The 54,804-nt window shown below is 67.7% G+C and carries 58 protein-coding genes (2 of these 58 only partly in view); 31 read left to right on the top strand and 27 right to left on the bottom strand.

The window, feature by feature from the left end; genetic code table 11:
- The 4 genes from HF680_RS05720 to ffh form a co-directional block, all read right to left on the bottom strand.
- Positions 1 to 461 carry the 5' portion of a glutathione S-transferase N-terminal domain-containing protein gene (locus tag HF680_RS05720; RefSeq protein ID WP_185224397.1) on the bottom strand. 241 nt of this gene lie to the left of the window's left edge, so the window shows 461 of its 702 coding nt (coding positions 1-461); it begins with the start codon at positions 459 to 461; the stop codon falls past the left edge of the window.
- An 83-nt stretch (positions 462 to 544) separates the two neighbouring features.
- Positions 545 to 1,072, bottom strand: coding sequence for a ribosome maturation factor RimM (gene rimM, locus HF680_RS05715; protein WP_185224396.1), 528 nt, complete (start codon positions 1,070 to 1,072; stop codon positions 545 to 547).
- Positions 1,073 to 1,141: 69 nt separating this feature from the next.
- Positions 1,142 to 1,663, bottom strand: coding sequence for a 30S ribosomal protein S16 (gene rpsP, locus HF680_RS05710; protein WP_185224395.1), 522 nt, complete (start codon positions 1,661 to 1,663; stop codon positions 1,142 to 1,144).
- A gap of 24 nt (positions 1,664 to 1,687) precedes the next feature.
- Positions 1,688 to 3,226: a signal recognition particle protein gene (ffh, locus tag HF680_RS05705; RefSeq protein ID WP_185224394.1), complete on the bottom strand. Its 1,539-nt coding sequence runs from the start codon at positions 3,224 to 3,226 to the stop codon at positions 1,688 to 1,690.
- Between the two features lie 316 nt (positions 3,227 to 3,542).
- Between ffh and HF680_RS05700 the strand changes: the two genes are divergently transcribed.
- Positions 3,543 to 4,748 carry a saccharopine dehydrogenase family protein gene (locus HF680_RS05700; RefSeq protein ID WP_039245835.1) on the top strand — a complete coding sequence of 402 codons (1,206 nt, stop codon included), beginning with the start codon at positions 3,543 to 3,545 and terminating at the stop codon, positions 4,746 to 4,748.
- A 13-nt stretch (positions 4,749 to 4,761) separates the two neighbouring features.
- Entirely contained in the window at positions 4,762 to 5,934 is a 1,173-nt protein-coding gene (locus tag HF680_RS05695; protein ID WP_185224393.1) for a carboxynorspermidine decarboxylase, read from the top strand.
- 39 nt (positions 5,935 to 5,973) lie between these two features.
- Here HF680_RS05695 and HF680_RS05690 read toward each other — a convergent pair whose 3' ends face one another.
- The 7 genes from HF680_RS05690 to HF680_RS05660 all read right to left on the bottom strand — a co-directional run bounded on the left by HF680_RS05690 (position 5,974) and on the right by HF680_RS05660 (position 11,745).
- The gene (locus tag HF680_RS05690) at positions 5,974 to 7,350 is read right to left on the bottom strand and encodes a S41 family peptidase (RefSeq protein WP_045809529.1); all 1,377 of its coding nucleotides are present in this window, start codon (positions 7,348 to 7,350) and stop codon (positions 5,974 to 5,976) included.
- Positions 7,351 to 7,489: 139 nt separating this feature from the next.
- The gene (locus HF680_RS05685; protein WP_045809528.1) at positions 7,490 to 8,569 is read right to left on the bottom strand and encodes a murein hydrolase activator EnvC family protein; all 1,080 of its coding nucleotides are present in this window, start codon (positions 8,567 to 8,569) and stop codon (positions 7,490 to 7,492) included.
- Between the two features lies 1 nt (position 8,570).
- Complete coding sequence (gene rlmH, locus HF680_RS05680; RefSeq protein ID WP_185224392.1) at positions 8,571 to 9,035, bottom strand: 23S rRNA (pseudouridine(1915)-N(3))-methyltransferase RlmH; 465 nt, start codon at positions 9,033 to 9,035, stop codon at positions 8,571 to 8,573.
- Between the two features lie 4 nt (positions 9,036 to 9,039).
- A complete protein-coding gene (gene rsfS, locus HF680_RS05675) occupies positions 9,040 to 9,474 on the bottom strand; it encodes a ribosome silencing factor (RefSeq protein WP_082064315.1) in 435 nt (144 codons plus the stop codon).
- Positions 9,475 to 9,618: 144 nt separating this feature from the next.
- Positions 9,619 to 10,284: a nicotinate-nucleotide adenylyltransferase gene (locus tag HF680_RS05670; RefSeq protein WP_185224391.1), complete on the bottom strand. Its 666-nt coding sequence runs from the start codon at positions 10,282 to 10,284 to the stop codon at positions 9,619 to 9,621.
- 79 nt (positions 10,285 to 10,363) lie between these two features.
- A complete protein-coding gene (locus HF680_RS05665; RefSeq protein WP_394353522.1) occupies positions 10,364 to 11,239 on the bottom strand; it encodes an alpha/beta fold hydrolase in 876 nt (291 codons plus the stop codon).
- Between the two features lie 17 nt (positions 11,240 to 11,256).
- On the bottom strand, positions 11,257 to 11,745 hold the full coding sequence (locus HF680_RS05660) for a Fur family transcriptional regulator (RefSeq protein WP_185224389.1): 489 nt from the start codon (positions 11,743 to 11,745) through the stop codon (positions 11,257 to 11,259).
- A gap of 117 nt (positions 11,746 to 11,862) precedes the next feature.
- On the opposite strand from HF680_RS05660, the gene HF680_RS05655 reads away from it, so the two are divergent.
- Positions 11,863 to 12,645, top strand: coding sequence for a SapC family protein (locus HF680_RS05655; protein ID WP_045809526.1), 783 nt, complete (start codon positions 11,863 to 11,865; stop codon positions 12,643 to 12,645).
- Positions 12,646 to 12,706: 61 nt separating this feature from the next.
- Here the strand turns inward: HF680_RS05655 and HF680_RS05650 are convergent, their stop codons facing one another.
- From HF680_RS05650 to phyR, 3 genes are all read right to left on the bottom strand, one after another.
- Entirely contained in the window at positions 12,707 to 13,114 is a 408-nt protein-coding gene (locus tag HF680_RS05650; protein ID WP_185224388.1) for a hotdog family protein, read from the bottom strand.
- Positions 13,115 to 13,129: 15 nt separating this feature from the next.
- Positions 13,130 to 14,161 (bottom strand): NADP-dependent oxidoreductase, encoded by a 1,032-nt coding sequence (locus tag HF680_RS05645; RefSeq protein ID WP_185224387.1) that lies wholly within the window; start codon positions 14,159 to 14,161, stop codon positions 13,130 to 13,132.
- Between the two features lie 337 nt (positions 14,162 to 14,498).
- Positions 14,499 to 15,293: an anti-anti sigma factor/receiver protein PhyR gene (gene phyR, locus HF680_RS05640; protein WP_026108480.1), complete on the bottom strand. Its 795-nt coding sequence runs from the start codon at positions 15,291 to 15,293 to the stop codon at positions 14,499 to 14,501.
- A gap of 201 nt (positions 15,294 to 15,494) precedes the next feature.
- On the opposite strand from phyR, the gene nepR reads away from it, so the two are divergent.
- The 7 genes from nepR (at position 15,495) to obgE (ending at position 21,300) form a co-directional block, all read left to right on the top strand.
- Complete coding sequence (gene nepR / locus HF680_RS05635) at positions 15,495 to 15,695, top strand: anti-sigma T factor NepR (RefSeq protein ID WP_045809524.1); 201 nt, start codon at positions 15,495 to 15,497, stop codon at positions 15,693 to 15,695.
- On the top strand, positions 15,692 to 16,303 hold the full coding sequence (locus tag HF680_RS05630) for a sigma-70 family RNA polymerase sigma factor (protein WP_017505508.1): 612 nt from the start codon (positions 15,692 to 15,694) through the stop codon (positions 16,301 to 16,303). Before nepR ends, HF680_RS05630 begins: the two co-directional genes overlap by 4 nt.
- Before the next feature lie 102 nt (positions 16,304 to 16,405).
- Positions 16,406 to 18,100: a sensor histidine kinase PhyK gene (gene phyK / locus HF680_RS05625; RefSeq protein WP_185224578.1), complete on the top strand. Its 1,695-nt coding sequence runs from the start codon at positions 16,406 to 16,408 to the stop codon at positions 18,098 to 18,100.
- 50 nt (positions 18,101 to 18,150) lie between these two features.
- Positions 18,151 to 18,288 (top strand): entericidin A/B family lipoprotein, encoded by a 138-nt coding sequence (locus tag HF680_RS05620; protein WP_017505506.1) that lies wholly within the window; start codon positions 18,151 to 18,153, stop codon positions 18,286 to 18,288.
- Positions 18,289 to 18,381: 93 nt separating this feature from the next.
- Positions 18,382 to 19,842 carry an NAD-dependent succinate-semialdehyde dehydrogenase gene (locus HF680_RS05615; RefSeq protein WP_185224386.1) on the top strand — a complete coding sequence of 487 codons (1,461 nt, stop codon included), beginning with the start codon at positions 18,382 to 18,384 and terminating at the stop codon, positions 19,840 to 19,842.
- Between the two features lie 52 nt (positions 19,843 to 19,894).
- Positions 19,895 to 20,203, top strand: a complete 309-nt coding sequence (locus HF680_RS05610; RefSeq protein WP_185224385.1) for a TonB family protein — start codon at positions 19,895 to 19,897, stop codon at positions 20,201 to 20,203.
- A 50-nt stretch (positions 20,204 to 20,253) separates the two neighbouring features.
- Positions 20,254 to 21,300, top strand: a complete 1,047-nt coding sequence (obgE, locus tag HF680_RS05605; protein ID WP_055808874.1) for a GTPase ObgE — start codon at positions 20,254 to 20,256, stop codon at positions 21,298 to 21,300.
- Here obgE and HF680_RS05600 read toward each other — a convergent pair whose 3' ends face one another.
- A complete protein-coding gene (locus HF680_RS05600; protein ID WP_185224384.1) occupies positions 21,301 to 22,434 on the bottom strand; it encodes an AI-2E family transporter in 1,134 nt (377 codons plus the stop codon).
- 98 nt (positions 22,435 to 22,532) lie between these two features.
- Between HF680_RS05600 and HF680_RS05595 the strand changes: the two genes are divergently transcribed.
- The 10 genes from HF680_RS05595 to HF680_RS05550 are packed head-to-tail and all read left to right on the top strand — an operon-like array spanning position 22,533 to position 31,372.
- Positions 22,533 to 24,107: a helicase HerA-like domain-containing protein gene (locus HF680_RS05595; RefSeq protein WP_185224383.1), complete on the top strand. Its 1,575-nt coding sequence runs from the start codon at positions 22,533 to 22,535 to the stop codon at positions 24,105 to 24,107.
- Between the two features lie 49 nt (positions 24,108 to 24,156).
- Positions 24,157 to 24,717 carry a NifU family protein gene (locus HF680_RS05590; protein ID WP_185224382.1) on the top strand — a complete coding sequence of 187 codons (561 nt, stop codon included), beginning with the start codon at positions 24,157 to 24,159 and terminating at the stop codon, positions 24,715 to 24,717.
- A 46-nt stretch (positions 24,718 to 24,763) separates the two neighbouring features.
- Positions 24,764 to 25,444: a tRNA (adenosine(37)-N6)-threonylcarbamoyltransferase complex dimerization subunit type 1 TsaB gene (gene tsaB, locus HF680_RS05585; protein WP_185224381.1), complete on the top strand. Its 681-nt coding sequence runs from the start codon at positions 24,764 to 24,766 to the stop codon at positions 25,442 to 25,444.
- Positions 25,441 to 25,884, top strand: coding sequence for a ribosomal protein S18-alanine N-acetyltransferase (rimI, locus tag HF680_RS05580; RefSeq protein WP_045809516.1), 444 nt, complete (start codon positions 25,441 to 25,443; stop codon positions 25,882 to 25,884). Before tsaB ends, rimI begins: the two co-directional genes overlap by 4 nt.
- A 27-nt stretch (positions 25,885 to 25,911) precedes the next feature.
- Entirely contained in the window at positions 25,912 to 26,397 is a 486-nt protein-coding gene (locus tag HF680_RS05575; protein ID WP_017505496.1) for a Fur family transcriptional regulator, read from the top strand.
- A gap of 43 nt (positions 26,398 to 26,440) precedes the next feature.
- Positions 26,441 to 27,877, top strand: a complete 1,437-nt coding sequence (gene miaB / locus HF680_RS05570) for a tRNA (N6-isopentenyl adenosine(37)-C2)-methylthiotransferase MiaB (RefSeq protein WP_045809515.1) — start codon at positions 26,441 to 26,443, stop codon at positions 27,875 to 27,877.
- Positions 27,877 to 28,863 carry a PhoH family protein gene (locus HF680_RS05565; protein ID WP_045809514.1) on the top strand — a complete coding sequence of 329 codons (987 nt, stop codon included), beginning with the start codon at positions 27,877 to 27,879 and terminating at the stop codon, positions 28,861 to 28,863. Before miaB ends, HF680_RS05565 begins: the two co-directional genes overlap by 1 nt.
- On the top strand, positions 28,860 to 29,306 hold the full coding sequence (ybeY, locus tag HF680_RS05560; protein ID WP_045809513.1) for an rRNA maturation RNase YbeY: 447 nt from the start codon (positions 28,860 to 28,862) through the stop codon (positions 29,304 to 29,306). The genes HF680_RS05565 and ybeY overlap by 4 nt, the downstream gene beginning before the upstream one ends.
- A gap of 4 nt (positions 29,307 to 29,310) precedes the next feature.
- A complete protein-coding gene (gene lnt / locus HF680_RS05555; protein ID WP_185224379.1) occupies positions 29,311 to 30,948 on the top strand; it encodes an apolipoprotein N-acyltransferase in 1,638 nt (545 codons plus the stop codon).
- A 16-nt stretch (positions 30,949 to 30,964) separates the two neighbouring features.
- Positions 30,965 to 31,372: a helix-turn-helix domain-containing protein gene (locus HF680_RS05550; RefSeq protein ID WP_045809512.1), complete on the top strand. Its 408-nt coding sequence runs from the start codon at positions 30,965 to 30,967 to the stop codon at positions 31,370 to 31,372.
- Positions 31,373 to 31,374: 2 nt separating this feature from the next.
- Here the strand turns inward: HF680_RS05550 and greA are convergent, their stop codons facing one another.
- Positions 31,375 to 31,854, bottom strand: coding sequence for a transcription elongation factor GreA (greA, locus tag HF680_RS05545; RefSeq protein ID WP_045809585.1), 480 nt, complete (start codon positions 31,852 to 31,854; stop codon positions 31,375 to 31,377).
- Positions 31,855 to 31,918: 64 nt separating this feature from the next.
- On the opposite strand from greA, the gene HF680_RS05540 reads away from it, so the two are divergent.
- Complete coding sequence (locus HF680_RS05540) at positions 31,919 to 33,133, top strand: TIGR03862 family flavoprotein (RefSeq protein WP_185224378.1); 1,215 nt, start codon at positions 31,919 to 31,921, stop codon at positions 33,131 to 33,133.
- A 37-nt stretch (positions 33,134 to 33,170) separates the two neighbouring features.
- Entirely contained in the window at positions 33,171 to 34,817 is a 1,647-nt protein-coding gene (locus HF680_RS05535) for a M28 family metallopeptidase (RefSeq protein ID WP_185224377.1), read from the top strand.
- Here HF680_RS05535 and HF680_RS05530 read toward each other — a convergent pair.
- A complete protein-coding gene (locus HF680_RS05530; protein WP_185224376.1) occupies positions 34,814 to 37,135 on the bottom strand; it encodes a sensor histidine kinase in 2,322 nt (773 codons plus the stop codon). The two genes, HF680_RS05535 and HF680_RS05530, sit on opposite strands and share 4 nt — an antisense overlap.
- Before the next feature lie 130 nt (positions 37,136 to 37,265).
- On the opposite strand from HF680_RS05530, the gene HF680_RS05525 reads away from it, so the two are divergent.
- A complete protein-coding gene (locus tag HF680_RS05525) occupies positions 37,266 to 37,664 on the top strand; it encodes a metallopeptidase family protein (RefSeq protein ID WP_137720305.1) in 399 nt (132 codons plus the stop codon).
- 4 nt (positions 37,665 to 37,668) lie between these two features.
- Here HF680_RS05525 and HF680_RS05520 read toward each other — a convergent pair whose 3' ends face one another.
- Positions 37,669 to 38,364 carry a MarC family protein gene (locus HF680_RS05520; RefSeq protein WP_017505485.1) on the bottom strand — a complete coding sequence of 232 codons (696 nt, stop codon included), beginning with the start codon at positions 38,362 to 38,364 and terminating at the stop codon, positions 37,669 to 37,671.
- Between the two features lie 83 nt (positions 38,365 to 38,447).
- On the opposite strand from HF680_RS05520, the gene pyrF reads away from it, so the two are divergent.
- Positions 38,448 to 39,176, top strand: coding sequence for an orotidine-5'-phosphate decarboxylase (pyrF, locus tag HF680_RS05515; RefSeq protein WP_185224375.1), 729 nt, complete (start codon positions 38,448 to 38,450; stop codon positions 39,174 to 39,176).
- 48 nt (positions 39,177 to 39,224) lie between these two features.
- Here the strand turns inward: pyrF and HF680_RS05510 are convergent, their stop codons facing one another.
- Together HF680_RS05510 and HF680_RS05505 are read right to left on the bottom strand one after the other, a co-directional pair.
- A complete protein-coding gene (locus HF680_RS05510) occupies positions 39,225 to 40,397 on the bottom strand; it encodes a ribosomal eL19 family protein (protein WP_185224374.1) in 1,173 nt (390 codons plus the stop codon).
- 98 nt (positions 40,398 to 40,495) lie between these two features.
- A complete protein-coding gene (locus tag HF680_RS05505) occupies positions 40,496 to 40,753 on the bottom strand; it encodes a DUF1674 domain-containing protein (RefSeq protein WP_185224373.1) in 258 nt (85 codons plus the stop codon).
- An 86-nt stretch (positions 40,754 to 40,839) separates the two neighbouring features.
- Here HF680_RS05505 and htpX point away from each other — a divergent pair, with 86 nt between their 5' ends.
- Complete coding sequence (gene htpX, locus HF680_RS05500; RefSeq protein ID WP_185224372.1) at positions 40,840 to 41,805, top strand: zinc metalloprotease HtpX; 966 nt, start codon at positions 40,840 to 40,842, stop codon at positions 41,803 to 41,805.
- Positions 41,806 to 41,925: 120 nt separating this feature from the next.
- Positions 41,926 to 43,530 carry a M20/M25/M40 family metallo-hydrolase gene (locus tag HF680_RS05495; RefSeq protein WP_185224371.1) on the top strand — a complete coding sequence of 535 codons (1,605 nt, stop codon included), beginning with the start codon at positions 41,926 to 41,928 and terminating at the stop codon, positions 43,528 to 43,530.
- Between the two features lie 168 nt (positions 43,531 to 43,698).
- On the opposite strand, the gene HF680_RS05490 is transcribed toward HF680_RS05495, so the two are convergent.
- Positions 43,699 to 44,874: an acetyl-CoA C-acetyltransferase gene (locus HF680_RS05490; protein ID WP_185224370.1), complete on the bottom strand. Its 1,176-nt coding sequence runs from the start codon at positions 44,872 to 44,874 to the stop codon at positions 43,699 to 43,701.
- A gap of 160 nt (positions 44,875 to 45,034) precedes the next feature.
- Between HF680_RS05490 and trhA the strand changes: the two genes are divergently transcribed.
- The 3 genes from trhA to HF680_RS05475 all read left to right on the top strand — a co-directional run bounded on the left by trhA (position 45,035) and on the right by HF680_RS05475 (position 46,819).
- Positions 45,035 to 45,748 (top strand): PAQR family membrane homeostasis protein TrhA, encoded by a 714-nt coding sequence (trhA, locus tag HF680_RS05485; protein ID WP_066625308.1) that lies wholly within the window; start codon positions 45,035 to 45,037, stop codon positions 45,746 to 45,748.
- Positions 45,749 to 45,839: 91 nt separating this feature from the next.
- Positions 45,840 to 46,469, top strand: coding sequence for a polyhydroxyalkanoate synthesis repressor PhaR (gene phaR, locus HF680_RS05480; RefSeq protein WP_185224369.1), 630 nt, complete (start codon positions 45,840 to 45,842; stop codon positions 46,467 to 46,469).
- Positions 46,466 to 46,819 (top strand): hypothetical protein, encoded by a 354-nt coding sequence (locus HF680_RS05475; protein WP_185224368.1) that lies wholly within the window; start codon positions 46,466 to 46,468, stop codon positions 46,817 to 46,819. The genes phaR and HF680_RS05475 overlap by 4 nt, the downstream gene beginning before the upstream one ends.
- 240 nt (positions 46,820 to 47,059) lie before the next feature.
- Here HF680_RS05475 and HF680_RS05470 read toward each other — a convergent pair whose 3' ends face one another.
- The 3 genes from HF680_RS05470 to HF680_RS05460 all read right to left on the bottom strand — a co-directional run bounded on the left by HF680_RS05470 (position 47,060) and on the right by HF680_RS05460 (position 50,178).
- Positions 47,060 to 47,485, bottom strand: a complete 426-nt coding sequence (locus tag HF680_RS05470) for a hypothetical protein (RefSeq protein WP_066553946.1) — start codon at positions 47,483 to 47,485, stop codon at positions 47,060 to 47,062.
- 84 nt (positions 47,486 to 47,569) lie between these two features.
- Positions 47,570 to 48,484: a hydroxymethylglutaryl-CoA lyase gene (locus tag HF680_RS05465; protein ID WP_185224367.1), complete on the bottom strand. Its 915-nt coding sequence runs from the start codon at positions 48,482 to 48,484 to the stop codon at positions 47,570 to 47,572.
- Positions 48,484 to 50,178, bottom strand: coding sequence for an ArnT family glycosyltransferase (locus tag HF680_RS05460; RefSeq protein ID WP_185224366.1), 1,695 nt, complete (start codon positions 50,176 to 50,178; stop codon positions 48,484 to 48,486). The genes HF680_RS05465 and HF680_RS05460 overlap by 1 nt, the downstream gene beginning before the upstream one ends.
- Before the next feature lie 76 nt (positions 50,179 to 50,254).
- Here HF680_RS05460 and HF680_RS05455 point away from each other — a divergent pair, with 76 nt between their 5' ends.
- Positions 50,255 to 50,983: a glycosyltransferase family 2 protein gene (locus HF680_RS05455; protein WP_185224365.1), complete on the top strand. Its 729-nt coding sequence runs from the start codon at positions 50,255 to 50,257 to the stop codon at positions 50,981 to 50,983.
- A gap of 101 nt (positions 50,984 to 51,084) precedes the next feature.
- Here HF680_RS05455 and groL read toward each other — a convergent pair whose 3' ends face one another.
- Both groL and groES read right to left on the bottom strand, forming a co-directional pair.
- Entirely contained in the window at positions 51,085 to 52,722 is a 1,638-nt protein-coding gene (groL, locus tag HF680_RS05450; protein ID WP_185224364.1) for a chaperonin GroEL, read from the bottom strand.
- A gap of 53 nt (positions 52,723 to 52,775) precedes the next feature.
- Entirely contained in the window at positions 52,776 to 53,063 is a 288-nt protein-coding gene (gene groES / locus HF680_RS05445; RefSeq protein ID WP_017505470.1) for a co-chaperone GroES, read from the bottom strand.
- Positions 53,064 to 53,362: 299 nt separating this feature from the next.
- On the opposite strand from groES, the gene HF680_RS05440 reads away from it, so the two are divergent.
- Positions 53,363 to 53,776, top strand: a complete 414-nt coding sequence (locus tag HF680_RS05440) for a hypothetical protein (protein WP_185224363.1) — start codon at positions 53,363 to 53,365, stop codon at positions 53,774 to 53,776.
- Between the two features lie 58 nt (positions 53,777 to 53,834).
- Here the strand turns inward: HF680_RS05440 and pgi are convergent, their stop codons facing one another.
- Positions 53,835 to 54,804: the 3' portion of a glucose-6-phosphate isomerase gene (gene pgi / locus HF680_RS05435; RefSeq protein ID WP_185224362.1), read on the bottom strand. The gene runs 638 nt beyond the window's last position; the window shows 970 of its 1,608 coding nt (coding positions 639-1,608); its start codon lies off the right edge, out of view; its stop codon occupies positions 53,835 to 53,837.

The raw sequence follows: 54,804 nt of genomic DNA, 5'->3' as shown, positions 1-54,804 counted from the left end.
ACGTAGCGGTCGCGCGGGCGCTTGTCCTCGTAGTCCTTGCCGGCGAACTTGTGGAAGAAGCCTAGCTGGCCGAACATCGGGCCGATCGCGCCCATCTGGAACATGACCCATTGGATCGTCTCATAGCGGGTCGCCGGGTCGGCCGAGAGCAGTTTGCCGGTCTTCTCCGCCAGATAGATCAGGATGGCGCCGGATTCGAACAGGGCGAGCGGCTTTCCGTTCGGGCCGTTCGGATCGAGGATGGCGGGGATCTTGCCGTTGGGGTTCAGCGACAGAAACTCCGGCCCCCAGGTCTCGTTCTTGGTGATGTCGATCAGGTGCGGCTCATAGGCCAGGCCGACCTCTTCCAGCATGATCGAAACCTTCACCCCGTTTGGCGTCGGCAGGGAGTAGAGCTGGATGCGATCGGGATGCTGGGCCGGCCAGCGTTGCGTGATCGGGAAGGCGGACAGGTCGGTCATGGGTGCGGCCTCGGCTATTGCGATAGGCCTATGTCGGCGCCGCCCAGCCCATCCGCAACACCGACGGGAGCGGTGACGAAACTTCAGTCGGGCTCGCGCTCGCCCACCTCGGTCGGCGGAACGGCCATGAGCCAGCCCTCGACCAGGTGCAGTTCCGGCGTCGCTTCCTTGGTGAAGGGCAGATACCAGGTCGGGCCGCCGGCGGCGGGCGCGATCTCCAGCATGTCGTCCGCGCCGAAGTTCTGGACCGATTTCACCGTGCCCATGACGCCGCCCGCCGTGTCGCGGACCTGAACGCCCAAAAGGTCCGCGAGGTAGAATTCGTCCTCGTCCGGCTCGGGGAACCGGTCGCGGGGGACGTGCAGCTTCAGGCCGCGCAGGGCGTCGGCCTGTTCCTTGGTGGTGATCTCCTTGGCCCGGCCGACGACGCCGTTCTTGTCGGGCCGCGTCGAAGTCAGGGTCAAGGCCACGGTCCCATCGGCGCGCAGCAGAGGGCCGTAGGCGGTCAGCGCCAAGGGGTCGGCGGTGAAGGCGGTCACCCGCACCTCGCCCCGCACGCCGAAGCCGCCGCCGACCTGGCCGACGAGGATCAATCTGCTGTCCGTGGTCATGCGTGTTCTTAACCCATGAAAAAGGCGGCGTCGAAAGACGCCGCCCTGATCATCATCAAACCGAAAGGCTCAGCCTTCAGCCTTTTCCTCGGTCGCGTCAGCGGCCGGAGCTTCTTCGGCAGGCGCTTCTTCAGCAGCGGGAGCGTTCTTGGCGGCTTCGGCGGCGGCGGCGGCCTCTTCCTTGGCGCGGGCGGCGGCTTCAGCGGCCTCGACCTTGGCGGCGGCTTCGGCTTCCAGGCGGTCGGCTTCGCGCTGGGCGCGTTCGGCAGCGCGTTCCTGGGCCTTCTTGCCCGGAGCGCCCTTGTTCGGGTTGTTCGACTGCGTCCACTTGACCTTCTGGCCCAGGGTCTCGTCCTGCGACAGGAAGCGGGTGACGCGGTCGGTCGGCTGGGCGCCCTTGCCAAGCCATTCGGCGATGCGCTCGACCTTCAGGGCGACGCGCGGGGTGGCGCCGTCCTTGGGCAGCATCGGGTTGTAGCTGCCGACCTTCTCGATGAACTTGCCGTCGCGCGGCGAGTGCGAGTCGGCGATGACGATGTGGTAGTAGGGGCGCTTCTTGGCGCCGCCGCGGGCCAGACGAATCTTCAGCATTTCAGGTCTCTTTCTAGGAAGTCGTTATTTCTTGGGAGGGAAGCCCGGTAAGCCCGGAAGGCCTCCCGGAAGTTGTCCGCCGCCCAGTCCGGCGAGCCGGTCCTGGATGGCTTTCAGATCGTCGGCGGAGGGTTCGGCCATCTTGCCGCCGCCCAACGCCTTGAGGCGGGCCATGTCGGGGCCGCCGCCCATGCCGGGCATGCCGCCGCCACCGCCGAGGCCACCCAGCATGGCGGCCATCTGCTGCATCTTCTTGGGGCCGCCGCGCGCCATCGACTTGACCACATCGGCCATCTGGCGGTGCTGTTTCAGAACCCGGTTCACGTCCTGCACATCGACCCCGGCGCCGGCGGCGATGCGCTTCTTGCGCGAGGCGTTCAGCAGGTCGGGCTTCTTGCGCTCGGCCTTGGTCATCGAGGAGATGATGGCTTCCTGACGCAGGATCATGCGGTCGTCGATGCCGCTCTCGGCCATCTGACCCTTCATCTTGGCCACGCCGGGCAGCATGCCCATGATGCCCTGAAGCCCGCCCATCCGCTTCATCTGCTGAAGCTGGCCGGCCAGGTCGTCCAGATCGAACTGACCCTTGGCCAGTTTGCGGGCCATCTTCTCGGCCTTGGCCTGATCCAGATCCTGGCTGGCCTTTTCGACCAGGGCGACGATATCGCCCTGACCCAGGATGCGGCCGGCGACGCGGCGGGCGTCGAACACGTCCAGCGCATCGACCTTTTCGCCGGCGCCCAGATATTTGATCGGCAGGCCGGTGACGGCGCGCATCGACAGCATGGCGCCACCGCGACCGTCGCCGTCGGCGCGGGTCAAGACAAGGCCGGTCAGGGGCAGGCGCTCGTGGAAGGCCTTGGCGGTGCGAACGGCGTCCTGGCCGGTCAGACTGTCGGCGACCAGCAGGGTCTCGACGGGCCTGGCGATGTCGGCGACCTCGGCCACCTCGTTCATCAGCCCTTCGTCCAGGGTGATGCGGCCGGCGGTGTCGAGGATCAGGACGTCGAAGCCCTGGAGTTTCGCCGATTGCAGCGCCCGGCGCGTGATCTGGACCGCGCTCTCACCCGCCACGATCGGCAGGGTGGCGACCTCGATCTGCTTGCCCAGGGTGGCCAGCTGTTCCATCGCGGCCGGACGACGCGTGTCCAGCGAGGCCATCATGACCTTCTTGCGATCGAACTTGGTCAGGCGCAGCGCCAGCTTGGCCGAGGTCGTGGTCTTGCCCGAACCCTGCAGGCCGGCCATCAGCACCACGGCGGGCGGGTTGGCGTTGGTGTTCAGCGGGACCGGCTCTTCGCCGCCCAGCATCTCGATCAGGCCGTCATAGACGATCTTGACCACCTGATCGGCCGGCTTGACCGAACGGATGACTTCTTCGCCCGTCGCGCGCTCGGTGGCGAAGGCGATGAATTCCTTGACGACCGGCAGGGCGACGTCGGCCTCGAGCAGGGCCACGCGCACTTCGCGCATCGCCTCGGCGACATCCTTTTCGGACAGGGCGCCGCGCCCGGTGATCCGGTCGAAGACGCCTGTCAGCCGCTCGTTCAGAGCCTCGAACATTCACTACCTCGTGTGGCGCAGGTGAAACGGCTCCATACGACAACGGCCCCCGGCGACGATCACGTCGGCGGAGGGTTCTCGCCGGGCTCGTCTCATCGAAATGAGGGTCGTCCCGGTGGAGACGCGAGGTTCACTTGCGTCGGAAGCGGCGGCTTATGGCGGAAAAACCTTACAAAGGCAACCGGAGCGATCCGGTCACGCTATAAGAGCCAATATCGGCGCAGGGATTTAGCGGATTGTCATCATCGTGCTAAGAGCCGCGCCCTTTATAGGGGCGGCGCTGTCGCCAGGGTTTCAGACTTCGGGAGAAGCACAGATGAGCAAGGTGCTGGTTATCGGCGCAGGCGGCGTCAGTTCGGTGGCCGTCCACAAGATGGCGATGAACGCGGACATCTTCTCGCATATCACCCTGGCGAGCCGGACCAAGTCCAAGTGCGACGCGATCGCCCAGTCCGTGAAGTCGCGCTTCGGCGTCGACATCGACACGGCCGCCATCGACGCCGATGACGTGGCGGCGACCACGGCCCTGATCCAGAAGGTGCAACCCGAACTGGTCGTGAACCTGGCCCTGCCCTATCAGGACCTGTCGATCATGGACGCCTGCCTGGCCGCCGGCGTCGACTATCTGGATACCGCCAACTACGAGCCGCGCGACGAGGCCAAGTTCGAATACAAGTGGCAATGGGCCTATCAGGACCGCTTCAAAGACGCCGGCCTGATGGCGCTGCTGGGTTCGGGCTTCGATCCCGGCGTGACCTCGGTCTTCACCACCTACGTCAAGAAGCACCTGCTGGATTCCATCGAGACGCTGGACATCCTGGACTGCAACGGCGGCGACACGGGCCTGCCCTTTGCGACCAACTTCAACCCTGAGATCAACCTGCGCGAAGTGACGGCGAACTCGCGTCACTGGGAGAACGGCCAGTGGGTCGAAGGCCCGGCGCTGAGCCACAAACAGACCTTCGACTTCGAAGGCGTGGGTCCCAAGAACATGTACCTCATGTACCATGAGGAGCTGGAATCGCTGGCGAAGTTCTATCCCGAGATCAAGCGCATCCGCTTCTGGATGACGTTCGGCGACAGCTATCTGAAGCACCTCGAAGTGCTGGAAAACATCGGCATGACCTCGATCGAGCCGATGCAATTCCAGGGCCGCGAGATCATTCCGATCGAGTTCCTGAAAGCCCTGCTGCCAGAGCCGGCCTCGCTGGGTCCGATCACCAAGGGCAAGACCAACATCGGCGTCATCGCCACCGGCCTGAAGGACGGGGTCAAGAAGACGGTCTACGTCAACAACATCTGCGACCACGAAGAAGCCTATGCCGAGACCGGCAACCAGGCCGTCAGCTACACCACCGGCGTGCCGGCCATGATCGGCGCGGCCCTGATGGTGACGGGCCAGTGGAAGGGCGACGGGGTGTTCAACATGGAGCAGCTGGACCCCGATCCCTTCATGGACATGCTGAACAAGCACGGCCTGCCGTGGAAGGTTCAGGACCTGGACGCCCCTTTGGACTTCTGATCGGACCGACTGAATGCAGACCCAGGCCGGCGATCCGGGCGCCTTTGCGCATTTCGACCTGAACCGCGTCGCCTCGCCCGCCTTCGTGGTGGACGAGGCGGCCATCCGTCGCAATCTGTCCGTGCTGAAGGGCGTGCGCGACGGAGCGGAGGCGCGCGTGCTTCTGGCGCTGAAGGCGTTTTCGATGTGGTCGCTGGCCGATGTGGTGGGCGAATACCTCGACGGGGTCTGCGCCTCGGGCCTATGGGAGGCGCGGCTGGCGCGCGAGTTCTACAAGGGCGAGCTGACCACCTATTCGCCGGCCTATACGGCGCAGGACCTGCCCGAGATCCTGCGTCTGTCGGATCACGTCATCTTCAACAACCCGGCCCAGATCGCCCGTTTCGCCGATCTGATCGCCAAGGCCCGGGCTGACGGGCAGGCGTTCGAGATCGGCCTGCGGCTGAACCCTGAACATTCCGAAGGCGAGGTCGCCAAATACGACCCGGCCCAGCCTTGTTCGCGTCTGGGCTTTCCGGTGTCGCAGCTGACGGCCGACCATCTGGTCGGCGTGGATGGTCTGCATATCCATGCGCTGTGCGAGCAGGATTTCCAGCCGCTGTCGCGCATCTGGGCGGCGGTGGAGCCGAAGCTGGCGCCGCTGCTGGGCGGGATCAAATGGTTGAACCTGGGCGGGGGGCACCACATCACCCGCGCCGACTATCAGACCGAGGATCTGATCGCCTTCGTGCGCGATCTGCAGGCCCGGCACGGGGTTCAGGTCTATCTGGAGCCGGGCGAGGCCGTGGCGCTGGACGCCGGCATATTGATCGGCGAGGTGCTGGACGTGTTCGACAACGGCATGCCCATCGGCATCACCGACATTTCGGCGACCTGCCACATGCCCGATGTGATCGAGGCGCCCTATCGCCCCGCGCTGCTGAAAGAGTCCGAACATGGGGTGACGGTGCGGCTGGGCGGGCCGTCGTGCCTGGCCGGAGACATCATCGGCGACTACGTCTTCGCCGAGCGGCCGACGCCCGGAACGCGGATCGCGTTTCTGGACCAGGCCCATTATTCGATGGTGAAGACGAACACCTTCAACGGCGTGCCGCTGCCGTCCATCGTGCTGTGGAACTCACAGACGGATGCGCTGACGACGGTGCGCGACTTCGACTATTCGGCCTTCCGCGACCGCCTGTCGTAGGCGCAAGAAAAAGGGCGGCTCGCGCCGCCCTTTCCCGTCTTATTCTTCCTTCGGTTCGTCCGCCGTTGGTTCGGCGTCGGGCTTGGGCGTCGAGCCCGGTTCGGTGACGACGATGCCTTCGGGCGGGGCCGACAGTTTCGACAGGTCGCCGCCGGCGCGCAGAACGTCCAGCGCGCGCTGAAGCTGATAGTCCTTTTCCTTGTCGAACTTGTCGCCCGGAGCTTCGCGCGGGGTGTGCGGACCCTTGCGCTCGGCGCCGATGGAGGCGTCCAGGGCCGTGGCGTAGGCGGCCTCGGAATAGATGAAGCTGGAGCGCGAGACGATGCGGGCCTCTGCCTCCGAACGCGCGACTTCCAGGTCCGGCTCGATGCCGATCTTCTGGATCGAGGCGCCCGAGGGGGTGTAGTAGCGCGCGGTCGTGATCGACAAGGCGCCGTCCTGGCCCTGGCGCAGCGGGATCACCGTTTGCACCGAACCCTTGCCGAAGCTGGTCAGGCCCACGATGGTCGCGCGCTGATGATCCTTCAAGGCGCCGGCGACGATTTCCGACGCCGAGGCCGAACCGTAGTTGACCAAGACGACCAGCGGCAGGCCGCCCGTGACGTCGCCGGGCTTGGCGGAATAGCGCTGGATCTGCTCGGGCTTCCTGCCCCGCTGGCTGACGATCTCGCCGCGTTCCAGGAAGGCGTCGGACACGTCGATGGCGGCGTTCAGCAGGCCGCCGCCGTTGTTGCGCAGGTCCAGAACATAGCCCTTCACGCCCGGCTTCTCGGCCTTGATCTTGGCGATGGCCTCGTTCAGCTCGCGGCCGGTGTTTTCGTTGAAGGTCGAGACGCGCAGATAGCCGAAGTCGCCTTCGACCCTGCCTGTGACCGATTGAACCTTGATGACCTCGCGGGTCAGGGTCACTTCCAGCGGATCTGAACCGTCGCGCAGGAAGGTCACCTTGACGCTGGTGCCCACGGCGCCGCGCAGCTTTTCGGACACCTGGCTGACCGTCAGGCCCGCCGCGTTCTGGCCCTCGATGGAAGAGATCACGTCGCCCGCCTGGACCCCGGCCTTGGCGGCGGGACTGTCGTCCATCGGCGAGATGACCTTCACCATGCCGCCGTCGGCGCTGATGGTCAGGCCGACGCCCGAATACTGGCCCTCGGTGCGTTCGCGCAGGTCGTCGTAGTTGGAGGGCGGCAGATAGTTGGAGTGCGGGTCCAGCGCCGTCATCATGCCGGCCAGCGCGGCCTCGATCAGCTTCTTGTTGTCGACCGGGACGACGTAAGCCTGCTCGACGATGCCCACCACGTCGCCGAACAGCTCCAGCATGCGGAAGGTTTCGTTTCGCGGGGTCTGGCTGCTGACAGCAGCGGCGGATCCGCCGAGCACCAGAGCGGCGCAGCCGACGAGGAGCAGTTTACGCATTCGGTCTCTTTCGGTCGGGCCGATCACTGTGGGCGCCCGTAGGTAGGTTAAGGCCCCGTCCTCACGACCAAATCGTGGCGACGCGGCGTCCCGCCGATAAAATCAGCGTCAGACGAGAATGCAAAGGACTATTGCGGGTTCACCGCAACCACGGTCCCGGATCGATCGGCCGTTCGTCGCGACGCAGTTCGAAATAGACGTCGCCGTCCGGGCCGCTGCGCCCCAGGGTCTGGCCGTCCGAGACCCGGGCGTCCGGGCCGACATCGACGCTTTCCAGCCCGGCGATGACGGCGCGCCAGCCGGGACCGAGATCCAGCACCACCACATTGCCCCACCCCGTCAGCGGCCCGGCGTAGGCGACCTTGGCGTCGGCAGGCGCGGTGACGGCCGCGCGGTCGGCCCGCCAGCGCCAGCCGGAGGTTCCGGCGCCCCAGGTCTGGCTGGGCGCGCCGGCGACAGGCGAACTGAGGCGGCCGCGTCCGGCCGGAAGGCGGGCGGTCGGCGTCTCTTCGGCCTGGGTCGTCGGGACCGCGCCGCCCAGTTCGCGAATGCGGCGCTCCAGCACGGCGGCGGCGCGTTCGGCGGCGCGGGCCTCGGCATTCAGGACGGCGGTCAGGGCGGTCTTGCGCGCCGTCAGCCCCTCGATCTCGCCGCGCCGGTCGCCCTGCTCGCTCTCGGTCGTCAGCAGTCGCTCCGAGGACAGGACGGCGAGGCGGCGGATGCGCATGATCTCGGCCTGACGGGCGGCCAGCACCTTGGCGCGGCTTTCCAGATCCGGCGTCATGGCCTTGAGCAGGATGGAGGCGCGCACGGTGTCGATGGCCTTGTCGGCGGGCACCAGCAAGGGCGGCGGCGGTCGGCGGCTCATCATCTGCAGCGCGCTGAGCAGACGGCCCTGGGCGCCGCGCTCCCGCGCCAGATCCGTGACCAGTTCGGCCTCGCGTTCGGTCAGTTGCTGGAGCCGGGCGCGCTGATCGTCGATCTGGCGGTCGCCGGTCTGTTCGTCGGCCCGCAGCGAAGCCAGGCGGCGCTCCAGCTGGGCCAGTTCGGTCTTGGCGGCGTCGGCGTCGGCGCGCAGACGACGGGCGCGCACCGTCTCGTCGCGGTATTCGGCCTGGATGCGCGACAGTTCGCTCTCGGGCGCCTGCCTGCTCATCGCCGGGGCGGCGCAGACGAAACCCGTCAGCAGGGCCAGCGATAAGGGTATGGCGCGACGCATGTCAGTCGCGATGATAGGGCGATCCGGCCAGGATGGTCACGGCACGATACAGCTGTTCGGCCAGCATGGCGCGCGCCAGGGCGTGGGGCCAGGTCTGGGGACCGAAGGCCAGGGTCGAGGATGCGGCCTGGCGCACGCTGGCGTCCAGGCCGTCCGCCCCGCCGATGGCGAAAACCAGACGGCGCTCGCCCTGATCCCTCAATTTGGCGATGTGGTCGGCGAAGGCGCGCGAGGAATAGGTCTTGCCGCGCTCGTCGCAGGCGATCAGGTGCGCGCCCTCTGCGGCAGCCAAGATCAGCTCAGCCTCCGGCGGCTTGCCTGGTCTGCGAGCTTCCAGATCGATCAGTTCGAGGGGACCGAGGCCAAGCGCGCGTCCCGACAGGGTGGCGCGCTTGGCGTAGTCGTCGGCGAGCGTCGCTTCAGGCCCCCGGCCCGGTCGGCCGATGGCGACGATGCTCAGCTTCATGGTGTCAGTCGCGGACCATGCGGTGGGCGGAATCAACCGCCCAGATCTTTTCGATGTTGTAGAAGGTGCGCACTTCCGGGCGGAACAGGTGCACGATCACATCGCCGGCGTCGATCAGAACCCAGTCGCAGTGCGGCAGGCCCTCGACCTTGGCCTTGCCCAGCCCCTGTTCCTTGAGCGTGCGCAGCAGGTGGTCGGCGATGGCGCCGACGTGACGGTGCGAACGACCGGACGCCACGATCATGGTGTCAGCCATGGCGCTTTTGCCCTTCAGGTCGATCAGGACCATGTCCTGGGCCTTGTCCTCGTCGAGGCGGCTCAGCAGGGCTTCTTCCAGCGGCGTGGAGCCGACGGGGCGGGGAGCGGAATCGTCGAAGCCGCGCGGCGAGGCGTCGGATTCAAAGCCGTCTTCGGAATGGAGAGGTTCGATAGGGTCCATCTCGTGCGCCGTATTCGAGACGGCGGCGTCTTGCGTATTATACGCGGGCGAGGGGGTCAGCGGAGGGCTCCGGGAGCGTTGACTAAAGAAGCCCTCTAGCACGGATGGGCCGCAACGTGAACCGCCGCCCGAATCATCCGGCGATCACGAGGTGGCGCGCACGCCCTTGCCGGTCCTGATCGCCGTGGACGACAGGGGGTTGAGCGGCGCCGTCAGATAGGTCCAGGCGGGCGCCTGAAGCGTCGGCAGAAGCCCCGCCTGCTGGGCCGGAATGCGGAAACCGGCGAAGCGGGCGGCGGCCGGCGCCGTGCGGCTGTCCAGCAGCGAACCCGGCCGGGCGATCACCGCCACCGGCATCAGCCGCATGATGTCGGTCCAGCCGCGCCAGCGGTGGAAGCTGGCCAGATTGTCCGACCCCATCAGCCAGACAAAATGCACGCCCGGATGCCGCGCGACCAGAAGGCGCAGGGTATCGACGGTCCAGGCGACGCCGGCCCGGCTCTCGAAGTCCGAGACGATCATAGACGGACCATGCGCATGCTGACGCGCCGAGGCCATGCGGTCCGCCAGCGGCGCGCTGTGGCGGGCGTCCTTCAACGGGTTCTGCGGCGAGACCAGCCAGACGACCCGGTCGAGATCCAGACGCCGCATGGCGGTCTCGGCGACATGGGCGTGACCGTCGTGGGCGGGATTGAAGGAGCCGCCGAACAGGCCGACCTTCATGCCTGGGGCGAGGATCAAGCCGTCGCGCAGCGCCCCGGAGCGGGGGCCGGCGCCTTTGGGCGCGGGACCGGCGTGGAAGAAGGACAAGCGGCGTCTCGGGCGGCGGGCGTTATGCTCAGCGGCGCCCTTATAGCGCGCGCCCATGCTCCGCCTACAGAATTCGTTCTCAGACGGCGGCGTCGAACAGGGCGTCGCGCGCCACGTCGGCATGGGTCATGGGGAACAGGTGCCCGCCGCCGGACACGACCTCGACCGAGACATTGGGCAGGCCACGGGGCTGGACCGGCAAATGCGTCAGGGCGCCGTGTTCGGCTTTGAGGATGCGAACCGGTCCGGGATAGCGTTTCATGGCCCGCCACGGATCGTGCGCCTGGGCTGCGTAGTTGGCCGCCTCCCAGGCCGGCGCGGCGGTCAGGCTGAACGCGCCGTCGTCTTCGTTCAGACCTTCGGAAAGATAGTCGGCCAGGACCATGTCGGGCCAACCCTTGAAAGCGCCGCGCCCGCGATAGGCGGCCATGGCCTGTTCGCGGCTGTCGAACTGACTGCGACGGCGCAGGGTAGCCTTGGCGATGGGGATCGCCTTCATCAGCTTGTAGGCGAAGGGTAGGTTGAAGGCGAAGACCGCAGAGCGTTTCCAGATCACCGGATCGAACAGCACCAGGCTGGACACCCGATCCGGCCGGACGGCGGCCGCCAGAAGCGAGGCCGTGCCGCCCATCGAATGGCCGGCCATGACCACGGGCGGGCCGTCGATGGCTTCGAGCAGCGCCAGCAGGTCGTCGCGGTGGTCCAGCCAGCTGGTCTTGGGTCGCGTGAAGGTCGGCAGGGCCGATCGGCCATGGCCGCGCAGATCCGGTGCCCAGATCCGGAAGGACGCCGACAGCGGCGACAACAGGCTGCGATAGGTGGCGGCGTTGAAGCCGTTGGCGTGAGAGAAGATCAGATCGACCGGCCGGTTCGGATCGCCGAAATCCAGCACGGCCATCTCGCCGGCGCCCCAGCGATTGTCGATCGGCACGGACAGGCGACGCGGTGGGGACATCAACGCCGCATCCATGGTCATGCGACGTCGCGACAGGCGGCGCAGCGACCGTGCGCCTCGATCGTCGTGCGGGCGATGGCGTAGCCGGCGGCTGAGGCTGCGGCGTTCATGGCGCTCTGGTCCGGTCCGCTGACCTCGCGCGTCGCGCCGCAGCAGTCGCAGATCAAGAAGGCGGCCGCGTGGGCGGCCTCGCCGTCGTCGGTGCAGGCGACATAGGCGCTGATGGAGGCGATGCGGTGCACCATGCCCAGCCGTTCCAGAAACTCCAGCGCGCGATAGACGGTCGGCGGCTTGGCGGCCTGGCCGTCTTCGCCGAAACGCGCGATCAGATCGTAGGCCTTCACCGGCTCGCCGCTTTCCAGAAGCAGGGCCAGGACGCGACGACGCTGGGCCGTCATCCGCTCGCCCTGCTGGACCGCGCGCGCCTCGGCCGCCGCCAGGGCGCGGTCCAGCGCCCCGCCGTTCAGGCCGGAGTGGTGATGGTCGTGATCGCAGGCGGAACCCATACGCCACAGCTAATGGCTGGCGCCCCCCACTGCAACCGACGCATCGCGGGTTTGCCGGTTGCGCGGCGTTGAGCTAGAAGGCGCGCCTCCGATCTTTAACCAGAGCGTCCTCGCTTCATGACCGACACGAACAATTCGCCGCTTGAAGGCAACGTCCTCTTCTACACCAACCCCGAACCGCTGGATCAGAGCGTCCACGGCGGCCTGGGCGTGAACCCGAGCGACAAGCCCTACGCCTTCGTGGCCCAGACCAATATCGTGCCGTTGACGGTCACCGAATTCTCGGCCGCCGCCCTGTCTTATCCGATCATCTTCACCGGCGAGAACCGCCAGCCGGTCGCCGTGATGGGCCTGAGCTCGAACGAGAACCTGTTCGTGGCGCCCGACGGCGAGTTCCGCGCCGACGCCTATGTGCCGGCCTATGTGCGCCGCTATCCGTTCGTCTTCGCGGACGACAAGCAGAACCAGCGCCTGATCCTGTGCATCGACCGCGGCGCCTCGATCGTCGCCGAGGGCGGCCAGAACCCGCTGTTCGTCGACGGCCAGCCCAGCGACTACACGAACATGGCGATGGAGTTCTGCAACAACTTCGAACAGGAGCGCCAGCGCACAGAGGGCTTCGTCGCCCTGGTCAAGGATCTGGACCTGCTGGACATCCGCGAAGCCCACTTCACGCCGCGCAATCCCGACGGCACGCCGGGTCAGCCGCAGAAGCTGGCCGAATACTATGCGGTGTCTGAAGACAAGCTGCGCGCCCTGCCCGCCGAGAAGCTGGTCGAGCTGCGCGACAACGGCGCCCTGGGCCAGATCTACGCCCACCTGGTGTCGCTGGTCGGTTGGGACCGCCTGATCGCCATGGCCGTGATGCGTCAGGCCCAGGCCCCGACCTCGGTCAACTAAGACCCGGTCTGTCGAAGATCGATCAACGCCCCGCCGGTTCGCCGGCGGGGCGTTTTTCGTTTCAGCGGCGCGAAAACAGCGCCCGCGTCAGGCAGGAAAAGACCAGACGCCCAGCCTCGTCCAGCAGGTCATGCGAGGCGATGACAATGCCCTTGTCGTCGCCGACCGGATCCTTGCCCATCACCGTCATGCGACCCCGCAGCAGTTCGCCCGCCGGGGGATTGCGCATGTAACGCAGTCCATCGACGGCCAGGACCTTCGTCTGGGCCCAGCCGCCGGACTTGTCGGCCGCCAGTCGGCTCCACAGCACATAGACCATGGCGTCCGGCGCGCCGTAGGCCACGTCCCAGCCCGGCGAGAACCGCTCGATGAAGACGTCCAGCGCCCCCTGGTCGATCGCACAGGCGCCCAGCGGCACGACCTGCCCCACCTCCAGGTCTTCGAAATGGACGTGCAGCGGATCGCTCATGCGCAGACCTTGGGTTCAGGCGGGTTCTTCGGAAACGCGAACCAGCAGCTTGCCGTCGTGATCGCCGGTGAACAAGCGATTCAACGACCCCACCGCGCCTTCCAGCCCGTCGTCGACGTGAACCTTCCACTTCACACGGCCGTCCGCCAGCCATGGGCCCATTTCCGCGACCATCTCTCGCGCGCGCGGAGCGTAGTCCAGAACCAGGAAGCCCTGGACGTGCAGGCGATGGGTGATGATGCGCGCGAAGTTCGGCGAAGGCGGCGCCTTGGTGGCATTGTAGGAGGACACCAGGCCGCAGACCGCCATCCGGCCGTGGACCTTCAGCCGGTTGAACACCGCGATCATGATGTCGCCGCCGACATTCTCGAAATTCAGATCGACGCCGTCGGGGGCCAGACGGTCCAGCGCCTCGCCGACATCCTCGTTCTTGTAATCGATGGCCGCGTCGAAGCCGAGTTCGTCGGTCAGCCAGGCGCACTTCTGCGGGCCGCCCGCGATGCCGATGACGCGGCAGCCGCGCTGTTTGGCGATCTGCCCCGCGATGGAGCCGACCGCGCCGGCGGCGGCCGAGATGACGATGGTCTCGCCTTCCTTGGCCTTCAACACATCGGTGACGCCGAAATAGGCGGTAAGGCCGGTCATGCCGAGCACCGACATATTGGCCGTCAACGGCAGGCCGGGCGCACGGTGGACCGGACGCAGGCCGCTTTCCGGCACGACCGCATAGTCGGCCCAGCCGCCCGAGGTCGGCATGACGACATCGCCTGTTTTGAAGCGGCTGGATCGCGAGGCTTCGACCACGCCCAGCGTCAGGCCGCGCATGACCTCCCCCAGGCCGACCGGCGGCAGATAGCCCTCGGAATCGTTCATCCAGGTGCGATTGGTCGGGTCCAGCGACAGATAGACCGTGCGGACCAGCACCTCGTTTTCCTGCAGATCAGGGATGGCCGTCTCGACCAGTTCCAGATCGCCGGGCTGGATCAGGCCCTTCGGGCGCTGTCGCAGCACCCATTGACGGTTCGTCTTGCCGCTTGTCGAAGCCATTGGCGTCTCTCCGTGCGTTTTCTTTGGCCACCATCTTGGCCGCCACGGCGGCTTCGGTCGAGGTGTGCGCCAAGAAAAAAGCGACCCTTGCGGATCGCTTTGAAGTGGCATCATCGAGAATGAGGCGCGGAGGCGGCATGATCGGCTTTCGCAGATCAAGTCGGGGGGCGTCGCCGCCTCCACGGACCGATAACGGCGGCGCCCTAAGCCGGTTCCCGACCTCGATCGCTTTTTTTGCGCTTTCGTACTTTGGCCCATCAATGCCAGCGTAAAACAAAGAAAAGGCCTCGATCCCGCGGGACCGAGGCCGATCTTGTCGTCAGCGAAAGACTTCGTTTTAAGCGGCTTCCTTCTGGCGCGACGGGTGGAAGAACAGCGCCTGGCTGATCGCCGCCTTCACCGTCTCCGGCTGGAAAGGCTTGGTGATCAGGAAGGTCGGCTCAGGGCGCTCACCGGTCAGCAGGCGCTCCGGGAAGGCGGTGATGAAGATCACCGGCACGTCCATGGTCTTCAGGATATCCTTGACCGCATCGATGCCCGACGAACCGTCAGCCAGCTGGATATCGGCCAGAACCAGACCCGGCTTGTGGCGAGCGACGGCGTCGATCGCCTCATCGTGCGTCGTGGCGGTGCCGGTGACGCGGTGACCCAGTTCGGTCACGAGGCTCTGGATGTCGGCCGAAATGATGGCCTCGTCCTCGATGACCAGAACGTCGGTGGCCAGTTCGGCGTCGATGTCGGCCTGGGCGTCGGCGATCAAACGCTCAACGTCGCGCGGATCGGCAGACAGGATTTGTGCGGCTTCCGAAGGGGTGAAACCTTCAAGCGCCGTCAGCAGGAAGGCCTGACGCGAGCGCGGCGCGATGCGCAACAGACGCTGCGAGGCGTCGCTGCCCGTGGTTTCCAGCGTGCCGGTTTCCAGTTGCGCGCCGGTCGAGGACCAGATGGCGTGGAAGACATGATAAAGGGCGACCCGCGGCGTCATGTCGGCCGACAACTGCTGCTCGCCGGCGGCCAGAGCCTCCAGTGCGACGCGGACATAGTTGTCGCCCGTGGATTGATCGCCGGTCAGGGCGCGTGCGTAACGGCGCACATAAGGAAGGTGCGGCGCGAGTCTGGCCAGAAGGCTCATTCAGATAGTCCCCGACAAATCACAGCCCGGCCGGCAGGGCGGGGCGCTACATCAGCCCTAAACGTCACATTCGCATCACGGTTCCGCCGTGGCGAACAAGCTTTAGCATTAAAAACCGGTCATGCAGGAACCCGGCCGGTCTGATGACGTTTGAGACCGACATCTTCTCGCGATGACAGTTGGGTGGGCTTGGCTCTGTCTATGATCGATTCTCCGGACTCCTCTCGTCCCAAAGGCGACCAGAAGGGGGAGGCAGGGCTTGAAGAAGCTCGCCTTCGCCAGCAGGCCATTGGCGTCAAGCTGCGGCATATGTTCGACGAGGTCGTCAACGAACCCGTGCCCGATGAGTTTCTCGATATCCTGAAACGCGCCGACGCCAAGTCTTCGGACAGCGCCGCATGAGCACCTCACGCCTGGGGGCCGCCCCCAAACCCGCGTCGGCTGACGACGAGGGCTTCAAGCGCGAACTGGTCCTGCTGATCCCGCATCTGCGCGCCTTCGCCCGGACCTTGACCGGCGATCCGACCGCGGCGGACGATCTGGCGCAGGACGCCATGATGAAAGCCTGGGACGCGCGCGCCAGCTATCAAATGGGTACCAACATGAAGGCCTGGACCTTCATGATCCTGCGCAACCAGTTCTATTCCGAAAAGCGCCGCTCGTGGCGTCAGTCGCAGTTGGATCAGGAAGCCGCCGAGCGGACCCTGGTCGCCGTGGACGATCCTGAGGCGCCGGTCGCCTTGGACGAGCTGCGTCAGGCTCTGAAGACCCTGCCCGAAGAGCAGCGCGAGGCCTTGATCCTGGTCGGCGCCGGCGGCTTCGCCTATGAAGAAGCGGCCGAAATCTGCGGCTGTGCGGTCGGCACGGTGAAGAGCCGCGTCAGCCGCGCACGCCGGGCCTTGCAAGCCACCCTGGAGCGGGGCGGTTACGGCCGCGACGGTGAAGCGGCCGGCGACGCCATGCGCACGATCCTGGGCGAGGCCGACAGGCTGGCCGGCGCCCGGAGCTAAGCGGCGGTGAACGAGACGAGCAGGGAGGCCTCCAGGTCGCGGCTCGGTCGCACGTGGAAATCGGATCGCTTCCAGGGCATCCGGTTTCGCCTGGGCGCGGCCATGGCCATGGCCCTGCTGCCGATCTTCGTTCTCAGCCTGATCCAGACCCAGGCGGACTTCCAAAGACAGGCCGACGACCGGCAGGTGGACCTTCAACTGGCGGCCGAACGCAGCGCCTCCAGCGCCAAGGCCAAGCTGGATAGCGCCCAGGTGCTGTTGCGCGCGCTCAGCCCCGATGCGGTCGGTCCCTATTGCGCACCGCGCCTGACGGCGCTGGTCGGACGGCTGGAAGGTTACGAGGGTCTGTATCGCATCAGCCCGACGGGCGAGGCGGTCTGCGCTTCGGGCCGGGCGGACGGCGTGAGATCCGGCGTGGCGCCCGCCGCCCAGGCGACATGGTTCCAGCGGTTGCGCAATGGCGAAGAACTGGTCGTCATGCGCGCCCCCGATGGCGCAGGCTATGAAGGCGCGCTGATCGTGGCCACGCGCGCCGAGCGGCCGATGGGCCGGTTCGACGGCGCCATGGTCGCCGTGATCCCCTTCTCGGCCCTGCAACCCGATGTGGCCGACCCCGCCCTGCCCTCTGACGCGGAAGCGGCATTGACCGACGGCGCAGGCCGCATTCTGACGGCCAGTGATCCCGACGTCTTCAAACTGTCGGCTGGCGACGATATCGCGGGCTGGGTCGGCCGAGCGCGCGATCAGGGCTCTGCCGTGTTCGAGGCGAAGGATGCGCAGAATCAGCGCCGCGACTATGCGGGCGCGGCCCTGGCCGGCGGCGATCTTTACGCCCTGCTGTCGGCCCCGGCGCCCGGGTGGCTGTCATGGGCGCGGCTCAATCCGATCGGCACCCTGCTGCTGCCTCTGGGCGCCTGGTTGACGGCGTTCGCGGCGGTGATGCTGCTGTCCGAACGCATCTTCATTCGCTGGCTGGATTATCTGGAGCGGGTCGCGGCCATCTATGCCAAGGGCCGGTTCTCGGTGCGTCCGCTGCAGGCGATGAACGCCCCGTCCGAAATCCGCACCATGGCGCGCACCCTGGACGAGATGGCCGAGGCCATCACCCTGCGCGACCGCGAGTTGACGGACGCCCTGATGGAAAAGGACGCGCTGATGCGCGAGATCCACCACCGGGTGAAGAACAACCTTCAGATCATCTCCTCCCTGCTGTCGATGCAGCAGCGCGCCCTGACCGATGCGCCGGCCAAGGCGGCGCTGGGCGATACGCGCCAGCGCATCTCGGCCTTGGCCCTGATCTACCGCACGCTCTATCAGAGCAACGACATCCGCCACGCCGATGCGCGCGAGTTCCTGAACGAACTGGTGGGGCAACTGGTCGCCAGCGAGGCCGGGCGCGGACCGGTGGTCATCAGTTCGGTGGACGCCGATTCCCTGCACGTCGATCCCGACAAGCTGGCGCCTCTGGCGCTGTGGCTGGTCGAGGCGGTCAGCAATGCGCAGAAACACGCCTTCGCCCACAGGGGCGGCGAGTTGAAGGTGCGCTTCCGCGTCCAGGGCGAGACGTCGGTTCTGGAAGTCGAGGACAATGGCCCAGGCGCCCTGGCCGGCTCCGAGGTCGGGGTGGGCCGCACCCTGATGAGCGCTTTCGCCAAACAGTTGCGCGGCGAGACCGAGTTCGCCACCCCGCCCGGCGGCGGCACCATCGCCCGCATGATCTTCGCGACGCCAGAAGCGCTCGCGCCCGTCGATCCGGCGGACAAGACGCCCGGAACCGCAGCCCTGACGTCGCGTTGATGAGGCGAGACCGGCGGAGTTTCACCCCGGCCAACCCTGGAGCTTCCCCTATGCGCAAGATTTTCGTTCTGGTCGCCGCCGCCGCCGCCCTGACCACCGCCGCCTGCAACACCGTCGAAGGCGTGGGCCGCGACACCCAGGCCGCCGGCCAGGCCGTGACCGGCGCCGCCCAAGACGCCAAGAACTAATCGACCGCCGCAGCTCAGGCTGCAGCATTCGACCGTCAAGGCCCCGCATCGTCGGGGCCTTGTTCGTTTCAGTCCCGCGACAGGAGCCATCCCGTGAACCACACCGCCCGCGACGCCGGCCTAGAACTCTTGCGCCAGCACGCCCTGATCGCCGGCAAGGCCGTTCCGGCCAACGGCGGCGGCGTCGCCGTCGATGATCCGGCGACCGGCGATGTGATCGGCCATGTCCCCGATCTGGGCGCCGCCGAGACCGAACAGGCCATCGCAGCGGCAAGCGAGACGTTCAAGACCTGGTCGCGCAGCGACCCTCATGCGCGCGCCGCCTTCCTGCGCAAATGGGCGGCGCTAATCGACGACAATCTTGAGGGTCTGGGCGCCCTAATGGCGCTGGAAAACGGCAAGCCGTTCGAGGAGGCCAAGGGCGAGGTCACCTACGCCAACGGCTTCCTGAAATGGTTCGCGGGCCAGGCCGAGCGGCTGATCGGCGAGACCCAGGACAGTCCGCTGGGCCATCTGATCCTGACCTATCGCGAGGCGGTCGGACCCTGCGCCCTGATCACGCCCTGGAACTTTCCCGCCGCCATGCTGACGCGAAAGCTGGGGCCGGCGTTCGCGGCAGGTTGTACCGCCGTGGTCAAGCCGGCCAGCCAGACGCCGTTCACCGCCATCGCCCTGGCCGAACTGGCCTATGAAGCCGGCCTGCCGAAAGGCGCCCTGTCGATCATTACCGGCGACGCCGCCACCATCGGCAAGGTGCTGACCGACAGCCCGGACATTCGCAAACTGTCCTTCACCGGTTCGACCGGCGTGGGCCGCAAGCTGGCCGAGCAGTGCGCGGGAACGCTGAAGCGGGTGTCGATGGAGTTGGGCGGCGCGGCGCCGCTGATCGTCTTCGCCGACGCCGACCTGGATCTGGCGGTGGCGGAGACCATCAAGGGCAAGTTCAGGAACTCGGGCCAGACTTGCGTCTGTCCGAACCGCGTCTATGTCGAGCGATCGGTCGCGGAGACCTATGCCGAGAAACTGGCCGCCGAGGTGGCCAAGATCGTGGTTGGTCCCGCCTTCGACGACGGCGTGAAGGTCGGGCCGCTGATCGAGGACAAGGCCATCGACAAGGTCGAAAAGCATGTGGCGGCGATCAAGGCCGACGGCGGACGCGTGCTGACCGGCGGGTCGCGCCACGATCTGGGCGGCCGCTTCTTCCAGCCGACCGTGACCCTGGGCGGCGACGACGCCCTGTTCCGCGAGGAAGAGACGTTCGGCCCCATGATCCCCGTCTTCGCCTTCGACACCGAGGACGAGGCGCTGGAGAAGGCCAACGCCAGCGACTACGGCCTGGCCTCCTATCTGTTCACCCGCAACCTGGACCGGGCGATGCGGTTCAGCCGGCGGATCGAGGCGGGGATGTGCGGCGTCAACACGGGCCTGATCTCCACCGCCGTTGCGCCGTTCGGCGGGGTCAAGCAGTCGGGCTATGGCCGCGAAGGCTCGATCCACGGCATCGACGAATATTTGGACGTCAAGACGGTGACGCTGGCGCTGAAGCCCGCTTGATCGATGCCCTTGGAGCGGTTGCAGCTCGCCCGAGAGTTGCTAGGATACGATCATGTTCATCGCATTTCTCGCCGCTGTCCTAGTTCAATCGACTCCCGCGCCGGCAGCGCCGCAAGTCGCGTGGGCGCAGCCGCCCAGGGTGGAAACGCCGCCCAAGGCGCTAGAAGCTGGCGCGTCCGGCTCGGTGGTGTTGAGGTGTGACTTCATGGAAAACGGCGCGGCGACGAACTGTGTCGTGATTTCCGAGACGCCTGAAGGTCTAGGATTTGGTCGCGAGGCCATCCGAGGCGTCAGGACGGCGCGCGCCCAGCCGGGCCAGACCGGACCTCGCGAAGTCAGGCTGAACTTCTCTACACGCTGATCCTAAGGTCACGCCTGTAATTCTGCGCGCTTCTGCGGCATAAGCCCGCGATGAAGTTCCTCGACCAGGCCAAGATCTATATCCGCTCCGGCAACGGCGGCGCGGGCTCCGTGTCGTTTCGACGCGAGAAATTCATCCCGAACGGCGGTCCCGACGGCGGCGACGGCGGCAAGGGCGGGGATGTCTGGATCGAGGCGGTCGAGGGTCTGAACACCCTGATCGACTATCGCTATCAGCAGCATTTCAAGGCCCAGACCGGCCACCACGGCCAGGGGCGCCAGATGCATGGCGGCAAGGGCGAGGACGTACATCTGAAGGTGCCCGTCGGCACCCAGGTGCTGGACGAGGACAAGGAAACGGTCCTGCTGGACATGGACACGCCCGGCAAGGTGGAGTTGCTGCTGAAGGGCGGCAACGGCGGCTGGGGCAATGTGCGCTTCAAGGGGCCGACCAATCAGGCGCCGACCTACGCCAACCCTGGTCAGGAAGGGCAGGAACGCTGGATCTGGCTGCGGCTGAAGCTGATCGCCGACATCGGTCTGGCGGGTCTTCCGAACGCGGGCAAATCGACCTTCCTGTCGGCCGCCAGCGCCGCCAAGCCCAAGATCGCCGACTATCCGTTCACCACCCTGGCGCCGAACCTGGGAATGGTAGACCTGTCGCCGTCAGAGCGGTTCGTCATCGCCGACATTCCCGGCCTGATCGAGGGCGCCAGCGAGGGCGCGGGACTGGGCACGCGCTTCCTTGGTCACGTCGAACGCTCGGCCAGCCTGATCCACCTGATCGACGGCACCCAGGACGATGTCGTCGAGGCCTACCGCATCATTCGGGGCGAACTGGAAGCCTATGGCGAGGGTCTGGCGGACAAGGCCGAGATACTGGCCCTGAACAAGATCGACGCCCTGACGCCCGAGGCGCGCGAGGAGAAGGCCGCCGAGCTGGAGGCCGTCGCCGGTCGCCGTCCCATGCTGGTGTCCGGGGTGTCGGGCGAGGGCGTGCCCGCCCTGCTGCGCGCCGCCTGGGCCGAGGTGAAGAAGACGCGCGGCGCCCTGGCCGGCGACAGCGACGCGGACCAGATCAGCGGCTGGCAGCCCTGATCAGGCCTCCGCTGCGGGCTCCGGTTTGGGTTTGCGGCGGGTCGATTTCGGCTTGTCGGTCGTCTTGCCCTCGTTGGCATAGGGCTCGCCGTCGCCCGACAGCAGGATCGCCATCCAGCGCGAGCCCTTGAACTCGGCCAGGATCGCCATGGCCATGACCGCCAGCGGCGTCGACAGGAACATGCCGACCACGCCCCACAGCTTGCCCCAGAAGGCCAGGGCCAGCAGCACCACGACCGGGTCGATGTTCTGATTGTCGCCCTGCATGCGCGGCTGGATGAAGTTGCCGACGACGAACAGGATGACCTGCAACCCGACCAGCAGGATGGCGGCGGGCCAATAGCTTTCGAACTGGACCAGGGCGAACAGCGGCGGGGCCAGCCCCGCGACCGCCCCGCCCAGCACGGGGATGAAGCCGACGATGAAGATGACGAAGGTCCAGAACTCGGCGTTCTGAAGCCCGACCGCCCGCATCAGGATCCAGGCGACGACGCAGATCATCGCGCCGGTCACCGACTGCACCCAGATATAGCCCTCGACCCCGCCGCGCACGCGCTGGAAAACCGCGACCGCCTCGTCGCGCTGGGCTTCTGACGGGAACATGGCGACGATCTTGCGCCGGAAGCCGACCTGGGAGGCCAGCAGAAAGCCCAGATAGATCAGGACGAAAAAGGCGCCCGAGGCTATGCCCTGCACCTGGAACGCCATGGAGGTCAGCCAGCCGCGCACATCGACGCCGTTGATCAGGTCCTGCGCCGTGGGCGGATTGGCCAGACGCACCAGCCCATAGGCGTCGCGAATGATCTGATCGATGCGCGGGCCGATGTTGGCCGACACGCCGGACGCCTCGCCGAAGAAGCCCGCCGCCCCGTTCACGATGATGGCGATGGAGGCGAAGAAGGCCAGCACCACCAGCGTCAGGGCCGCGATCCCGGCCATGCGGCTGTTCAACGGCGTGCGCGCCTCGACCGACCGCTTCACCCCGTCGATCATGATCAAGAGGAAGATGGCCATCGCCAGCGGCGTCAGGATATCCCGCAGCCAGTAGATCGCCGCCCCGGCCGCGACCGTGGCGATGACGCCCAGGGCGTTGCGAGCGGCGACCGAAGACGGCGTGGCGATGGGGTTTTTCATGACCGTGTTGTCGAACCGCCCGCCGTCGCCGTCAATCGCTGTTCCGAGCGCGAGGGGAACGCGCTAGACCTTTGCCGGAGACGCCATCGGAGACCCCAATGCCCGACGCCCTGCCCGGCCTGTTCCTCGGCCAGTCCGACGCCGCCCAGCCGGAAAATCTGCTGTTCAACCGCGCCAACCGTCACGGCGTCGTCGCCGGCGCGACCGGCACCGGCAAGACGGTCACGTTGCAGATCATGGCCCAGGGCTTTTCCGACGCCGGGGTGCCGGTCTTCTGCGCCGATGTGAAGGGCGACCTGTCGGGCATCTCTCAGGTCGGCGCGCCGAACGAGAAGCTGATCGCCCGCGCAGCCGAGATGGGCCTGACCCTGACGCCGCGCGCCGCCCCCACCGTCTTCTGGGACCTGTATGGCCAGAAGGGACATCCGATCCGCACCACCGTGTCCGAGATCGGCCCGGTGCTGATGGCCCGGATGCTGAACCTGAACGAGGTGCAGGAGGGCGTGCTGACCGTCGTCTTCCACGTCGCGGACAAGGAAGGTCTGCTGCTGCTGGACCTCGACGATCTGAGGAGCCTGCTGGTCTATGTCGGCGAGAACGCCGAGCGGATCGGGCGCGAGGTCGGCAACGTCGCCCCCGCCTCCATCGCCGCCATCCAGCGCGCGCTGTTGCAGGTCGAGCAGCAGGGCGGCGACGCCTTCTTCGGCGAGCCGGCGCTGAAGCTGGAAGACATGATCCGCGTCGGCCTGGACGGCCGGGGCCAGGTCAATGTGCTGGACGCGACCCGGCTGATGAACAGTCCGCGCCTGTATGCGGCCTTCCTGCTGTGGCTGCTGTCGGAGCTGTTCGAACAGCTGCCCGAGGTGGGCGATCCGGAAAAGCCGCGCCTGGTCTTCTTCTTCGACGAGGCGCACCTGCTGTTCAACGACGCCCCGCGCGCCCTGCTGGAAAAGGTCGAACAGGTCGTGCGCCTGATCCGATCCAAGGGGGTCGGGGTCTATTTCGTGACGCAAAACCCGGCCGATATTCCCGACAGCGTCCTGGCCCAGCTGGGCAACCGCATTCAGCATGCGCTTCGCGCCTATACGCCGTCCGAACAGAAGGGGCTGAAAGCCGCCTCGCAGAGCTTCCGCGCCAACGCCGCCTTCGACACGGCCGAGGCCATTCAGGCTCTGGGCGTGGGCGAGGCCCTGGTGTCGGTGCTGGACGAAAAGGGCGCCCCGACCATCGTGGCCCGCACCAAGATCCGCCCGCCGGCTTCGCGCTTGGGTCCCGCCACCGATACCGAGCGCGCCGCCGTCATGGCCGCCAGCCCGGTGCGGGGCCTTTACGAGCAGGTGCTGAACCGCGAATCCGCCGCCGAAATCCTGGCCAATCGCCACAGCGCCGCCGATCAGGCTGAAATCCAGGCCCAAATTCAGGCCAAGGCGCAGGCAGAGGCCGACAAGGCCGCCGCCGCTCAGGCCAAGGCCGATCAGAAGGCCGCCGAAGCCCGGGCCAAGGCTCAAGCTCAGGCCGAGGCGCGGGCGGCGCGCGAAGCCGCAAAGCCTGCGCGTCGGTCCACCCGCGAAACGCCGGTCGAGGCGCTGACCAAGTCGGTGCTGCGCACCGCCGGATCGACCCTGACCCGCGAGCTGATGCGCGGTCTGCTGGGCGGGCTGAAGCGGCGCTAGGTTCCGCTCGGGTCTTGCAACGGGGCGGGGGCGAGCGCATCTCCCGCCCATGTTCATCCAGACCGAACCCACGCCCAATCCGAACGTGCTGAAATTCCTGCCCGGCCGCGACGTGTCGCCGACCGCCGCGCTGGAATACCGCACCATCGACGAGGCGACGGCATCTCCGCTGGCGGAGGCCTTGTTCGAACTGGAAGGCGTCGACGGCGTCTTCTTCGGAGCCGACTATGTGTCGGTGACCCGCCAGCCCCAGGGTCCGGAATGGTCGGAGATGAAGGCGCCGATCCTGGGCGTCGTCATGGATCACTTCGTCTCGGGTCAGGCGCTGACGCGCGGCGCCGGCGGCGAAACCGACGGCCATACCGAGGACGACAGCGAGATCGTCGCCGAGATCAAGGCCCTGCTGGACAGCCGCATTCGCCCCGCCGTGGCCCAGGACGGCGGCGACATCCTGTTCGATTCCTTCGACGAGGCGACCGGCGTGCTGAACCTGCGGATGCGCGGCGCCTGCGCCGGCTGTCCGTCGTCGTCGGCGACCTTGAAGGCCGGGGTCGAGCAGATGATGCGCCACTATGTGCCCGAGGTGACGCGGGTCGAGCAGACCCTCTGATCCGGACGCGGTGGCGGTTCTGCGACGCGCCGCCTAGAAGACGCCCATGAGACTTCTGGTGATCGATACGGCGCTCGGCGCCTGCACGGCGGCGGTGTTCGAGGACGATCGCGCGCTCGCCATGCGTTTTGAGCCGATGACCAAGGGACATCAGGAACGGATCGGCGGCCTGGTGCGCGACGTCATGGCCGAGGCGGGCGGCGGTTTCGACAGCCTGGACCGGATCGGCGTCACGGTCGGACCGGGCTCGTTCACTGGTCTGCGCGTCGGTCTGGCCTTTGCTCAGGGTCTGGGCGCGGCGCTGGATCGGCCGGTCGTCGGTCTATCGGCGCTGGATGCCCTCGCTGCCTCGCTCACCGATCAAGACGGCCCCATCGCAGCCCTGATCGATGCGCGACGCGGTCAGGTCTATGCGCGCCTCTTCGCCGACGGGGCGCCGCTTGGCCCCGATGAAGCGATGTCGCTGGAAGAGGCCGCGCGGCGGATCGCCGACATCGGACCGGGCGTCGCCCTGGTCGGCAATGGCGCGGCGGTCGTTACCCAAGCCTTCCCTGATCTGCCCTTAACCCATATGGACGACCGGGTCGCGCCGTCGCCGGAGGCGCTGGCGCGCCTGGCCGCCGCCGCCGATCCGGCGACCCAGCCGCCCCGTCCGCTCTATCTGCGCGCGCCCGACGCCACGCCGCCCAGCCGCCTGCCGGGCCAGCCGCGCCAGCCCGCGTCATGACGGCGGCGGACCCCGCCTCTCTCGCCGCCCTGCACGCCCAGGGCTTTGCCGCGCCGTGGAGCGCCGACACCTTCGCCGATTTGCTGTCGCAGCCGGGCGTGCTGGCGGTCAGCGAGCCCGACGGCTTCATCCTGATCCGCACCGTGGTCGACGAGGCGGAAATCCTGACCCTGGCCGTGGTCCCGTCCGCGCGCCGCCACGGACTGGGGCGACGTCTGGTCGAGGCGGCGACCGTCGCTGCAGCCCAGGCCGGCGCGACGCGGCTGTTCCTGGAGGTCGCCGACGACAATGTCGCCGCGCGCGGCCTGTATGAGCGGACCGGGTTCGATCCGATCGGTCGCCGCAAAGCCTATTATGCGGGCGCGGACGGATCGCGGACCGATGCGGTGGTGATGAGCCGCGACCTCTGTGCGCCTGACGCCAACCTGACGCTTCCCTGATGCGATCCAAGCCCCTATTCTAGGCGCATGGACCGGATCGAAAAACTCTGCGCCGAGCGCGGCATGCGTATGACCGAACAGCGCCGGGTGATCGCCCGGGTGCTGTCCAACGCCGCGGACCACCCGGATGTGGAAGAGCTGTATCGCCGCGCCTCGGCCATCGATCCGCACATCTCCATCGCCACCGTCTATCGCACCGTGCGCCTGTTCGAAGAGGCGGGCGTGGTCGAGAAGCACGACTTCGGCGACGGCCGCAGCCGCTATGAAGAGGCCGGCGACGATCACCACGACCACCTGATCGACACCAAGTCGGGCGAGGTGATCGAATTCTTCGACGCCGAGATCGAGCGGCTCAAGAACGAGATCGCGGAACGGCTGGGCTTCCAGCTGATCGGCCACAAGCTGGAGCTCTACGGCGTTGCGATCGAGGGCGCCGAGCCGTCCAAGCGCGAAGGCCTGATCTTCACCCGCCATGCGGCGCGGGTCGATCCCGCCGATGTGGATGCGGGCTGACGCTCGGCTTGTCGCGACGCTTGCGGGCGATCATAAGCCCACAATGACCGAGACCCTGGTTCCTCAAGTCGAGACGGCGCCCCAAAAGCGTCTGTTCATCAAGACCTACGGCTGTCAGATGAACGTCTATGACAGCGAGCGCATGGCCGATGTGCTGCGCCCGCTGGGTTATGGCGTCACCGACGACGTGAAGGCCGCCGACTTCGTCATCCTGAACACCTGCCACATCCGCGAAAAGGCGGCCGAGAAGATCTATTCCGAGCTCGGCAAGCTGCGCGAGATGCGCGACATCCGGCGCGAAACCGGCGGGGACCTGACCATCGCCGTCGCCGGCTGCGTCGCCCAGGCCGAGGGCGAGGAGATCATGCGGCGTCAGCCGGCCGTCGACATCGTCGTCGGTCCCCAGGCCTATCACCAGCTGCCCGAGCTTCTGACCCGCACGGCGCGGGCGCGAGGCGAGCGGATCGGCGCCGACTTCGCTCCCGACGACAAGTTCGACGCCCTGCCCGCGGCCCGCTTCACCGAGGGGCCGACCGCCTTCCTGACGGTGCAGGAGGGGTGCGACAAGTTCTGCACCTTCTGCGTCGTGCCCTATACGCGCGGCGCCGAATGGTCGCGGCCGATGGCGGCGGTGCTGGAAGAGGCGCGGCAACTGGCGGATCGGGGCGTGCGCGAGGTCACCCTGCTGGGCCAGAACGTCAACGCCTATGACGGCGAGCGGCCGGACGGGCGAAAGGCGACCCTGGCCGAACTGGCCTATGCCCTGGCCGAGATCCCCGGCCTGGACCGCATCCGCTATACGACCAGCCATCCCAACGACATGGCCGATGAGTTGATCGCCGCGCATGGCGATCTGGACGCCTTGATGCCCTATCTGCACCTTCCGGTTCAGGCGGGGTCGGATCGGATCCTGCGGGCGATGAACCGCAAGCACGGGCGTCAGAAATATTTCGACCTGATCGACCGCATCCGAGCCGCGCGGCCCGATATCGCCATCGCCGGCGACTTCATCGTCGGCTTTCCCGGTGAGACGGATCGGGAGTTTGAGGACACGCTGGATCTGGTGCGGCGCGTGAACTACGCCGGAGCCTTCGCCTTCGCCTATTCGCCGCGACCGGGCACGCCGGCGGCGGGCATGGGCAAACAGGTCGAGCCGGAAATCGTCAAGGACCGACTGCATCGCCTGATCGCCCTGCTGACGGAACAGCAGACCGCCTTCAACGCGGCGCAGGCGGGCCGGACGCTGAACGTGCTGTTCGACAAGCCGGGACGGCACGGCCACCGTCGCCAAGCGCTCGGTCGATCCCCATATCTTCAATCGGTCCACGTCGATGACGCGGATCATCTGATCGGGCAGATCGTTCCGGTCGAGATCATCGCCGGCCAGCAGAACAGTCTATCGGGCCGGCTCACAGCAGACGGGCTGAAACAGCCGGGTCCCGCAGGCCCGGCGACAGCCCAAAAAGAAAAGGCCGCTTGATGGCGCGTGAGTCTGAATTCGTCCCCTTGAACGATGCCGAACTGCGGGCGGTCATCGGGCCGAACAGTCGCCACGTCGCCCTGATCGAGGACGCCTTCAAGGTGCTGGTCGAGGCCCCGGGCGGCGGGGTCTCCGTCAACGGCGGCGCCCGCGACCGCACGGACGCCCGCCAGGTGATCGAGGATCTGGCCAAGCGCGCGGCCCTGGGCGCCGAAGTCACCGAGGCCGACGTGCGCGCCTCTCTGGGTCAGGCGCGCGGCGGTCGCGGCACGCCCGGCATGGCGGCGGCGGGCGTATCGCTGCCGGGCGGAAAGCGCGGCGCCATCGTGCCCAAGACCAAGGCGCAGGCCGCCTATCTGGACATGCTGGGCCGGTGTGAACTGAGCTTCGGCGTCGGCCCGGCGGGCACGGGCAAGACCTTTCTGGCGGCGGCCTATGGCGCATCGCTGCTGCGGCGGGGGCAGGTTGACCGGCTGGTCATCACCCGCCCGGCGGTCGAGGCGGGCGAGAAGCTGGGCTTCCTGCCCGGCGATCTGAACGAAAAGGTCGATCCCTATCTGGCGCCGATCTGGGAGGCGCTGAACGACATTCTGGGCGCCGAGGACGTCCAGCGTCGCCGCGACAAGGGCGAGATTGAAGCCGCCCCGATCGCCTTCATGCGCGGCCGCACGCTCAGCCACGCCTTCGTCATCGTCGATGAGGCCCAGAACACCAGCCGCCTGCAGATGAAGATGGTGCTGACCCGTCTGGGCGAAGGCGCGCGGATGGTGGTGACGGGCGATCCGTCGCAGATCGACCTGCTGAACCCGCGCGACTCCGGCCTGGCCCACGCCCTGCGGATCTTGGACGGGGTCCAGGGCGTCGGCATCCTGAAGTTCGAGGCGTCCGACGTGGTGCGTCACGCCATGGTCGAGCGGATCGTGCGCGCCTATGACGCCGACGCCGCGCGCGGACGCCCCGCCCCGGACCTCGAAGACCCCGCATGATCGAGATTGAAGTCGAGGCCGAGGCCTGGACCGGCGCCCTGCCGGACGCGGAGGCCGTCGTCGAACGCGCGGCGCAGGCCGCGCTGGGCACGGCGGAGGGCGACATCGTCGTCCTGCTGACCGACGACGCCGCCGTGCGCGACTTGAACGGCCGGTTTCGCGACAAGGACAAGCCGACCAATGTCCTGTCCTTCCCGGCGCCGGAGAACGCCTTTCCGCATCTGGGCGACATCGTTCTGGCCTACGGCGTCTGCGCGACCGAGGCCGAGGCGCAGGGCAAGACCTTGGCCGATCATCTGAGCCATCTGGTCGTCCACGGCGTGCTGCACCTCTTGGGTCGCGACCACGAAGACGACGCCGAGGCCGAGGAGATGGAGGCCGAGGAGCGCGAAATCCTGGCCCAGATCGGCGTCGCCGACCCCTATATCGCCGAGCAGGACTGATCCGATGTTCCCCGACGCCCTGCTGGACCGTTTCGCGGCCCCGATCCGCGCCCTGCCCGACAGGAAGCGCGCCCTGACGTGGCGGCTGATCCGTATTGGTCTGGCGCTGCTGGCCGGCGCCGGGACGGCCTTCGCCCATCCGCCGTTCGGGATGCTGATCGGGCTTCTGGGTTATCCGCTGCTGATGATCCTGTCGGAGCGGTCCGACACGGCGCGCGGCGCCTTCTGGATGGGTTGGCTGGCAGGGTTCGCCTATTTCTTCGTCGGCTGCTGGTGGGTGGCCGAGGCGTTTTTCGTCAATCCCGAACAGGCGTGGATGGCGCCGTTTGCGGCCAGCCTGCTGCCGGCGGGCCTTGGGCTTTTCTGGGGAACGGCCTGCGCCCTCTATCGTCGGTTCGCACCGCTGGGGGCCGTGCGGGTGCTGTTGTTCGCCGCCCTGTTCTGCGCGGCAGAATGGTTGCGGGGTCATGTGCTGACGGGCTTTCCGTGGAACCCGGCCGGCGCGACCTGGCGCGCGGGCGGCGGCATGTCCCAGTTCGCCTCGGTCGTCGGCGTCTATGGGCTGAGCCTGGTCACGGTCGCGGCCACCTCGGCCTTCGCGCCCCTCATCGGGCCGGGCGACAAGCGCAGCCGTCTGATCTCGGCGGGCCTGGGCGCCCTGGCCCTGATCGCCGTCGGCGGCTTCGGCGCCGTCAGGCTGGCGCAGTCGGATCTTCAGTTCACCGACACGGTCGTGCGCCTGGTTCAGGCCGATGTGAAGCAGGAGACCAAATGGTCGCCCGAGGCCTATCGCTCCATCGTCGATCGCTATGTCGCCCTGACGGGTCAAAGCGCGACGCGAACGCCCAATGTCGTGGTCTGGCCTGAAGGCGCCCTGCCCGCCTCGGCCAACGACGTCTTCGCCTCGGCCGACGCCCAGGCCATCGCGGGCGCCCTGCGTCCCGGACAGACCTTGCTGATGGGCCTGGCGCGCGGCGAGCCGGACCTGAACGCGCCCGAGGGCGCGCGCTATTACAACAGCCTGTTCGCCCTGGCTGACGAAGGCGGGGCGGGCCTGAGGGTCGCCGCCGTCTATGACAAGCACCGGCTGGTGCCGTTTGGCGAGTACCTGCCCTTGGGGTCGATCATGACCTCCATCGGCCTGCGCAGCCTGGTGCATATGCCCAGCGACTTTTCCGCCGGACCGACGCCGGCCCCGATCTCGGTTCCGGGCGCTCCGCCGGCGCAGGTGCTGATCTGCTATGAGAGCCTTTATCCCGGCTTCACGCCCGGCGCGGCCGGCCGGCCAGACTGGATCGTCAATGCGTCGAACGACGCCTGGTTCGGCGCGACCTCGGGCCCGCGCCAGCATCTGAATCTGGCCAGCTATCGCGCGATCGAGACCGGCCTGCCCATCGCGCGAGCCACCCCGACGGGCATTTCGGCCATGATCGACCCGTGGGGCCGGATCGTGGAGGGTCAGCGGCTGGAGCCCGGCGTCATGGGCGTCATCGACGCCCCACTGCCCCGTCCGACGGGCGTGACGCCCTATGGCCGATTTGGCGATTTCCTGTTCTTTTTCTCAATGCTAACAGCGTTCATCCTGTCCTTGTGGCCGTCGATCCGGCGATCTAGGGTCCAGGGAAGTCGAGTAGCGATCTAGGTGAAGGGTGACGGCGATGGCGCGTGAAAAGGACGAGGATCCGCATCCCGTCGATCGCCATGTCGGCCGTCGCGTTCAGGAAAAGCGTCTCGACCTTGGCCTGACGCAGACCGCCCTGGCCAAGGCCGTCGGCGTCAGCTTCCAGCAGGTGCAGAAGTACGAGAAGGGCACGAACCGCGTCTCGGCCTCGAAACTGTTTGAGATGGCCGAGTTCATGAAGGTCGGCATCCCCTTCTTCTTCGACGGTTACACCAGCGCGACGGTCGGGGTCGCCGAGGAGGCGCCCGCCTTCGACCACGAGCATCGACCCACCAAGACCAGCGTCGAGATCACCCGCCTGGCCCCGCGCCTGCCGGCGCGCAAGCAGAAGCTGATCCTGGACATGATGCGGGATATGCTGGGCGACGACGGCACCCAGGACTAGGTCTAGCCGACCGCTACGATCTCGGCCGACTGACCGGCCACCGTCACCTCGTCGCCGACCCGTTTGCCCATGACGGCGCGGGCGAGGGGCGAGACATGGCTGACCGAGCCTGCGGCCGGATCGGCCTCGTCCTCGCCGACGATGCGCCAGGTCTGGGCGCGTCCGTCCTCGCGCTCGATGGAGACCGAGCCCCCGAACCGCACGGCCCCATCGGCTTCAGCAGGCTCGACCAATTGGGCCGAGGCGCGCCGGGCGGACCAGTAGCGCAGGTCCCGCGTCGCGCGCGCCATGGCGGTGCGGTCGCTCTCGATCGAGCCTTGCACCTGAGCGGCGGTGTAGGCGGCGCGGGCCGAGGCCAGTTCGGCCTCGATCGCGGCCAGACCCTCGGGCGTGACCAGATTGGGATGGGGCGAGATCGGGCGGTCCGCCAAGTCGGCGGCAGTGGCTTCCAGATCTTCTTCGCGGGTGAAGGCAACGCTCATGGTCGGGAACATAGCGATGACGGCGCCTATAGCCAGCGCGACAGCAACCGGGCAAAGCGGGCCGATGATGAAATCGCCCCGTCAGGTTCATGTGATCGGCGCCGGTCCTGCGGGGCTGATGGCGGCCGAGCGGCTGGCGCAGGCGGGGGCGACGGTCGTGGTGCACGACCGGATGCCGTCCGTGGCCCGCAAGCTGCTGATGGCCGGGCGCGGCGGGTTGAACCTGACCCATTCGGAACCGCTGGACCGGTTCATGACCCGCTATGGTCCCGCCCAGCCGACGGCCGCCGCCTGGATCGACCGGTTCACGCCTTCCGACCTGACCGCCTGGGTCGAAGGCCTGGGGCAGGAGACCTTCGTCGGCTCCAGCGGGCGTGTGTTTCCGAAGGCCATGAAGGCCTCGCCCCTGGTGCGGGCCTGGTTGGCGCGGCTGGAGGCGCAGGGCGTCGAGATCCGCACGCGCTCGCGCTGGACCGGTTGGCGCGACGGCGCGCTGACATTCGAGACGCCGGACGGCGAGCGGCTCGAACGACCCGACGCCGTGGTCCTGGCGCTGGGCGGCGCCAGCTGGCCGCGTCTGGGTTCAGACGGGGCCTGGGCGCCGTGGCTGCAAGCGCAGGGCGCCGCCGTGTCGCCGTTCCGACCGGCCAATGTCGGCTTCGACGTGGCCTGGTCGGCGCTGTTCCGTGATCGGTTCGCGGGCCAGCCGCTGAAAGGCGTCGCTGTCACCCATGGCGAGCGGACGGCGCGGGGCGAGGCGATGATCGCCCGCTACGGCATCGAGGGCGGCGTCATCTATGCGCTGTCCGCCGCGCTGAGGGCGGCGGTCGAGACGGCGGGGCGCGCCGAGATCCAGATCGATCTGAAGCCGGATGTGGCGATGGGAAAACTGACCGACCGTCTGTCGAAGCCGCGCGGCAAGGCCAGCCTGTCCAACCATCTGCGCAAGGTGGCCGGGTTGGAGTCGGCCGCCGTCGCCCTGCTGTATGAGGCCGGCCCCCTGCCCGCCTCGCCTCGGGCCTTGGCCGAACGGATCAAGGCCATGCCGCTGACCCTGACCGGCGTTCAGGGACTTGAGCGGGCGATCTCCTCGGCGGGCGGCGTCAAACTGGACGGCGTGGACGAACGGCTGATGCTGGTCGCGCGTCCGGGCGTTTTCGTCGCCGGTGAGATGCTGGATTGGGAGGCGCCGACCGGCGGCTATCTGCTTCAGGCCAGCTTCGCCTCCGCCGTCGTCGCGGCCGAGGGCGTCATCGACTGGCTCGACAGCCGGGACTGAGAAAGGCAGGGTCGCGCGGTTCGATCAGGAGTATCCGATGCGCCACGCCCTCCCCGCTGTTTCCATCCTGGCCCTGATGATGGCCTGCTCGCCGGCCCTGGCGCAGGAGACGACGCCGAACATCGACGCCGCGCGGATGAATGAGTCGGTTCGGGTTCTGGCGTCGGACGATTTCGAAGGCCGCGCGCCCGCCTCGGCCGGTGAGGAAAAGACCGTCGCCTGGTTGGTCGAACAGTTCAAGGCGGCGGGGGCCGAGGGCGGCGGGCCGGACGGCGCCTTTGTTCAGGTCGCCCATCTGTCGCGCACCCGCCAGGACGGTCCGGCCACCGTCGCCGCGACCGTCGGCGGCAAGACCATCAGCCTGGAGCGCGGTCCCGACATTCTGGTGTCCAGCGACCGGCCCACCGACCACATCACAGTGACCGACGCGCCCGTGGTCTTCGTCGGCTACGGCGCGACGGCGCCCGAGCGCCAGTGGGACGATTTCAAGGACGTGGACGTGCGCGGCAAGGTCATCGTCGTCCTGGTCAACGATCCCGACTTCCAGGCGCCCGACGGCGATCCGGTCGCGGGCAAGTTCGACGGAAACGCCATGACCTTCTATGGCCGCTGGACCTACAAGTTCCAGGAGGCGGGTCGTCGCGGCGCGGCGGGCGTGCTGGTGGTGCATGAAACGGCCGGCGCGGGCTATCCTTGGTCCACGCTGCAGAACTCATCGGCCGCGCCCAAGTTCGACATCGTGCGTCCCAACCCCGACGCCGAACGCGCGGCGTTCCAGGGCTGGATCCAGCGCGCCAAGGTGGAAGAGCTGTTCACCACCGCCGGCCTGGATTTCGCCGCCCTGAAGGACAGCGCGCGCAGCGCCGATTTCAAGCCCATCGTCCTGCCCGGCCTGACGATGAGCGTCGATTTCGGTCAGATCGCCGACAAGGTGGAGACCAAGAACGTCATCGCCCGCATTCCCGGTTCGGAACGCCCGGACGAGACCGTCATGTACGGCGCCCACTGGGACGGCTATGGCGTCGGCACGCCGAACGCCCAGGGCGACAAGATCTATAATGCGGCGGTGGACAATGCGACCGGCGTCGCCGCCTTGCTGGAACTGGCCCACGCCTTCGCCGAAGGTCCGCGCCCCAAACGATCGGTCGTCTTCGCCGCCTGGTCGGGCGAGGAGGCGGGCCTCCTGGGCTCGACCTATTACGCCGCCAATCCGGTCTGGCCGCTGGAGACCACGGTCGCCAACATCAACGTCGACAGCCTTTTGCCAGGAGCCGAGATCGACCCAAACGTCGTCGTCATCGGCAAGGGCAAGAATCAGCTGGACGACATTCTGGCGCGCCACGCGACCGAGACGGGCCGCACCCTGATCGCCGATCCGGCGCCCCAGGCCGGGGCCTTCTATCGCTCGGACCACTTCCCCCTGGCGTTGAAGGGCGTGCCGGCTCTGTTCCCGGCGGCGGGCTTCACCGGCGCCAGCGCGGTCAGCCGCGACTACGTCCAGAACCGCTATCATCAGCCCACGGACGAATGGGATTCGACCTGGACGATGGACGCCGCCGCCGCCGATGTGGCCCTGATCTACGCTGTCGGTCGCGAGCTGGCGGACGACGACCAATGGCCGGAGTGGAACGCGGGCGCCGAGTTCGGCCCGGCGCGGGACGCCTCGAAGGCGTCGCGGCGCTAGAGTTCCAGCTGAAGCTCGGGCGCGGCGGCGGTGGTCGCGGCGCCTAGCGGCAGATGCAGGATGAAGGCGGCGCCCTTGCCCGGCTCGCTTTCGACCTCGGCCCAGCCGCCGTGCAGTTCGACCAGGGCTTTGACCAGGGCCAGACCCACGCCGGGACCGCCGCGCTCGCGCCGCACAAAGCGGTCAAAGACATGGGCCTGTAGGTGATAGGGAATCCCGCGCCCGGTGTCGGACACCGTCAGGCGGATTTCGGACGGGCCGGTCTCGGCCTTCAGCTCCACCGCCCCGCCTTCGGACACGGCGCGCGCCGCATTCTCCAGCAGATGATCCAGCGCCTGGCCGATGCGGTGTTCGTCGGCACGGATGGGCTTGAGATCGGCGGGACAGGACACGGTCAGGGTGGCGCCGCGTCCCTCGACCCGCGCGCGGACCTTTTCGGCCGCCTGGCTCAACAGGTCGCAGACCCTAAGGTCGCCCAGCGACAACTCCATCTCGCCGGCGTCGATCTGGGCCATGTCCAGCACATCGTCGATGGAGCGGGCCAGCTGGCTGGCGGCGATGCGGATGGCGCCCGCGTGCTGGCGGCTGCGCTCGGGCAGGTCGCCCATCGTCTCCAGCAGTTCGGAATAGCCGACGATGGTCGTCAGCGGCGTGCGCAGTTCATAGGAGACGCTGCCCACGAACTCGCGCTTCAGCGCCTGGCTTTCGGCCAGGGCCTGTTCGCGCTGCACCAGCGCCTGCTCCAGCCCGCGTCGGGCCGTTACGTCCGAGAAGGCGACCAGGGTCGCGCCGTCCGGCAAAGGACGAGTCTGCCAGGCGGCGACGCGACCGTCCACGGTCCGGCCCTCACCGGAGATGGCGACACGGCTTTCGGGATCGGGATCGGCGACACGCGCCTTCAGCCCCAGCCACAGGGCGGGATCGGGCAGCACGGCCTTGCACAGTTCGGCCAGGGCGTCGAAGTCCGAGGCCGTGGCGATCTTGTCCGTCGACAGGTTCCAGAAGGTCTCGAACGCCTCATTGTGCAGCCGCAGTCGGCCGTCGGAGCCGAACACCGCAACCGCGTCGTTCAGCTTGTCCAGCGTCGCGCGCTGGACCTGGATCTGGGCGTTGAAGCGGCTGCGCAGCTTCAGCTCGTCGGTGATGTCCGAGAAGATCAGCAGAATGCCGCCCAGCGGGTGCGGCTGGCGCACAACGCGCAGGGTGCGCCCGTCGGGCAGGGACCAGCTGTCGTCCGGCGAGGCCTCCGACGCGCCATAGAACTCCAGCTCACGCGCCTTCCAGCCGGCATAGTCGACGACCTCGGGCAGGCTGCGACGCTGGCGCAGACGGTCCAGCAGCTCGGCATGGGTCGGACGTTCGTCCAGCCAGGCCGCGTCGATGTCGAACAGGGCCTGGAAGGCGGTGTTGTGGAAGGCCAGCCGCTTTTGCGGGCCGAAGATGGCGACGGCGTCGGCCAGGTGGTTCAGCGTCTCGTCATGGGCGTCGACGTGGCGGCGCAGGGTGTCGCGCGTCTCTTCCGCCTCGGTCACCTCGATGGCGAAGGCGGTGACGGCGCCGCCGCCCGCCGGCTCGGCGATGATGCGCCAGGCGCGCCGCGCGCCCCCGCCGGTCGTCCAGCGGAAGCCCTCCTGTCGCACGCCCAGCCGTGCGGCCTCGGCGACCAGGGCGTCGGCGCCGCGGTCGAAGGACACGCCCTTTTCGACGGCGTCGTCGATGCTCTCGGCATTGGTCTCGTTCAGCCAGGCGCGGTTGGCCCAGGCCAGTTTGCCGGTCCCGTCCACGACCCAGGTCGGGGTGGGCGAGGCGTCGCCCAGCAGGGCCAGGCCGCTTTCCGTCGCATCCGCCCCGGTCAGGGTAAAGCGCGAGGCGGGCGACAGCCGCAGCCAGGCCGAACCGCCCGCGACCCGTCCCTCGATCCGCCAGGGCTCTACATCGTCCAGCGCGACCAGACCTTCGAACGCCTGACCTTCGTGAACTAGAGCGTCGATCAGGGCGCCGTGGGTGATCCGGAGTTTGTTCAGGACCGCGGCCCCGGCCTCGGCGTCCTCACCCGCCAGCCGCGCGATCAGTTCGGCCGAACCGATCGGCAGACCGGCGGCCTGCCCGTCCGGCGTCAGGGCCAGGCTGACGTCGTCGAAGGCGCGCAGCATGGCGTCATGGCGGCTGAGGTCGGCCAGGGCCTCAACCCGCTCGCGCTCGGCGGCGACGGCGGTCTCATGCAACCGCCCACGCAGCAGCAAGGCCCAGGCGCTGACGGCCATGGCCAGTCCGGCTGCGCCCGCTGTGGCGACATAGGCGATGTCGGCCTCGGCCATTCGTGTCCCTGGAGAAGAGTCTCAGCCCCGATTCGCTAACCATACTCCAAGCGCGCGAAAAAGCGGCAGTCTCGTGATCGCGTCATCGCGCCCCGTTGCGACAGAGCGTCGAGACGGCGATATCGCGGACATGACCGACCCGATCGCTCCCTCCCTCGACGACTTCGCCCGCCTGGCGCAAGAGGCGTTCGACGCCCTGCCCGGACCGTTCAAAGATGCGGCGGGCGAGGTGGTCATCCGCATCGACGACTTCGCCGACGAGTCGACGCTTGCCGAGATGGAGATCGAGGATCCGTTCGAGCTGACGGGCCTGTATCACGGCGTGGACATCGGCCGGCGCGACAGCCTGGGCCCGGCGGCCGAGCCGTCGCGGGTCTTCCTCTATCGCCGCCCCATCCTGGACGAATGGTGCGAGCGCGGCGACGTTGGGATCGGCGAACTGATCGCCCACGTCCTGATCCACGAGATCGGCCACCACCTGGGCCTGACCGACGACGACATCCACGCCATCGAGGACGACGCGGACTGACCCCTTATTTCGTCGCCGGATAGGGCGTCGTCACCGCGCCGGAGATCATGCCGGGGATGGCCTCGCCCAGGCCCAGCAGGATGAACTGGATCGCCAGAGCGCACAGGATCAGGCCCAGCACCTTGACGATGATCGCCATGCCGACCTCGCCCAACAGGCGGCTGAGCGACCCGGTCAGGGCGAAACAGACGAAGGAGACTGCGCAGGCCGCCGCGATCGCCACCAGCGACCCCATGGTCCCGGCATAGCCCAGCTTGGCGGCCTCGCCCGCCTGGATGATGACCGCCGAAATGGCACCGGGGCCGATCATCAGCGGAATGGCGAAGGGCACGACCAGGCGCTGGAACCGCCTGCGGGCATAGCCGCGCACGTCTTTGGAGTCCGCCAGCGCATCCTTGTCAGCGAACATGGCCAGGAAGTCGCCGCGCGCCATGTCCAGCCCCAGGAACAGCAGCAGTATGCCGCCCGCAATGCGGAACGCCGCCAGCGAAATGCCGAAGAACTGCAACAGGCCCAGGCCCGTGAACAGGAAGAAGGCCAGGAAAACGGCGGCGAAGGCGCAGATCAGGGCCGAGACCGAAATCCGCTGGCGCAGGGTCGCCCCGGCCGTCGCGGCGGCGAAGATCGGCAGATTGCCGATCGGGTCCAGCAGGGCGAACAGGGTCACGAACAGGTTGACACCCAAATCGACTGCGTTCATCGCCTGCCCTCGCCCTCAATCCATCACGCCGCCCTGCCGACGCGCCCTCGTGTCCGGCATAGCCGCTCAGCGCGAGTCCGTCGATGACCGATCCCCAAACCGCCTCCGATCGTGCGCCCGACGAGCGGATCATCTGCGCCCTTGACGTGCCGACGACGGCCGAGGCGGCCGCCCTGGCCGAGCGGATCGGCGATGCGATCGGCTTCTACAAGGTCGGACTGCAACTGTTCGCGGTCGACGGCATGGCGCTGGCGCGTGAGCTGAAGGCGCAGGGGCGAAAGATCTTCCTGGACTGGAAGCTGCACGACATCGGCGCGACGGTGGAGAAGGCGACGGCCAATCTGGCGGGCGCGGATTGCGACCTGTTGACGGTCCATGCGCGGCCCCAGGTCATGGCGGCGGCGGCGCGCGGCGCGGCGGGCTCGAAGATGAAGGTGCTGGGGGTCACGGTCCTAACCAGCCTGACGGCCGAGGATTTGGCCGCCGACGACCACAGCCTGTCGCCGGCCAGTCTGGTCGAACGGCGTGTGCGGCAGGCGCTGGAGGCCGGGATCGACGGCGTCGTCTCCAGCCCGCATGAGGCGGCGCGCGCCCGGGCTCTGGCGATCGAGGCGGGGCGGCCCGACTTCCTGATCGTCACACCCGGCGTGCGACCCGTCGGCGCCGCGCTGGACGATCAGGCGCGAGCGGCGACGCCACAGGCGGCGCTTGAAGCCGGCGCGACCCATCTGGTGATCGGCCGGCCGATCACGGCGGCGACCGATCCGCGCGCGGCGGCGCAAGCAATCGCACAGCAGATCGCCCTGATCTGAGACAGACCAGGGCGACCGTTCGTCTTCGGTTGTTTTCGAGAGTGGCGATCAGCCGCGCTCGCCCGGCTCCTGGGCGTAGCCGTGACGCGGCGGGGCGTGGGGCGCGGGCGCCTCGGGCGGCGGCAGGTCGCCGTAGTAGCCCGACGGCGGCGGCGGAGGAGGCGGCGGCGGCGGGGCCGTGTTCACCTCCGGCGGCGCGACATAGACCTGGGCCGGGGCCACATTGACCGGCGCGGACTGCACATAGACCGGCGACTGATCGACATAGACCGGGCCGCCGACCTCGACCTGGGCGGGCGCGACATTGACCTCGGCCGGGGCGACCTGGATGTGTTGCGGGCCGATGTTGACGGGCGCCGATTGCACATAGACCGGGGCCTGATCGACATAGACGGGCGGGCCGACATCGACCTGGGCCGTAGCCAGGTTCACCTGCGACGGAGCCACCTGAACGCGTTGCGGCCCGATGTTCACCGGCGGCGCCTGCACATAGATGGGCGGCTGTTCGATATAGGTAGGCGGTCCCATCTCGATCTGGGGCGGCGCCAGGCTGACCTGAGAAGGCGCGACATAGATGCGCTGCGGCGCGATCTGGACGGGCGGCGCCTGGACATAGACCGGCGGCTGATCGACGTAGCCTTGCTCGTAACGCTGCTCATAGCGGTGTTCGTAGCGAACCGGCGGGCGAACGGGCGGGCGGCAGTTGCAGTCGACCGGACGACCCGGATATGGACGCCAGCCGATGTAGTCACGGCCGAACCCATAGACCGGATAGCCGACCGGCGCGCTGACCGGAGGACGGCCGACCAGGACCGAGGTCGCGCTGACGCCGCCGACATAGCCGCCGCCGTAATAGCCGTCCGAATAGCCGCCGCTTCCGACATAGGTCGTGCCGCCGCCGACATAGCCGCGCTGGAAGCTGGACGAACTGGAATAGGACCGGGCGCTGCTCGCCGAATAGCTGGAGGCGCTCGCATAGGCGTTGGCGTTGGCGTTGGCGTTGGCATTGGCGTAGGCGCCGCCGTTCACGTTCACATTGACGTTGTGGTTGGCGTTGTAGTTGCCGCCGCCGTAGTGACCGCCGCCGCCGCATCCCCCGCCGCAGCCGCCGCCGGGATGGCCGCCGCCATAACCCCCGTGACCGGGACCACCGGCCAGAGCGGGCGCTGCGGAGAGCAGCAGAGCCGCCGACGCGGCGGTAAGTATCGACTGTATCGTCACGGGACAGACTCCTCTGAGTTGTCTCGTGACTGGCAAGTCCGGCGCCTGTTTCTTAAGGCGTGGTTAACCTTTGCGCCCGTCGCAGCGGGCTCGGCAGATTAGAAATCGACCGCCAGACCCTTCTTTTCCCAATCACCGAAACGGGTCGGTTCGGGACCGGTCGGACCGCCGTATTCCGTGTCCGCCTGAACCGTCGTTTCCGCCGCGCGACGATCCGCCGCTTCCTGAAGCGCGCGGCGCGCGGCCTCGCTGAGCGGCCGTTCGGGCGTGGCGTGGGGCACGTCGGCGTTGAAGACAGGCGCCGCAGCCGGCGTTTCGTCGGCGTCATTCGGCGCGAGGGTGGGATGTTCGGTCACAGGGCGGCTCCCTTGAGGCTTGATGCGCCTTCTCTCAAATAGAGGTTCAAGCCCGGGACGCCAGACGGATCGGGAATGGAACCGCGATGAACCATCTGAAGACCTTCATTCTGTTGGCGGCGATGACGGCCCTGTTCGCAGGGGTCGGCTATCTGATCGGCGGCGCGACCGGCATGGCGATCGCCCTGCTTTTCGCGGGCGGGATGAATCTGTTCAACTACTGGAACGCCGACAAGATCGTGCTGAAGATGTACCGGGCCCAGCCGGTCGATGAGCAGCACCCCAACGCCGTGGTCAGGAACTACGTCGCCGACGTGCGTCAGATGGCCCGCGACGCCGGCCTGCCCCAGCCACAGGTCGCCATCATTCCCAATGATCAGCCCAACGCCTTCGCCACGGGCCGAAACCCCGAGAACGCCGCCGTCTGCGCCACCACCGGCCTGTTGGACATGCTGACGCGCGAGGAGGTGCGCGGGGTCATGGCGCACGAGCTGGCCCATGTGAAGAACCGCGACACCCTGATCATGACGGTGACGGCGACCATTGCCGGCGCCATCGCTGCGCTCGCCAACTTCGCCCTGTTCTTCGGCGGCAACGACCGCGAGCGGCCGGGCGGCGTTATCGGCACGATCGCCCTGATGCTGCTGGCGCCCATGGCCGCCGGTCTGGTGCAGATGGCCATCAGCCGGGGACGCGAGTATGAGGCCGACCGCGTCGGCGCCGAAATCGCCGGCGATCCCCAGGCCCTGGCTTCGGCCCTGCAGAGGATCGACGCCTACGCCAGGCGGATCACCAATCAGACGGCCGAGCGCAATCCGGCCTCGGGTCAGATGTTCATCATCAATCCGCTGGCGGGCCGCGGCGCGGACAATCTGTTTTCGACCCATCCGGCGACGGGAAACCGCGTCCGGGCCTTGATGGAGCTGGGCGCGAAGATGGGCATGCAGTCCCGCGCCCGAACGCCGGACCTGACCCAGCCGCGACCGGACGCCGGTTTCACGACCACCGGCGTCCCGACCACTCCGAACGAGCCGCGCGGCCCCTGGGGGTGACGATGCGGGTGAACATGGGGCTGATCGTCGCGGCCTGAACGCCGTTTGCGGTTTGCACTCCGCGACCGGATCACCTCAGATGCGCCCCTGTTCAGCCATCGGGCTTTCTTGGGGAAATCCATGTCGCGTCTGCTCGCCTTCGTCTCCGCCGCCGCTCTTCTCGCCACGCCGGTCGCCGCCCAGTCGGTGGACCGCGTCGCCGTCAACGGCATCATCGATCAGGGGCTGAACCACAGCCAGGTGATGCAGACCGCCGCCTATCTGACCGACCGGATCGGCGGGCGGATGACCAACTCGCCCCAGATGCGCGAGGCCGAACGCTGGGCGCAGCAGCAGTTCCGCGACTACGGTCTGTCCGACGTGCGCGCCGAAGGGTTCGAGTTCGGCCGGGGCTGGTCCATCGTCCGCTCCAGCGCGCGCATGACCGCGCCGCGCCCGCTGGATCTGCGCGCCATCCCGGTGGCCTGGACGCCCTCGACCAATGGCGTGATCAGCGGCGGCGTGATCGTGGCCCCGATCTCCAAGGTCGAGGACTTCGACAAATGGCGCGGCAAGCTGTCGGGCAAGATCGTCATGCTGTCCCAGCCGGGCACGGGATCCGAGCCGACCGAGCCGGCCTTCCGCCGCTGGACCAGTGCCGAGCTGGCCGAGCGCAACACCTATAATCAGCCCCAGCATTCGCCGGCCGCCATCGAACGCTCGCTGAAGACCGTCAACTTCGCCAATCAGCTGGACGCCTTCCTGGCCGAACAGGGCGCCCTGGCCTGGGTGCGGATTTCCCAGCGCGACGGCGGCCTGCTGCACGGCACGGGCTACACCTATCAGGTCGGGGCCACGCCCAAGCTGGCGGGGATGGAGCTGGCGGCCGAGGACTATCGCCGTCTGGCGCGCCTGGCCCTGACCGACGCGCCGCCGACGCTGGAGCTGATGAGCGAGGTCCGCTTCCACGACGAGGACGTCAACGCCTACAACATCTTGGCCGACATCCCCGGCACGGTGCGCGGCACCGAATACGTCATGGCCGGCGCCCACCTGGACAGCTGGGTCGCCTCGGACGGCGCGGTCGACAACGCCGCCGGCAGCGCTGTGGTGATGGAGGCCGCCCGCATCCTGAAGGCCCTGAACGTCAAGCCCAAACGCACCATTCGTTTCGCCCTGTGGAACGGCGAAGAGCAAGGCATCCTGGGCTCACTGGCCTATGTGGACCGGCATTTGGCGACGCGGGCTGCGTCGAACGATCCGGCGCTGGCGGGCCTGCCGGACAACCGCACCTGGCGCAGCCGCTGGCCGATCGAGCCGCGCGCCGGCTATCGCGATCTGGTCGCCTATTTCAATCTGGACAACGGCTCGGGCAAGATCCGCGGCATCAACGCCGAGGGCAATGTCGCCGCCGCCCCGATCTTCCAGGAATGGCTGGCCCCGTTCGCCAGCATGGGCGCAACGACCGTCTCGCTGCGCAATTCGGGCGGCACCGACCACGTCTACATGCAGACGGTGGGCGTGCCGGGGTATCAGTTCATTCAGGACCCGCTCGACTATTCCAGCCGCCTGCACCATACCAGCATCGACAGCTACGACCACCTGAAGGCCGAGGACCTGCGTCAGGCGGCCGTCATCCTGGCCAGCTTCCTGCTGAACGCCGCCAACCGCGACGAACCCCTGCCCCGCATGCCGCTGCCGACCCAGCCCACGCCGAGCGATCCGTTCGAATATCCGGCGGACTGAAAATGACGACCCTCTCCCCTTGTGAGAGGGCTTCAGCACACGGCGGCGTAGCCGTCGTCATTGTGCGAAAGGGTGAGGGTCGGCTGGTGCGATCTGGCCCACCATCCGACCCTCATCCGGCCGGGCTCCGCCCGGCCACTTCTCCCACCGGGAGAAGGGCTTAGAAAATCACACGCGCTCGACGCACAGGGCCACGCCCATGCCGCCGCCGATGCACAGGGTCGCCAGACCCTTCTTGGCGCCCGAGCGCTTCATCTCGAACAGAAGCGTCGTCAGAATGCGCGCGCCCGACGCGCCGATGGGGTGGCCGATGGCGATGGCGCCGCCGTTGACGTTGACCTTGGCCGGGTCGAGACCCAGTTCCTTGACCACGCAAAGGCTCTGGGCGGCGAAGGCCTCATTGGACTCGACCAGATCCAGATCGGAAACGTCCCAGCCGGCCTTTTCCAGCGCCTTTTTGGAAGCCGGGATCGGGCCGGTCCCCATGATCGACGGATCGACGCCGGCGGTGGCGTAGGAGGCGATGCGGGCCAGCGGCTCCAGCCCGCGCGCCTTGGCCTCGTCGGCGCTCATCAGCACCAAAGCAGCGGCGCCGTCGTTCAGCCCGGACGCGTTGGCGGCGGTGACGCTGCCGTCCTTGGTAAAGGCGGGTTTGAGTTTCTGCATCAGCTCCAGCGTCGCGCCGTGGCGGATGTATTCGTCCTTGTCGACCGTCACATCGCCCTTCTTGCCGGGGATGACGACCGGCGTGATCTCCTCATCGAACTTGCCGGCGCTCTGGGCCGCCTCGGCCTTGTGCTGGCTGGCCAGCCCGAATTCGTCCTGCGCCTCGCGGCTGATGGACCATTTTTCGGCGATGTTCTCGGCCGTCTGCCCCATGTGATAGCCGTTGAAGGCGTCCCACAGACCGTCCCTGACCATGGTGTCGACCAGGGCGACGTCACCCATCTTGTGCCCGTTGCGCAGCTGTTGGGCGTGCGGCGCCTGGCTCATGCTCTCCTGGCCGCCGGCGACGACGATCTTCGCATCGCCCAGAGCGATCTGCTGGGCGGCGATGGCGACGGCGCGAAGGCCCGAGCCGCAGATTTGATTCAGGCTCCAGGCGGCGGCTTCCTTTCGAACGCCCGCGCCCACGGCGGCCTGACGCGCAGGGCCCTGACCCGCAGCGGCCTGGAGCACATGACCCAGGATGACCTCATCGACCTCGTCGCCGGAGACGCCGGCCCGCTCCAGCGCCGCCTTGATGGCGATCTCGCCGAGCTTGGACGCGGGAAGGGACGACAGGGCGCCCAGGAAGGCGCCGACCGGGGTGCGCGCGGCGGAAACGATGACGACGTCGGTCATGGGATTTCACTCTCTGGAGAATAACTCGGCGTGACCGTTTTGCCGCATTGCAGCGCGTTCGTCACCTGCGACGACATGGACAGGGCGCGATTCAGCCAATCGTCACCCTGTCGGCGCATTGTCGCGGAACGATAGAGGCGATCGACGGATTGGAAGGTCCATGCTGCGCACGCTGAAACGTCTTGTCACCCACGTCTGCACGCCGGACGAGCTGGACATGATCGAGCACTATCCGACGCGCGCGGAAAAGCTGGCGGATCTGTGGGTGCACGTCGTCGGCCTGATGCTGGCGGCGGTCGGCGGCATCATTCTGGCGGGTCTGGCCGGGGTCTATGCGGGGATCGGCGGCGTGATGGCGACCGCAATCTACGCCCTGTGCCTCGTCGGCATGCTGACGGCCTCGACCGTCTATAACTGGACAAACCCCTGCGCCGCGCGGCCCGTGCTGCGGCGACTGGACGAGGCGGCGATCTTCCTGATGATCGCCGGCAGCTACACTCCCTTCACCACCCAGCGGTTCGAAGGTCTGTGGGCCATCGGTTTCACCACCCTGATCTGGACCCTGGCCTTCCTCGGCGCCGGGGTGAAGCTGTTCGCGCCGCGCATCTCGGACAAGTTCTGGAGCGGCGTCTATGTCGTCTTCGGCTGGCTGGCGGTCGCGGCGCTGAAGCCGATGGTCGAGACGGTGCATCCCGTCGCCCTGGCCCTGCTGGTCATCGGCGGCCTGATCTACACCGCAGGCGTCTTCGTCTTCATCAGCCCGCGCGTGAAGTTCCGCCGCGCCATCTGGCACGGCTTCGTCGTTACCGGAGCGACCGTGCATTGGACGGCCGTACTGGTCGGCGTCGTGCTGGCCCCGGCCATGAGCCACTGATTGACCGTCCGTTCACGGCGGTTTTCTGCCCCTCTGGCGCATCGCGTCGCAACGGAGGATAGTGACGCGTTGCAACATCGCGAGAACAAGCGTGGCTGACGAAAAGACCAAGGGTGGAAAGACCGGCGACAGCGCTCAGGTCGTCATCAAGAAGTATGCGAACCGCAGGCTCTACAACACGCGGACCAGCGCCTATGTGACGCTGGAAGATCTGGCGACCATGGTGCGCGAAGGGACGGAGTTCGTCGTCTATGACGCCAAGACCAACGACGACCTGACCCGCCAGATCCTGACCCAGATCATCTTCGAGGAAGAGAGCCGGGGCGAGGCCTTGCTGCCAGTTCAGTTCCTGCGCCAGTTGATCGGCTTCTACGGCGGTCAGATGCAGGGCGTCCTGCCCTCCTACCTGGAGATGTCGTTGGCCAACTTCGGTCGCCAGCAGGAGCAGTTCGCCAGTCAGATGGGCCGCGCCTTCGGCACCGGCGCGGGCGCGACCCTGATGGAGGACGCCGCGCGGGCCAATATGGCGATGTTCGAGCGCGCCATGCAGATGTTCCCGGCCTTCACCTATCCTCGCGGCGGGCCGACGCCGGCCGCGTCGGACGACAAGGCTGAACCCGCGCCGCCGCCCGAGGCGCCCGACGCCCTGGACGAAATGCGTCGCCAGATGGACGAGATGCGCCGTCAGATCGAGAAACTGGCGGGCGGCAAGGGCAAATGACCGACCGGATACAGGCCGTCGGCGGACCGGACCGCGTGGATCGCCGCGAAGGCGAACGCCGCGAGCGCGAGCGGCGCGCCCGATCCGCCTCGCGCGCCCTGGTCCCGGTCGATGCGCCGGACATGGTCGAGCCCCAATCGGCCCCGGCAAGAGCTGCCGTCCTGCCGACGCCCGAGCCCGGCGCCGCCGCCTTCGTGGCCCAGCAGATGGGCCAGAGCGGCCAGAAACGGGGCCTGCGCGGCGGCCCGCCGGTTCTGGATGCGGCCCGCTCCGCCTACCTCGGAGCCGAATATTCGGGTGCGGCCGAGCGTCGTCCGAAAACGGGCAAGACCGCCAAGACCGACATCTGAGCTGACGCCGCTCCCGCGGCACGGGGTTTGCTGGGGGCGAGGCAGAACGCTCTTTGCCGGACTCGCCCATGCCCGCCGTCTTCGCCCTCGCCGCCAAAGCCTTCGACGTCGCCGTCGTCGCCTTGATCTTCACGGCATTTTCGTAAGCGCTACCGCGCTTCGCGCTGCTTGAGCGCATGTTTCTTGGGGCCTACCGGCGCTTCGCGCTGCTTGAGGCCGTTATCGGGGGAGCCGTTGGGCTCATGCCCCGCCGAAATCGAAATCCTTGCGCGACGCGATGATGGTCACGATGAACCCGGCCAGCACGTCCAGCAGGATCATGATCACGATCAGGAAGAAGGTCGAGGTCGCGAACCCCGGCAGCAGCAGGAACTCAACCAGCACGCCGATGAACAGGATCATCGACAGGGCGTGATTGATGATGGCGATCCGCTGGCTGGAGGTCGACTTCACCAGCTCGAAGAACAGCAGGATCAGGCCGAGGAACAGAATCAGGTCGCCCGACCCGATCGTCCATTGCGCGCCCGAGGTCATGGTGACGGAAAACAGCGGATCGCGCAGCAGCACGTCCGCCTGCACCATCCCCGCCCCGCTCGGCGCGCCGAACAGCACCACGATATTATAGAGCACCACCGGGATCAGCAGCAGCGGAATGGCGAGCAGCATGGACGGTCCTCTCCGCAGCCGGTCCAAACGGCTACGCCTGTTCACCATGATTTAGCGCCGTTTGCGAAACGCCGCCACAAGGGTTCAGCGCTTGGGAAATCCGCCTGCCCGGCTGAGCGCCGACGGCGCCGGCCGGCCGATGGCCTCGCCGATCCAGCGCGCCGTCGCGATCAGGGCGTCCAAGTCATAGCCGGTCTCGAACCCGCCCCGCGCCAGCATATAGACCAGATCCTCGGTGGCGATGTTTCCCGTGGCGCCGGGCGCGAACGGACAGCCGCCGATCCCCCCGACCGAGGCGTCCAGCACGTCGATCCCGGCCTCGACGCCGGCATAGGCGTTGGCCAGGCCGGTGTTGCGGGTGTCGTGGAAATGCAGGCGCAGGGTCGCATTCGGCGCGGCCGCCCTGGCCGCCTCGACCTTTTTCGTCACCGCCCAGGGATCGCCCGCGCCGATGGTGTCGGCCAGCCCGATTTCGCCCACGCCCATCTCGGCGATCGCGCCGACCATGTCCGCGACCTGATCGACAGAAACCTCGCCGTCGAACGGACAGCCCCAGACGCAGGAGATCATGGCCGACAGCGACGGCGCGCCCTCGCTGGCCTCGGCGTTGTGGCGGCGGGCGACGATCTCGCCCAGCATGGCCAGTTGATCCTTCACCGCCAGGCCCTGGTTTTTCAGGCCGAAGCCGTCGGTGGCGGCGACCGAGACATTGACCTCGTCCACCCCGGTCGCCAGCGCCCGGTCATAGCCCTTGCCGTTCAACACCAGGCCGATGCGGCTGCGCCCCGCCTCATGCGGCAGGGCGGCCATGACCTCTTCGGCCCCCGCCATCTGCGGCACATATTTGGGATGGACGAAGGAGACGGCCTCGATCCGTTTCGCCCCCGCCTGCTCGAGCCGTCGCACCAGTTCGGCGCGGACGGCGGGCTCAAGCACCGCCTTTTCGTTTTGCAAGCCGTCACGCGGCCCGACTTCGACAATCTGGATGAAGCGGCTCATCACTCGGCTCCCGCTGCGGCGTTACCGTTCCCATTCCCGTTTCGGGGCGGCGGCGCATAGACGGTCAGGCTGACCGGATCGCCGGCCGAATAGTTGTAGCCGTTGACCGTCCCGACCGCGCGACCCGACACGCCCAGACGCGCCGCAGCGGCACGGAAGGCGTCGGCGTCGCGTCCCTCAACGATGGCGGGCCGCCCCTCGGCCAGGGCTTCGGCCGCGCCCTGGGCGTCGGTCAGGTCGGTGTCGCGTCCGGTCAGGAAGACGAAGCTGGGTTCATGGAAGCCGGTGATCGCCACCGGCCCCGGCGTGCGACCCTGGCGCGGATGCAGGTCGGCCGCCTCCAGCGCCTTTTCCAGCTGGGGCGCGATGGCCAGGGGCCGCAGCTGGCGGATCGTGCCCGACAGGGCCGCGTGCGCCACGATCCCGAAAGCCAGCGAGGCGACCAGCGCTGCGACCGGCGCACGGTTCAGCAGCAGGAAGCCCCCCATCGCCCCCGCCGCCAAAGCCATGACCACCGTCAGCGCCGCCCAGGTCTGGGCCGTCGAGGTGCCATAGACGGTCAGTCCATAGACGGTGATGCCGATGATCAGCAGGGCCGCGAAGGCGCCCAGCACCGCGCCAGTGATGCGCGAAACCTTGCCGATGGGCTGGGCCAGGGCGGCGGCCGCCAGCAGCGCCAGCGCCCCGAAGGTCGGCAGGGTGTAGTGCCACAGCTTGGTCGGCGCCAGTTCGAACATCAGCCAACCGGGGACCAGCCAGCAGACCAGGAACCGGATCGCCGGCTCGGCGCGTCGGCTCCAGCCCGTCGAGACGGCGGCGGGCAGCAAGAGGGTCGAAGGGAAGAACAGCAGGGGCGCCAGCAGCACGTACATGCCGGGGAAGCCCGAATGGCTTTCGTGCGCGCCGGCGATCTTGGGCGCCAGGTCCCCGCCGATGGCCTCGCGCCAGAAGCCGCCGTCGGTTGCGATGGTGATGGCGATGGCCCACGGTCCGACCATCAGGGCGACCAGCGGCAGGCCCCAGCCCCAGCCGAGGCGATACAGCCATTTGACGTTCCGGTCCCAGATCGACAGGGCGATGATCGCCAGGGCCACGACCAAAAACCCGATCGGTCCCTTGATCAGGATCGACAGACCGATCCCGATCCAGAACAGCAGCTTGTGCGGCCGGATCGGGCGTTCGCCCGCCTTCGTCGCCATATAGATGCGCGCCAGCGCCGCCATGGCCAGGGTCGTCGCCCCGCACAGCATGGCGTCGGTCTTGGCGATCCCCGCCTCGGTCGACAGCAGGAAGGTCGCCCCCATGATGGCCCCGCCAAAGAAGCCGACCCGGCTGCCCAGCATGGCCGAGCCCGCCCAGGCCACGGCCCAGGCCGCCAGCATGGCGCCCAGCAGGGACGGGATGCGATAGGGCGCGATTTCGCGGTCCTCGACATCCGAGGTCAGGCCCACGGCGATCGCCTGCATCCAGTAGATGCCGACCGGCTTCTTCCAGCGCGGCTCGTCCTGATAGCGGATGTCCACATAGTCACCGCTTTCCAGCATCTGGGACGTGGCCTGGGCGAACCGGCTTTCGTCGCGATCCAGCGGCGGCAGCAGCAGCAGGCCCGGCAGCCCGGCGATCAGCGTCAGCAGGGCCGCGAGAACCGGCCCGCGCCAGCCGGCGATGCGGCCATCCAGATCGAAAGTCTTCATTCCAGACTCCTTACACGGCGACTACGCCGTCGTCAGCCGTCTCCCCTAAGCCGTCGTTATCCTCTATGGAGCGCCGATGACCCCCGAAACGCCCGAAATCTCCGTCGTCGTTCCCGTCCATGACGAGGCGGGCGCCGCCGTGCCCCTGGCGCGCGAGATCGCCGCCGCCTTCGCCGGCCGTTCGTACGAGATGATTTTCGTGGACGATGCGTCCAAAGACGCGACCCTGGCCGAGCTGAAGGCCGCCATGGTCGAACTGCCGGCCCTGCGCGTCCTGGCCCACGGGACCAATGCGGGCCAGAGCCGGGCGGTGCGCACCGGCGTCCTGGCCGCGCGCGCGCCGGTCGTGGTGACGATGGACGGCGATGGCCAGAATCCGCCCGCCGATGCGCCCCGCCTGGTCGACGCCTTGCTGGCCGCCCCCGGCGACGTGGGCCTGGTCGGCGGTCGTCGCGCCAAACGCCAGGACACCGAGGCCAAACGTCAGGCCTCGATCTGGGCCAACCGCATCCGCCGCAAGCTGCTGGGCGACGACGCCGACGACACCGGCTGCGGGCTGAAGGCCTTCCGCCGCGACGTCTTCCTGCGGCTGCCCTACTTCGATCACATCCACCGCTATCTGCCGGCGCTCATGATCCGCGAAGGGTTCAAGAACCAGTATCTCGACGTGGACCACCGCCACCGCGAGGTCGGTCGCTCGAAATACACCAACTGGGGCCGCCTGCGGGCGTCGGTCTCGGACCTCCTGGGCGTGATGTGGCTGAAGACGCGGTCCCGCAAGCCGGGCGCGATTTCGGAGTTCTGAAACAGCCACACCCTCCCCGCTTCGCAGAGAGGATAGGCAAACAAAAAGGGCGGGACCTTGCGGTCCCGCCCTTCTGCATTTCAGCGTCGGTTAGCTTGGACTTAGAAGTCCATGCCGCCCATGCCGCCCATGTCGGGAGCCGCAGCGCCGCCCGACTTCTTGGGGGCGTCGGCGACGGCGGCTTCCGTCGTGATCAGGATGCCGGCGACCGAAGCGGCGTCTTGCAAAGCCGTGCGAACGACCTTGGCTGGGTCGATGACGCCCATCTGCACCAGATCGCCGTACTCTTCGGTCTGGGCGTTGAAGCCGAACGAGGACTGCTCGTTTTCCAGCACCTTGCCGACGACGATCGAACCCTCGACGCCTGCGTTTTCCGAGATCTGACGGATCGGAGCCTGCAGGGCGCGACGGATGATGGCGATGCCGGCGTTCTGGTCGGCGTTGTCGCCCTTGACGTCGGCCAGGATCTTGGAGGCCTTCAGCAGGGCGATGCCGCCGCCCGGAACGATGCCTTCGTCAGCCGCGGCGCGCGTGGCGTTCAGGGCGTCGTCGACGCGGTCCTTCTTTTCCTTCACTTCGACTTCGGTCGAACCGCCGACGCGCAGGACTGCAACGCCGCCGGCCAGCTTGGCCAGACGTTCCTGCAGCTTTTCCTTGTCGTAGTCCGAGGTCGTGTCTTCGATCTGGCGCTTGATCTGGGCCACGCGGGCTTCGATCTCGTCCTTGCCGCCGACGCCTTCGACGATGGTGGTGTCGTCCTTGGTGATCGAGACCTTCTTGGCCTTGCCGAGCATGTCGAGCGTGACGCTCTCCAGCTTGATGCCCAGGTCTTCCGAGATGACCTGGCCGCCCGTCAGGATGGCGATGTCTTCCAGCATGGCCTTGCGGCGGTCGCCGAAGCCCGGAGCCTTGACGGCGGCGACGCGCAGGCCGCCGCGCAGCTTGTTGACGACCAGGGTCGCCAGGGCTTCGCCTTCGATGTCCTCGGCGATGATCAGCAGCGGACGGCCCGACTGCACCACGGCTTCCAGGATCGGCAGCATGGCTTGCAGCGAGGTCAGCTTCTTCTCGAACAGCAGGATGAGCGGCTCTTCGAGTTGGGCCTCCATCTTGTCGGCGTTGGTGATGAAGTAGGGCGACAGGTAGCCGCGGTCGAACTGCATGCCTTCGACGACGTCGACGGTGGTGTCGGCGGTCTTGGCTTCCTCGACGGTGATGACGCCTTCGTTGCCGACCTTGGCCATCGCCTGGGCGATCAGCTCACCGATTTCCGAGTCGCCGTTGGCCGAGATGGTGCCGACCTGGGCGATTTCGGAATTGTTGGAGACCGGCTTGGAGTTGGTCTTGATCTCTTCCAGCACCAGGCCGACGGCCTTGTCGATGCCGCGCTTCAGATCCATCGGGTTCATGCCGGCGGCGACGGCCTTCAAGCCCTCTTGCACGATGGCCTGAGCCAGAACGGTTGCGGTGGTGGTGCCGTCGCCCGCCTTGTCGTTCGTCTTCGAAGCGACTTCGCGGATCATCTGGGCGCCCATGTTCTCGAAGGCGTCTTCCAGCTCGATCTCTTTGGCGACCGACACGCCGTCCTTGGTCGAGCGCGGGGCGCCGAAGGACTTCTGGATCACGACGTTGCGGCCCTTGGGACCCAGGGTCACCTTGACGGCGTTGGCGAGCACGTTGACGCCGCGCAGCATCTTGTCGCGCGCGTCGGTGTTGAACTGTACGATTTTAGCGGCCATGCGGGCAGCTCCTATCTATATGGATTGATTGAAGAACGTCAGACGTCGGGTGCTTAGGACAGCACGCCCAGGACGTCGGATTCCTTCATGATGATCAGGTCTTCGCCGTCGATCTTCACTTCCGTGCCCGACCACTTGCCGAACAGGATGCGGTCGCCGGCCTTCAGCTCCAGAGCATTGACCTTGCCTTGGTCGTCACGGGCGCCGGGGCCGACGGAGACGACTTCGCCTTCCTGCGGCTTTTCCTTGGCGGTGTCGGGGATGATGATGCCACCCTTGGTCTTGGATTCTTCTTCAACGCGCTTGACCAGCACGCGGTCGCCGAGCGGACGGAACGCCATCGGACTTCTCCCTCTAGAACCCCCGGATCGGGGCGTTTTTGAAACGGTGTGCGGCGCTCTCGCGATCGCCGTTTTGGCAGCCGACCAGCGAGAGTGCTAACGCGGGCGGGAGTTAGGCAGAGGCGCTGGCATCGTCAAGCGGCGCGGCTCGATCGCGGCGCGAATTCTCTGTGACAAATGAACCGAAAATGAATGCCGACCTCCGGGGTCGTTCAAACTGGCAGCGATAAAACAGCCTCAACGCTGGATGCCTTCCCCGCCTTTGGAATGCAGTTCGGCAACGAAAGAAGGAGACCAAGATGTCCAAGCTGCTGAAGATCACTGCGGTCGCCGCCGCCCCCGTCGTGGCCCTGAGCCTGATGGCCGCTCCGGCTTCCGCCCAATCGCGCGACCGCGACAACACCGGCCGTAACGCCCTGATCGGCGCCGCCGTGGGCGGTCTGGCCGGCGCCATCTATGGCAACGGCGACGGCAGCTATATCGCAGGCGGCGCGCTCGCTGGCGCGGCGCTGGGCGCGGTGGCCTCCAACCGCGGCTCGGGCTGCGAATACTACCGCGGCGGCCGGTGCTACCGTAACCAGGGCCATTGGGAGCGCGAGCACGGCATCGACCGCAGCCGCTCGGGCTACGATTACCGCTACGACGGCCGCCGTTACGACTCGCGCTATGACCGCCGCGACTACCGCGACTATCGCTACGACCGCCGCTGGTAAGCGTTCGACAGTCTAGGTGATCGGCAGGGCCCGTCCGCAAGGACGGGCCCTTATCGCGTCAGCCCATCAACCGCGTCATCAGGGTCGCCGTGGACGGATCCAGGTTCGCCGAGAGGCCGCCCGCGTCGACGTCCTTCAGGATCGCCTTGGCCAGGACCTTGCCCAGTTCGACGCCCCATTGGTCGAAGCTGTTGATGTCCCAGATCACGCCCTCGACGAAGGTCTTGTGCTCATACAGGGCCAGCAGCGCGCCCAGGGTCTCGGGCGTCAGTCGCTCCATGACGATCGATGTCGACGGACGGTTGCCGGTGAAGGTGCGGTGGGACGCCAGGCGCGTCGCCTCCTCTTCCGACAACCCTTGAGCCAAGCCCTCGGCCTTGGCGGCCTCGGTCGTCTTGCCCAGCATCAGGGCCTGCCCCTGGGCGAGCGCGTTGGACCATAGCGGCGATTCCGGCGCGTCCGCATACGTTCTGGCGACGATCACGAACTCGGCCGGCACGACCTCCGGCCCCTGGTGGATCTGCTGGAAGAAGGCGTGCTGGCCGTTGGTGCCGGGCTCGCCGAAGACGACGGGACAGGTTTGGCGCGTCACCGGCGTACCGTCGCGATGCACCCGCTTGCCGTTCGACTCCATCTCCAGCTGCTGCAGGAAGGACGGCAGACGACGCAGGGCATGGGCGTAGGGGGCGACGGTGCGGGCGGGCCGGTTCAGCCCATCGACGTTGAACACCTGGGCCAGGGCCAGCAGGATCGGCGCGTTCCGCTGCAGCGGCGCCGAGACGAAATGGGCGTCCATTTCTGCGGCGCCCGCCAGCATCCGTTCGAACACGTCCCAGCCCAGGGCGATGGCGCACGACAGGCTGACCGCCGACCACAGGGAATATCGCCCACCGACCCAGTCCCGGAAGGCGAAGGTCCGGCCGCAGCCGAAGGCCGCCGCCTTGTCCGGCGCCGCCGTCACCCCGATGAAGTGTCTGGTCATTCCGTCGGCCGGCAGGGACGCGGCCAGCCAGGCCTTGGCGGCCTCG

This window comes from Brevundimonas huaxiensis (genome assembly GCF_014218725.1).
GTDB lineage: Bacteria > Pseudomonadota > Alphaproteobacteria > Caulobacterales > Caulobacteraceae > Brevundimonas > Brevundimonas huaxiensis.
This window is presented reverse-complemented; position numbering and strand designations above follow the sequence as displayed.

Coding starts and splice junctions, on each gene's coding strand:
- rimM (WP_185224396.1), bottom strand. CDS start 1,072: ATGACCACGGACAGCAGATTGATCCTCGTCGGCCAGGTCGGCGGCGGC.
- rpsP (WP_185224395.1), bottom strand. CDS start 1,663: ATGCTGAAGATTCGTCTGGCCCGCGGCGGCGCCAAGAAGCGCCCCTAC.
- ffh (WP_185224394.1), bottom strand. CDS start 3,226: ATGTTCGAGGCTCTGAACGAGCGGCTGACAGGCGTCTTCGACCGGATC.
- HF680_RS05700 (WP_039245835.1), top strand. CDS start 3,543: ATGAGCAAGGTGCTGGTTATCGGCGCAGGCGGCGTCAGTTCGGTGGCC.
- HF680_RS05695 (WP_185224393.1), top strand. CDS start 4,762: ATGCAGACCCAGGCCGGCGATCCGGGCGCCTTTGCGCATTTCGACCTG.
- HF680_RS05690 (WP_045809529.1), bottom strand. CDS start 7,350: ATGCGTAAACTGCTCCTCGTCGGCTGCGCCGCTCTGGTGCTCGGCGGA.
- HF680_RS05685 (WP_045809528.1), bottom strand. CDS start 8,569: ATGCGTCGCGCCATACCCTTATCGCTGGCCCTGCTGACGGGTTTCGTC.
- rlmH (WP_185224392.1), bottom strand. CDS start 9,035: ATGAAGCTGAGCATCGTCGCCATCGGCCGACCGGGCCGGGGGCCTGAA.
- rsfS (WP_082064315.1), bottom strand. CDS start 9,474: ATGGACCCTATCGAACCTCTCCATTCCGAAGACGGCTTTGAATCCGAC.
- HF680_RS05665 (WP_394353522.1), bottom strand. CDS start 11,239: ATGTCCCCACCGCGTCGCCTGTCCGTGCCGATCGACAATCGCTGGGGC.
- HF680_RS05660 (WP_185224389.1), bottom strand. CDS start 11,745: ATGGGTTCCGCCTGCGATCACGACCATCACCACTCCGGCCTGAACGGC.
- HF680_RS05655 (WP_045809526.1), top strand. CDS start 11,863: ATGACCGACACGAACAATTCGCCGCTTGAAGGCAACGTCCTCTTCTAC.
- HF680_RS05650 (WP_185224388.1), bottom strand. CDS start 13,114: ATGAGCGATCCGCTGCACGTCCATTTCGAAGACCTGGAGGTGGGGCAG.
- HF680_RS05645 (WP_185224387.1), bottom strand. CDS start 14,161: ATGGCTTCGACAAGCGGCAAGACGAACCGTCAATGGGTGCTGCGACAG.
- phyR (WP_026108480.1), bottom strand. CDS start 15,293: ATGAGCCTTCTGGCCAGACTCGCGCCGCACCTTCCTTATGTGCGCCGT.
- nepR (WP_045809524.1), top strand. CDS start 15,495: ATGATCGATTCTCCGGACTCCTCTCGTCCCAAAGGCGACCAGAAGGGG.
- HF680_RS05630 (WP_017505508.1), top strand. CDS start 15,692: ATGAGCACCTCACGCCTGGGGGCCGCCCCCAAACCCGCGTCGGCTGAC.
- phyK (WP_185224578.1), top strand. CDS start 16,406: ATGGCCATGGCCCTGCTGCCGATCTTCGTTCTCAGCCTGATCCAGACC.
- HF680_RS05620 (WP_017505506.1), top strand. CDS start 18,151: ATGCGCAAGATTTTCGTTCTGGTCGCCGCCGCCGCCGCCCTGACCACC.
- HF680_RS05610 (WP_185224385.1), top strand. CDS start 19,895: ATGTTCATCGCATTTCTCGCCGCTGTCCTAGTTCAATCGACTCCCGCG.
- obgE (WP_055808874.1), top strand. CDS start 20,254: ATGAAGTTCCTCGACCAGGCCAAGATCTATATCCGCTCCGGCAACGGC.
- HF680_RS05600 (WP_185224384.1), bottom strand. CDS start 22,434: ATGAAAAACCCCATCGCCACGCCGTCTTCGGTCGCCGCTCGCAACGCC.
- HF680_RS05595 (WP_185224383.1), top strand. CDS start 22,533: ATGCCCGACGCCCTGCCCGGCCTGTTCCTCGGCCAGTCCGACGCCGCC.
- HF680_RS05590 (WP_185224382.1), top strand. CDS start 24,157: ATGTTCATCCAGACCGAACCCACGCCCAATCCGAACGTGCTGAAATTC.
- tsaB (WP_185224381.1), top strand. CDS start 24,764: ATGAGACTTCTGGTGATCGATACGGCGCTCGGCGCCTGCACGGCGGCG.
- rimI (WP_045809516.1), top strand. CDS start 25,441: ATGACGGCGGCGGACCCCGCCTCTCTCGCCGCCCTGCACGCCCAGGGC.
- HF680_RS05575 (WP_017505496.1), top strand. CDS start 25,912: ATGGACCGGATCGAAAAACTCTGCGCCGAGCGCGGCATGCGTATGACC.
- miaB (WP_045809515.1), top strand. CDS start 26,441: ATGACCGAGACCCTGGTTCCTCAAGTCGAGACGGCGCCCCAAAAGCGT.
- HF680_RS05565 (WP_045809514.1), top strand. CDS start 27,877: ATGGCGCGTGAGTCTGAATTCGTCCCCTTGAACGATGCCGAACTGCGG.
- ybeY (WP_045809513.1), top strand. CDS start 28,860: ATGATCGAGATTGAAGTCGAGGCCGAGGCCTGGACCGGCGCCCTGCCG.
- lnt (WP_185224379.1), top strand. CDS start 29,311: ATGTTCCCCGACGCCCTGCTGGACCGTTTCGCGGCCCCGATCCGCGCC.
- HF680_RS05550 (WP_045809512.1), top strand. CDS start 30,965: ATGGCGCGTGAAAAGGACGAGGATCCGCATCCCGTCGATCGCCATGTC.
- greA (WP_045809585.1), bottom strand. CDS start 31,854: ATGAGCGTTGCCTTCACCCGCGAAGAAGATCTGGAAGCCACTGCCGCC.
- HF680_RS05540 (WP_185224378.1), top strand. CDS start 31,919: ATGATGAAATCGCCCCGTCAGGTTCATGTGATCGGCGCCGGTCCTGCG.
- HF680_RS05535 (WP_185224377.1), top strand. CDS start 33,171: ATGCGCCACGCCCTCCCCGCTGTTTCCATCCTGGCCCTGATGATGGCC.
- HF680_RS05530 (WP_185224376.1), bottom strand. CDS start 37,135: ATGGCCGAGGCCGACATCGCCTATGTCGCCACAGCGGGCGCAGCCGGA.
- HF680_RS05525 (WP_137720305.1), top strand. CDS start 37,266: ATGACCGACCCGATCGCTCCCTCCCTCGACGACTTCGCCCGCCTGGCG.
- HF680_RS05520 (WP_017505485.1), bottom strand. CDS start 38,364: ATGAACGCAGTCGATTTGGGTGTCAACCTGTTCGTGACCCTGTTCGCC.
- pyrF (WP_185224375.1), top strand. CDS start 38,448: ATGACCGATCCCCAAACCGCCTCCGATCGTGCGCCCGACGAGCGGATC.
- htpX (WP_185224372.1), top strand. CDS start 40,840: ATGAACCATCTGAAGACCTTCATTCTGTTGGCGGCGATGACGGCCCTG.
- HF680_RS05495 (WP_185224371.1), top strand. CDS start 41,926: ATGTCGCGTCTGCTCGCCTTCGTCTCCGCCGCCGCTCTTCTCGCCACG.
- HF680_RS05490 (WP_185224370.1), bottom strand. CDS start 44,874: ATGACCGACGTCGTCATCGTTTCCGCCGCGCGCACCCCGGTCGGCGCC.
- trhA (WP_066625308.1), top strand. CDS start 45,035: ATGCTGCGCACGCTGAAACGTCTTGTCACCCACGTCTGCACGCCGGAC.
- HF680_RS05475 (WP_185224368.1), top strand. CDS start 46,466: ATGACCGACCGGATACAGGCCGTCGGCGGACCGGACCGCGTGGATCGC.
- HF680_RS05470 (WP_066553946.1), bottom strand. CDS start 47,485: ATGCTGCTCGCCATTCCGCTGCTGCTGATCCCGGTGGTGCTCTATAAT.
- HF680_RS05465 (WP_185224367.1), bottom strand. CDS start 48,484: ATGAGCCGCTTCATCCAGATTGTCGAAGTCGGGCCGCGTGACGGCTTG.
- HF680_RS05460 (WP_185224366.1), bottom strand. CDS start 50,178: ATGAAGACTTTCGATCTGGATGGCCGCATCGCCGGCTGGCGCGGGCCG.
- HF680_RS05455 (WP_185224365.1), top strand. CDS start 50,255: ATGACCCCCGAAACGCCCGAAATCTCCGTCGTCGTTCCCGTCCATGAC.
- groL (WP_185224364.1), bottom strand. CDS start 52,722: ATGGCCGCTAAAATCGTACAGTTCAACACCGACGCGCGCGACAAGATG.
- groES (WP_017505470.1), bottom strand. CDS start 53,063: ATGGCGTTCCGTCCGCTCGGCGACCGCGTGCTGGTCAAGCGCGTTGAA.
- HF680_RS05440 (WP_185224363.1), top strand. CDS start 53,363: ATGTCCAAGCTGCTGAAGATCACTGCGGTCGCCGCCGCCCCCGTCGTG.